The sequence below is a fragment of the Bullifex porci genome (genome assembly GCF_009695635.1).
Taxonomy (GTDB): Bacteria; Spirochaetota; Spirochaetia; order Sphaerochaetales; family Sphaerochaetaceae; genus Bullifex; species Bullifex porci.
Genome location: NZ_VUNN01000012.1, coordinates 1 through 57671, shown reverse-complemented (window position 1 = coordinate 57671; position 57671 = coordinate 1). Strand labels below are relative to the sequence as shown.

The 57671-nt window shown below is 34.5% G+C and carries 60 protein-coding genes, 1 tRNA gene and 1 pseudogene (1 of these 62 running past the window's edge); 40 read left to right on the top strand and 22 right to left on the bottom strand.

Annotation, left to right across the window (positions count from 1 at the left end; genetic code table 11):
- On the bottom strand, positions 1 to 359 hold the beginning of the coding sequence (locus FYJ80_RS07070) for a bifunctional folylpolyglutamate synthase/dihydrofolate synthase (RefSeq protein ID WP_154425503.1). 967 nt of this gene lie to the left of the window's left edge; only the first 359 of its 1326 coding nucleotides appear in the window; the start codon lies at positions 357 to 359; its stop codon lies beyond the left edge, outside the window.
- Between the two features lie 122 nt (positions 360 to 481).
- On the opposite strand from FYJ80_RS07070, the gene FYJ80_RS07065 reads away from it, so the two are divergent.
- Positions 482 to 2218: an AMP-dependent synthetase/ligase gene (locus FYJ80_RS07065; protein WP_154425502.1), complete on the top strand. Its 1737-nt coding sequence runs from the start codon at positions 482 to 484 to the stop codon at positions 2216 to 2218.
- An 83-nt stretch (positions 2219 to 2301) separates the two neighbouring features.
- Positions 2302 to 2595: a YhbY family RNA-binding protein gene (locus FYJ80_RS07060; RefSeq protein ID WP_154425501.1), complete on the top strand. Its 294-nt coding sequence runs from the start codon at positions 2302 to 2304 to the stop codon at positions 2593 to 2595.
- Positions 2596 to 2653: 58 nt separating this feature from the next.
- On the opposite strand, the gene FYJ80_RS07055 is transcribed toward FYJ80_RS07060, so the two are convergent.
- Positions 2654 to 4300, bottom strand: coding sequence for a diphosphate--fructose-6-phosphate 1-phosphotransferase (locus FYJ80_RS07055; RefSeq protein ID WP_154425500.1), 1647 nt, complete (start codon positions 4298 to 4300; stop codon positions 2654 to 2656).
- Positions 4301 to 4416: 116 nt separating this feature from the next.
- Here FYJ80_RS07055 and FYJ80_RS07050 point away from each other — a divergent pair, with 116 nt between their 5' ends.
- Both FYJ80_RS07050 and FYJ80_RS07045 read left to right on the top strand, forming a co-directional pair.
- Positions 4417 to 4953 (top strand): DUF188 domain-containing protein, encoded by a 537-nt coding sequence (locus FYJ80_RS07050; RefSeq protein WP_154425499.1) that lies wholly within the window; start codon positions 4417 to 4419, stop codon positions 4951 to 4953.
- Positions 4954 to 5104: 151 nt separating this feature from the next.
- A complete protein-coding gene (locus FYJ80_RS07045) occupies positions 5105 to 5560 on the top strand; it encodes a helix-turn-helix transcriptional regulator (protein ID WP_154425498.1) in 456 nt (151 codons plus the stop codon).
- Positions 5561 to 5595: 35 nt separating this feature from the next.
- Here FYJ80_RS07045 and asnS read toward each other — a convergent pair whose 3' ends face one another.
- A complete protein-coding gene (gene asnS / locus FYJ80_RS07040; protein ID WP_154425497.1) occupies positions 5596 to 6981 on the bottom strand; it encodes an asparagine--tRNA ligase in 1386 nt (461 codons plus the stop codon).
- Between the two features lie 168 nt (positions 6982 to 7149).
- Between asnS and FYJ80_RS07035 the strand changes: the two genes are divergently transcribed.
- The 5 genes from FYJ80_RS07035 to FYJ80_RS07015 all read left to right on the top strand — a co-directional run bounded on the left by FYJ80_RS07035 (position 7150) and on the right by FYJ80_RS07015 (position 11750).
- Positions 7150 to 7482, top strand: a complete 333-nt coding sequence (locus FYJ80_RS07035; protein WP_154425496.1) for an arsenate reductase family protein — start codon at positions 7150 to 7152, stop codon at positions 7480 to 7482.
- Positions 7479 to 8237, top strand: coding sequence for an MBL fold metallo-hydrolase (locus FYJ80_RS07030; protein ID WP_154425495.1), 759 nt, complete (start codon positions 7479 to 7481; stop codon positions 8235 to 8237). The genes FYJ80_RS07035 and FYJ80_RS07030 overlap by 4 nt, the downstream gene beginning before the upstream one ends.
- Positions 8238 to 8240: 3 nt before the next feature.
- The gene (locus FYJ80_RS07025) at positions 8241 to 10034 is read left to right on the top strand and encodes an AMP-binding protein (protein WP_154425494.1); all 1794 of its coding nucleotides are present in this window, start codon (positions 8241 to 8243) and stop codon (positions 10032 to 10034) included.
- A 91-nt stretch (positions 10035 to 10125) separates the two neighbouring features.
- The gene (locus FYJ80_RS07020; RefSeq protein ID WP_154425493.1) at positions 10126 to 11202 is read left to right on the top strand and encodes a 3-deoxy-7-phosphoheptulonate synthase; all 1077 of its coding nucleotides are present in this window, start codon (positions 10126 to 10128) and stop codon (positions 11200 to 11202) included.
- Complete coding sequence (locus FYJ80_RS07015; RefSeq protein WP_154425492.1) at positions 11199 to 11750, top strand: DJ-1 family glyoxalase III; 552 nt, start codon at positions 11199 to 11201, stop codon at positions 11748 to 11750. Before FYJ80_RS07020 ends, FYJ80_RS07015 begins: the two co-directional genes overlap by 4 nt.
- Here FYJ80_RS07015 and FYJ80_RS07010 read toward each other — a convergent pair.
- Positions 11747 to 12106, bottom strand: a complete 360-nt coding sequence (locus tag FYJ80_RS07010; protein ID WP_154425491.1) for a hypothetical protein — start codon at positions 12104 to 12106, stop codon at positions 11747 to 11749. The genes FYJ80_RS07015 and FYJ80_RS07010 overlap by 4 nt on opposite strands.
- Before the next feature lie 208 nt (positions 12107 to 12314).
- Between FYJ80_RS07010 and asnA the strand changes: the two genes are divergently transcribed.
- Positions 12315 to 13346: an aspartate--ammonia ligase gene (gene asnA / locus FYJ80_RS07005; RefSeq protein WP_154425490.1), complete on the top strand. Its 1032-nt coding sequence runs from the start codon at positions 12315 to 12317 to the stop codon at positions 13344 to 13346.
- A 36-nt stretch (positions 13347 to 13382) separates the two neighbouring features.
- On the opposite strand, the gene FYJ80_RS07000 is transcribed toward asnA, so the two are convergent.
- From FYJ80_RS07000 to FYJ80_RS06990, 3 genes are read right to left on the bottom strand one after another with little or no spacing between them, the layout of a single operon-like run.
- Positions 13383 to 14687 (bottom strand): M20/M25/M40 family metallo-hydrolase, encoded by a 1305-nt coding sequence (locus FYJ80_RS07000; RefSeq protein WP_154425489.1) that lies wholly within the window; start codon positions 14685 to 14687, stop codon positions 13383 to 13385.
- On the bottom strand, positions 14684 to 15358 hold the full coding sequence (locus FYJ80_RS06995) for a hypothetical protein (RefSeq protein ID WP_154425488.1): 675 nt from the start codon (positions 15356 to 15358) through the stop codon (positions 14684 to 14686). Before FYJ80_RS06995 ends, FYJ80_RS07000 begins: the two co-directional genes overlap by 4 nt.
- Positions 15359 to 15369: 11 nt before the next feature.
- A complete protein-coding gene (locus FYJ80_RS06990; RefSeq protein WP_154425487.1) occupies positions 15370 to 16104 on the bottom strand; it encodes a DUF5058 family protein in 735 nt (244 codons plus the stop codon).
- Positions 16105 to 16232: 128 nt separating this feature from the next.
- Here FYJ80_RS06990 and FYJ80_RS06985 point away from each other — a divergent pair, with 128 nt between their 5' ends.
- From FYJ80_RS06985 to FYJ80_RS06975, 3 genes are all read left to right on the top strand, one after another.
- Entirely contained in the window at positions 16233 to 17777 is a 1545-nt protein-coding gene (locus FYJ80_RS06985) for a sodium/proline symporter (RefSeq protein WP_154425486.1), read from the top strand.
- Positions 17778 to 17853: 76 nt separating this feature from the next.
- Positions 17854 to 17937 (top strand) — tRNA-Leu (locus FYJ80_RS06980).
- Between the two features lie 71 nt (positions 17938 to 18008).
- Complete coding sequence (locus tag FYJ80_RS06975) at positions 18009 to 18359, top strand: ASCH domain-containing protein (protein WP_154425485.1); 351 nt, start codon at positions 18009 to 18011, stop codon at positions 18357 to 18359.
- Here the strand turns inward: FYJ80_RS06975 and FYJ80_RS06970 are convergent.
- From FYJ80_RS06970 to FYJ80_RS06960, 3 genes are read right to left on the bottom strand one after another with little or no spacing between them, the layout of a single operon-like run.
- On the bottom strand, positions 18356 to 19120 hold the full coding sequence (locus FYJ80_RS06970; RefSeq protein ID WP_154425484.1) for an amino acid ABC transporter ATP-binding protein: 765 nt from the start codon (positions 19118 to 19120) through the stop codon (positions 18356 to 18358). The two genes, FYJ80_RS06975 and FYJ80_RS06970, sit on opposite strands and share 4 nt — an antisense overlap.
- A 9-nt stretch (positions 19121 to 19129) precedes the next feature.
- Positions 19130 to 19765 (bottom strand): amino acid ABC transporter permease, encoded by a 636-nt coding sequence (locus FYJ80_RS06965; protein ID WP_154425483.1) that lies wholly within the window; start codon positions 19763 to 19765, stop codon positions 19130 to 19132.
- 60 nt (positions 19766 to 19825) lie between these two features.
- On the bottom strand, positions 19826 to 20635 hold the full coding sequence (locus FYJ80_RS06960; protein WP_154425482.1) for an amino acid ABC transporter substrate-binding protein: 810 nt from the start codon (positions 20633 to 20635) through the stop codon (positions 19826 to 19828).
- A gap of 156 nt (positions 20636 to 20791) precedes the next feature.
- Here FYJ80_RS06960 and FYJ80_RS06955 point away from each other — a divergent pair, with 156 nt between their 5' ends.
- Together FYJ80_RS06955 and FYJ80_RS06950 are read left to right on the top strand one after the other, a co-directional pair.
- Entirely contained in the window at positions 20792 to 21358 is a 567-nt protein-coding gene (locus tag FYJ80_RS06955) for an NADH peroxidase (protein WP_154425481.1), read from the top strand.
- A gap of 139 nt (positions 21359 to 21497) precedes the next feature.
- On the top strand, positions 21498 to 22397 hold the full coding sequence (locus FYJ80_RS06950) for a DMT family transporter (protein WP_154425480.1): 900 nt from the start codon (positions 21498 to 21500) through the stop codon (positions 22395 to 22397).
- Here FYJ80_RS06950 and FYJ80_RS06945 read toward each other — a convergent pair.
- On the bottom strand, positions 22390 to 22815 hold the full coding sequence (locus FYJ80_RS06945) for a GNAT family N-acetyltransferase (protein WP_154425479.1): 426 nt from the start codon (positions 22813 to 22815) through the stop codon (positions 22390 to 22392). The genes FYJ80_RS06950 and FYJ80_RS06945 overlap by 8 nt on opposite strands.
- 220 nt (positions 22816 to 23035) lie before the next feature.
- On the opposite strand from FYJ80_RS06945, the gene FYJ80_RS06940 reads away from it, so the two are divergent.
- The 3 genes from FYJ80_RS06940 to FYJ80_RS06935 all read left to right on the top strand — a co-directional run bounded on the left by FYJ80_RS06940 (position 23036) and on the right by FYJ80_RS06935 (position 24927).
- Positions 23036 to 23395 (top strand): hypothetical protein, encoded by a 360-nt coding sequence (locus FYJ80_RS06940; RefSeq protein WP_154425478.1) that lies wholly within the window; start codon positions 23036 to 23038, stop codon positions 23393 to 23395.
- Between the two features lie 156 nt (positions 23396 to 23551).
- Positions 23552 to 23740: a hypothetical protein gene (locus tag FYJ80_RS11750; RefSeq protein ID WP_206361014.1), complete on the top strand. Its 189-nt coding sequence runs from the start codon at positions 23552 to 23554 to the stop codon at positions 23738 to 23740.
- Positions 23741 to 23790: 50 nt separating this feature from the next.
- Positions 23791 to 24927, top strand: coding sequence for a uracil-xanthine permease family protein (locus FYJ80_RS06935; protein WP_206361013.1), 1137 nt, complete (start codon positions 23791 to 23793; stop codon positions 24925 to 24927).
- A gap of 27 nt (positions 24928 to 24954) precedes the next feature.
- Here the strand turns inward: FYJ80_RS06935 and FYJ80_RS11745 are convergent, their stop codons facing one another.
- Entirely contained in the window at positions 24955 to 25245 is a 291-nt protein-coding gene (locus FYJ80_RS11745) for a GNAT family N-acetyltransferase (RefSeq protein WP_206361012.1), read from the bottom strand.
- A complete protein-coding gene (locus FYJ80_RS11740) occupies positions 25205 to 25408 on the bottom strand; it encodes a hypothetical protein (RefSeq protein WP_206361011.1) in 204 nt (67 codons plus the stop codon). The genes FYJ80_RS11745 and FYJ80_RS11740 overlap by 41 nt, the downstream gene beginning before the upstream one ends.
- A gap of 372 nt (positions 25409 to 25780) precedes the next feature.
- Here FYJ80_RS11740 and FYJ80_RS06925 point away from each other — a divergent pair, with 372 nt between their 5' ends.
- Positions 25781 to 28564, top strand: a complete 2784-nt coding sequence (locus FYJ80_RS06925; RefSeq protein ID WP_154425477.1) for a right-handed parallel beta-helix repeat-containing protein — start codon at positions 25781 to 25783, stop codon at positions 28562 to 28564.
- Between the two features lie 609 nt (positions 28565 to 29173).
- Here FYJ80_RS06925 and FYJ80_RS12260 read toward each other — a convergent pair.
- From FYJ80_RS12260 to tnpB, 4 genes and pseudogenes are all read right to left on the bottom strand, one after another.
- Entirely contained in the window at positions 29174 to 29425 is a 252-nt protein-coding gene (locus FYJ80_RS12260) for a leucine-rich repeat protein (protein ID WP_154425476.1), read from the bottom strand.
- Positions 29308 to 30045 (bottom strand): annotated as a pseudogene (locus FYJ80_RS11940) (IS66 family transposase). Before FYJ80_RS11940 ends, FYJ80_RS12260 begins: the two are co-directional and overlap by 118 nt.
- 12 nt (positions 30046 to 30057) lie before the next feature.
- On the bottom strand, positions 30058 to 30675 hold the full coding sequence (locus FYJ80_RS06905; protein ID WP_154425475.1) for a hypothetical protein: 618 nt from the start codon (positions 30673 to 30675) through the stop codon (positions 30058 to 30060).
- A gap of 71 nt (positions 30676 to 30746) precedes the next feature.
- A complete protein-coding gene (tnpB, locus tag FYJ80_RS06900; protein ID WP_154425474.1) occupies positions 30747 to 31094 on the bottom strand; it encodes an IS66 family insertion sequence element accessory protein TnpB in 348 nt (115 codons plus the stop codon).
- Between the two features lie 581 nt (positions 31095 to 31675).
- Here tnpB and ltrA (FYJ80_RS06895) point away from each other — a divergent pair.
- Both ltrA (FYJ80_RS06895) and FYJ80_RS06890 read left to right on the top strand, forming a co-directional pair.
- A complete protein-coding gene (ltrA, locus tag FYJ80_RS06895) occupies positions 31676 to 32938 on the top strand; it encodes a group II intron reverse transcriptase/maturase (protein ID WP_206361007.1) in 1263 nt (420 codons plus the stop codon).
- A gap of 580 nt (positions 32939 to 33518) precedes the next feature.
- Positions 33519 to 35246: a DUF262 domain-containing protein gene (locus tag FYJ80_RS06890; protein WP_206361010.1), complete on the top strand. Its 1728-nt coding sequence runs from the start codon at positions 33519 to 33521 to the stop codon at positions 35244 to 35246.
- A 1075-nt stretch (positions 35247 to 36321) separates the two neighbouring features.
- Here FYJ80_RS06890 and FYJ80_RS06885 read toward each other — a convergent pair.
- Positions 36322 to 37257 carry a WYL domain-containing protein gene (locus FYJ80_RS06885; protein WP_206361009.1) on the bottom strand — a complete coding sequence of 312 codons (936 nt, stop codon included), beginning with the start codon at positions 37255 to 37257 and terminating at the stop codon, positions 36322 to 36324.
- 175 nt (positions 37258 to 37432) lie between these two features.
- On the opposite strand from FYJ80_RS06885, the gene FYJ80_RS06880 reads away from it, so the two are divergent.
- The 7 genes from FYJ80_RS06880 to FYJ80_RS06850 all read left to right on the top strand — a co-directional run bounded on the left by FYJ80_RS06880 (position 37433) and on the right by FYJ80_RS06850 (position 44123).
- Positions 37433 to 38656, top strand: a complete 1224-nt coding sequence (locus tag FYJ80_RS06880; protein WP_154425471.1) for a DUF262 domain-containing protein — start codon at positions 37433 to 37435, stop codon at positions 38654 to 38656.
- On the top strand, positions 38649 to 39650 hold the full coding sequence (locus tag FYJ80_RS06875; protein WP_206361008.1) for a DUF262 domain-containing protein: 1002 nt from the start codon (positions 38649 to 38651) through the stop codon (positions 39648 to 39650). Before FYJ80_RS06880 ends, FYJ80_RS06875 begins: the two co-directional genes overlap by 8 nt.
- Before the next feature lie 453 nt (positions 39651 to 40103).
- Positions 40104 to 41366, top strand: a complete 1263-nt coding sequence (gene ltrA, locus FYJ80_RS06870) for a group II intron reverse transcriptase/maturase (RefSeq protein ID WP_206361007.1) — start codon at positions 40104 to 40106, stop codon at positions 41364 to 41366.
- A 95-nt stretch (positions 41367 to 41461) separates the two neighbouring features.
- Entirely contained in the window at positions 41462 to 41893 is a 432-nt protein-coding gene (locus FYJ80_RS06865; RefSeq protein ID WP_154425469.1) for a hypothetical protein, read from the top strand.
- Complete coding sequence (locus FYJ80_RS06860) at positions 41871 to 42287, top strand: HNH endonuclease family protein (protein ID WP_206361006.1); 417 nt, start codon at positions 41871 to 41873, stop codon at positions 42285 to 42287. The genes FYJ80_RS06865 and FYJ80_RS06860 overlap by 23 nt, the downstream gene beginning before the upstream one ends.
- A gap of 50 nt (positions 42288 to 42337) precedes the next feature.
- A complete protein-coding gene (locus FYJ80_RS06855; protein WP_154425467.1) occupies positions 42338 to 43618 on the top strand; it encodes an ankyrin repeat domain-containing protein in 1281 nt (426 codons plus the stop codon).
- On the top strand, positions 43608 to 44123 hold the full coding sequence (locus tag FYJ80_RS06850; protein WP_154425466.1) for a hypothetical protein: 516 nt from the start codon (positions 43608 to 43610) through the stop codon (positions 44121 to 44123). Before FYJ80_RS06855 ends, FYJ80_RS06850 begins: the two co-directional genes overlap by 11 nt.
- Before the next feature lie 824 nt (positions 44124 to 44947).
- On the opposite strand, the gene FYJ80_RS06845 is transcribed toward FYJ80_RS06850, so the two are convergent.
- The gene (locus FYJ80_RS06845) at positions 44948 to 46204 is read right to left on the bottom strand and encodes a hypothetical protein (RefSeq protein WP_154425465.1); all 1257 of its coding nucleotides are present in this window, start codon (positions 46202 to 46204) and stop codon (positions 44948 to 44950) included.
- A gap of 468 nt (positions 46205 to 46672) precedes the next feature.
- Here FYJ80_RS06845 and FYJ80_RS06840 point away from each other — a divergent pair, with 468 nt between their 5' ends.
- From FYJ80_RS06840 to FYJ80_RS06815, 6 genes are all read left to right on the top strand, one after another.
- Positions 46673 to 47899: an ATP-binding protein gene (locus FYJ80_RS06840; protein WP_154425464.1), complete on the top strand. Its 1227-nt coding sequence runs from the start codon at positions 46673 to 46675 to the stop codon at positions 47897 to 47899.
- Positions 47900 to 48182: 283 nt separating this feature from the next.
- Positions 48183 to 48386, top strand: coding sequence for a hypothetical protein (locus FYJ80_RS06835; RefSeq protein WP_154425463.1), 204 nt, complete (start codon positions 48183 to 48185; stop codon positions 48384 to 48386).
- 80 nt (positions 48387 to 48466) lie between these two features.
- Positions 48467 to 48955 (top strand): ATP-binding protein, encoded by a 489-nt coding sequence (locus tag FYJ80_RS06830; RefSeq protein WP_154425462.1) that lies wholly within the window; start codon positions 48467 to 48469, stop codon positions 48953 to 48955.
- A gap of 205 nt (positions 48956 to 49160) precedes the next feature.
- Complete coding sequence (locus FYJ80_RS06825) at positions 49161 to 49436, top strand: hypothetical protein (protein ID WP_154425461.1); 276 nt, start codon at positions 49161 to 49163, stop codon at positions 49434 to 49436.
- Positions 49417 to 49704, top strand: coding sequence for a hypothetical protein (locus FYJ80_RS06820; RefSeq protein WP_154425460.1), 288 nt, complete (start codon positions 49417 to 49419; stop codon positions 49702 to 49704). The genes FYJ80_RS06825 and FYJ80_RS06820 overlap by 20 nt, the downstream gene beginning before the upstream one ends.
- Positions 49685 to 49957, top strand: coding sequence for a hypothetical protein (locus FYJ80_RS06815; protein WP_154425459.1), 273 nt, complete (start codon positions 49685 to 49687; stop codon positions 49955 to 49957). Before FYJ80_RS06820 ends, FYJ80_RS06815 begins: the two co-directional genes overlap by 20 nt.
- Positions 49958 to 50032: 75 nt before the next feature.
- On the opposite strand, the gene FYJ80_RS06810 is transcribed toward FYJ80_RS06815, so the two are convergent.
- Both FYJ80_RS06810 and FYJ80_RS06805 read right to left on the bottom strand, forming a co-directional pair.
- Entirely contained in the window at positions 50033 to 50902 is an 870-nt protein-coding gene (locus tag FYJ80_RS06810) for a DNA/RNA non-specific endonuclease (RefSeq protein ID WP_154425458.1), read from the bottom strand.
- Positions 50899 to 51285 (bottom strand): hypothetical protein, encoded by a 387-nt coding sequence (locus FYJ80_RS06805; protein ID WP_154425457.1) that lies wholly within the window; start codon positions 51283 to 51285, stop codon positions 50899 to 50901. Before FYJ80_RS06805 ends, FYJ80_RS06810 begins: the two co-directional genes overlap by 4 nt.
- Before the next feature lie 394 nt (positions 51286 to 51679).
- Between FYJ80_RS06805 and FYJ80_RS06800 the strand changes: the two genes are divergently transcribed.
- Positions 51680 to 51937, top strand: coding sequence for a hypothetical protein (locus FYJ80_RS06800; protein WP_154425456.1), 258 nt, complete (start codon positions 51680 to 51682; stop codon positions 51935 to 51937).
- Here FYJ80_RS06800 and FYJ80_RS06795 read toward each other — a convergent pair.
- A complete protein-coding gene (locus FYJ80_RS06795) occupies positions 51904 to 52101 on the bottom strand; it encodes a hypothetical protein (RefSeq protein WP_154425455.1) in 198 nt (65 codons plus the stop codon). The genes FYJ80_RS06800 and FYJ80_RS06795 overlap by 34 nt on opposite strands.
- A 393-nt stretch (positions 52102 to 52494) precedes the next feature.
- On the opposite strand from FYJ80_RS06795, the gene FYJ80_RS06790 reads away from it, so the two are divergent.
- The 5 genes from FYJ80_RS06790 (at position 52495) to FYJ80_RS06770 (ending at position 57481) form a co-directional block, all read left to right on the top strand.
- On the top strand, positions 52495 to 52632 hold the full coding sequence (locus FYJ80_RS06790) for a hypothetical protein (protein ID WP_154425454.1): 138 nt from the start codon (positions 52495 to 52497) through the stop codon (positions 52630 to 52632).
- A 410-nt stretch (positions 52633 to 53042) separates the two neighbouring features.
- Positions 53043 to 55055 (top strand): GLUG motif-containing protein, encoded by a 2013-nt coding sequence (locus FYJ80_RS06785; protein WP_154425453.1) that lies wholly within the window; start codon positions 53043 to 53045, stop codon positions 55053 to 55055.
- Between the two features lie 584 nt (positions 55056 to 55639).
- The gene (locus FYJ80_RS06780; protein ID WP_206361005.1) at positions 55640 to 56026 is read left to right on the top strand and encodes a hypothetical protein; all 387 of its coding nucleotides are present in this window, start codon (positions 55640 to 55642) and stop codon (positions 56024 to 56026) included.
- Entirely contained in the window at positions 56016 to 56195 is a 180-nt protein-coding gene (locus FYJ80_RS06775; RefSeq protein ID WP_154425452.1) for an SHOCT domain-containing protein, read from the top strand. Before FYJ80_RS06780 ends, FYJ80_RS06775 begins: the two co-directional genes overlap by 11 nt.
- A gap of 17 nt (positions 56196 to 56212) precedes the next feature.
- A complete protein-coding gene (locus FYJ80_RS06770; RefSeq protein ID WP_154425451.1) occupies positions 56213 to 57481 on the top strand; it encodes a recombinase family protein in 1269 nt (422 codons plus the stop codon).
- Positions 57482 to 57671: the final 190 nt, after the last annotated feature.

Sequence of the window (57671 nt, the reverse complement as noted above, 5' to 3'; positions counted from 1 at the left end):
TAGCCCTCTACTAGAGTCTGAAGCTTATTTGCAACTAAAATATAAAAGTCATCACTAAAGTATGAGCCAGCTAGAGTGAATCTCTCTCTGAAATCAGAAACATGTGGTGATAAATATAATCCAGCTTTATAGCCCTTAGCTTCTAATAGTGTAGAAATAAAGGTTGCTGTTGAGCCCTTTCCTTTACTTCCTGCAAGGTGTATTGATTTAAAGCTTTCTTGGGGATTTCCTATCCAATTTAAGAGGCCCACCATCCTCTCTAAACGACTTTTTCTAATCAAGCCAGGAGGATTACTTTTATCTATATATGAAAAACTATCGAGAAATTCCTCAACATCTATAAAGGTTTTTAATGCCATAAAATCGATGATACTTCTTTTTATTAATAGAATAAAGTAAAGGGTATTAAATAGTTTTATTGACACATATATGAAATGTGTAATAATATCAAAAATAAGAACAAATTACAGGGAGATTGATTATGTCTTTTAAAATTCCTAATCCTGATGCATATAAGTTTTTAGATGAATATAGAGGGAAAGATTTTTCAGGAAAATGGCCTACCGTTGTTGAGATGTTTGAAATTTCTTGTAAGAGATATCCTAATAATGATTGCTTTATTGCTTTCAATCCTAAGGAATTAAGGTTTACTTATTCTCAAGCAAGAAAAAAGATATTAGAGGTTAAAAACTTTTTATTAAGTGATGGCGTTAAGCCAGGTGATAAAATCGCAGTATCTGGTAAAAATAGTCCAGAGTGGGCAATTGCTTATCTTGCAGTTTTATATGCAGGTGCTATTGTAGTTCCTCTTGATGCAACCTATAACGACCATGATATGGAGACCTTGATGGCCTTTGGTGGTGTTTCAAGAATTTTCTGTGATGGCGATAGAGTTGGTACAATCGATACATCAAAGAGAGTAGGGCTTGTTGCAAAGTATTCTCTTGAGGAGAAGCATCCTGAGGGTTATAGCTATATTCTTGATCTCAATGGAGATGAGAATGAAGCTGTATTACCAAAGAGTGAGGACTTAGCAGCAATTCTATTTACATCTGGTACAACAGGTACTCCTAAGGGTGTTATGCTTACACACAATAACTTAGTAAGTGACTGTTATATTGCTCAGCTTTATATGAAGCTCTATCCAACAGATGTATTCTATGCAATTCTTCCTATCCACCATGCATATACAATGCTTGCAGTATTTATTGAATCAATTTCAGTTGGTGCTGCTTGTGTATTTGGTAAGAAGCTAGTTGTAACCCAGCTATTAAAGGAGCTTAAAAAGGGTAAGGTAACAATGTTCCTTGGAGTTCCTCTACTATTTAATAAGCTCATGACAGCTTTAATGAATGGTGTTAAGAAGAAGGGTATTGTTCTATATGGTCTTATTAGAGGCTTAATGGGTATTTCTGGCATCCTTAAGAAGGTTTTCCACATCCAGGTTGGAAAGAAGTGGTTTAACTTCCTTTTAAAGAAGGTTTCACTTGAGAATATCAGAATTTGTATTTGTGGAGGTGGTCCGCTTCCTGCTTCTACCTTCAAGATGTACAATGAGCTTGGTATTAACTTTGTACAGGGCTATGGTTTAACAGAGACAAGCCCAATTACTCACCTTAACCCAGTTGAAGCTTACAAAGAGATTTCAGTTGGACGTCATTTAGAGGGTGTAGAGGTTAAGATTGAAAATAAGGACCAGGATGGAAATGGTGTTATTTACCTTCGCGGACCAATGGTAATGAAGGGTTATTATAACGCTCCTGAGGAAACTCGTGAGGTACTATCTGAGGATGGATGGCTCAATACAGGTGATGTTGGATATGAGGATAGCGATGGATATCTCGTATTAACAGGTAGAGCTAAGAATATTATTGTTACTGAGGGTGGTAAGAATGTATTCCCAGAGGAAATTGAAGACCACTTCCAGCTATATTTTGATGTTGAACAAATTTGTATCGCTGGATATATTAAGAACAAGGCTGAAAAGAGTGAAGGTATTGCAGCAATTGTTTATCCATCAGCAGATTGCAAGAAGGAGCATCCTGAAGATTTACAGCAGCATATTGAATCAATTGTAAGTGAAGTAAATAAGACTTTACAAAGCCACAAGAAGATTACTAAGGTAATTATTGCTGATGAGCCTCTTGAGATGACATCAACAAAGAAGATTAAGCGCTTTGTTGTTGCAAAGCAATATAAAGATAAGTTAGATAATTAATATATAAAAACTGTTGCTTTAGGCCTAACTCTTTGTGAGCTAGGCCTTTTCTTTTTATTATTAAATCGAGTAATATTATATATATGGAATATACAAGTAAGCAAAGAGCATATTTAAGAAGTGAAGCTCAAGAGCTTCCTGCAATAGTAATGGTTGGAAAGGAAGGTCTAACAGATAGTGTTGTCACAGCATTAAAGGAAGCTATAGACCATCATGAGCTAGTAAAGGTAAAGTTTCAAGCCTTTAAAGAAGATGTAAGGGAAATATCATTTAGCTTAGCAGAAAAGGCTGATTGTGATTTAATTTCCACAACTGGATTTACAGCTGTTTTCTTTAAGCAAAAAGAGAAGAAAGAGGAAAGGAAGTATAATATTTAATTTTCTCTAAGACTAAAAAAGAGCTCCCAGGAATTAAATCTTGGGAGCTTTACTTTTATTAGTTACCCTGCTCTATAGCAAGTGTTCTTGTTGTGATATCGCAAACCTCTGCTGGACCGTAGTACTGAATTGCACCAGGGAATGTGAAGCAGGTATTCTCTGCCCATTCTTTTCTGTGAGCTTCGAAATACTTAAATGGCTTACCATCTAATTCAACAAGTGCCTTTCTAATAACTGGCTTGAATTCACCATGTCTTCTTTCAAGGTTCATCATCTTTGTTATTGGAATACCACCTGCTTCCCAATTGCTTGGACCTGCTGAAAGGTTAGTAACTGTAGACATATATCCAGTTAAACCATTACTGATTAATAAGAATGCATTGTAACCAAGTGAATAGCAGTAGTCTGCATCAAAGTTAGATGGGAATGCACATCTTCCTTCATAACCAAAGAAGTGATTTAAAGCACTGAACTTAGCCTTAGAGCCTCTATCCTTAAGCTCCTTAGCAACCATTGTGATTAAGAGCTTCTCTGTTTCAATTCTAGAAACCTGAACATTTCCATGTGGGTCTCTATCCATTAATAGCTGGTGCTGGATATCAACAGGAAGATTCTTAAATACTGCAGCTGAATTTGAAGTAAGATTACTAATTACAAAGTTGAATTGGTCTTCCCAAGTACCAAGTACTGCATAATCCTTTTCATGTACAGCTAAGAGCTCGTTGATCTCTGCAATTAATACTTTAACCTCTGGAATGAATTCAATTAATCCCTCTGGAACAATTGCTACACCATAGTTAAGTCCCTTAGCGCTTCTAGCCTCAACTACATCTGCGATGTATTTAACGATATCCATCATTGACTGGTTCTTAGCTTCAACCTCTTCACCAACTAAACAGATGTTTGGCTGACACTCTAAAGCACATTCAAGAGCAATGTGTGATGCACTTCTACCCATAACCTTGATAAAGTGCCAATACTTCTTAGCTGAGTTTGCATCTCTTTCAATGTTACCAATTAATTCTGAATATGTCTTACAAGCTGTATCAAAACCGAAAGAAACCTCAATAACATCATTCTTAAGGTCACCATCGATTGTCTTAGGACATCCAATAACCTGAACACCAGAATTAGTTGCTGCCATATACTCAGCAAGTACAGCTGCATTAGTATTTGAATCATCACCACCAATGATTACGATTGCATTTAAGCTATGCTTCTTAGCAACTTCTGCAACAACCTTAAACTGCTCTACAGTTTCGAGCTTTGTTCTACCTGAACCGATGATATCAAATCCTCCAGTATTTCTGTATTCATTGATAAATTCATCTGTAAATTCAATATAATCATCATCTAATAATCCTGATGGACCACCCTTAAAGCCTAAAAGAACGTTATTAGGATTAGATTTCTTTAATGCGTCATATAATCCTGTAATAACATTATGTCCACCTGGAGCCTGTCCACCAGAAAGGATAACTCCAACAACCTGTCCATCCTTCTTAGCCTTTGATGAACCCTTCTTGAAAGAAATAGTCTTCATACCATAAGTATTAGGAAACATTTCTTTGATCTTATCTTGATCAGCAACAGACTGTGTTGCATTTCCATAACATACTTCAATGTTATTAATATCATTTTGAAGAATCAACGGAAGCTTTGGCTGATATTCATATCTAGCCTTCTGTAATGGTGAGTAATTCATTATTCCTCCAAAGTAATCTATTTATAATGTTAATATATAAAATAATTAAAAATTTATCTATTGTATAAGGTTGGACAATGCATACATTTTTCACATATTAATGCTATTATCTAACTATGGAATTAATTATTTACCTCGATGCTGATTCTCTTCCTTTAAAACATAGAGAAATTATTCTTAAACGTTGTATTAAAGAAAATATAATTACTTTCTTTGTCGCAGATAGAGAGCTTAAAGATGTTAAGGAGGCTATTAAGCAGCATACTATTATGCTAAGATCTCCTTATAGAGCTACATTAGATAATCAAGAGATAAGAAAAATTAAAAGCTCAATTGAAATGATAGTAGTTGAGGGCGGTGTAAATGCTGCTGATGATAGGATTGTTAGTTTAGCTAATAAAAACAATTTATGTATTACACATGATATTCCTCTAGCAGCTAGGCTCATAGAGAAGGGTGTTGTTGTAATTGATGACAGAGGTAATAGATTAGATAAAAGTAATATAAATGAGCGATTATCAATTAGAGATACTCAGATGACTCTTAGAGAAATGGGTATTTTTAATGATAAGCAAAAGCAATTTGATCTAAAAACCTATAATGCATTTGCAAATGCCTTTGATAAAGCAATAAGTGAGATAAAAAGATTATAAAATAACCATATATATATAAAATTGTATATTTAATTAAAAATAATAAAAATATATAAAATTATACAGATGTATATAAATTTAAAATAAATACCAAAATCGGTATGATAAATTAATTTTAACAAAACCTATAAACTTTTGTTCTATTCTTTATATGAGAAAAGTTTTTGTAGTAAATGATTTTCTATTAAAGAGTAAGGTTGAAGCACTAGGGTATAGATGTGAGGTTATTAGCAGTAATATTGAAGAGCTAGATAAAGCAATTATTGTTAAAATAAGAGACCATAGTGATTTCAGCTACTATGAAAATTTAAAAGTTAATTTTGCCCATAAAGTTAAGCTGCTATTTATAGTATTCTCACCTCAGGTTGACTGTGTCGCTGAAAGACCTAAAGGCTACTATGTGAGAGTTGCTAAAAAACCAGATTTGACTTTAAAGGAAAATAGATTTCTTAGTGCTTTAATGAAAAATGATATGACAAAGGGTGTATGTATTGATTTAAATATTACTAGAGCAACCTACTCATCATATTGCAAAAAGCTTTGCTTAAAGGTTGGTGTAAAGAATGCAACTGAGCTAAGAAGATGGGCATTTATATCTATAAAATAATAGCTACCTGCTATTAACAGGCAGCTTAAAGAATTTTAGAAATCTGCACTCTTCACATATCTTGGATATGGGATTACGTCTCTGATGTTTTGTACACCAGTTACATATTGAACTGCTCTTTCAAAGCCTAAGCCAAAGCCAGAGTGTGGAACAGATCCATACTTTCTTAAATCAAGATACCACCAATAATCCTCTGGGTTTAAACCAAGCTCGTTAATTCTTGAAAGAAGAATATTGAGATCACTCTCTCTTTCTGAACCACCAATAATCTCACCAATTCTTGGAACAAGAACATCCATACCTCTTACAGTCTTTCCATCCTCATTTAGCTTCATGTAGAAAGCTTTGATTTCCTTAGGATAGTCAGTAACAATTACAGGTGACTTACATACCTTTTCAGTTAAGAACTTTTCATGCTCAGTCTGGATATCAGAACCCCAATGTACAGGGAAATCAAAATGATCATTTTCCTTCTCTAATACCTTAATAGCATCTGTGTATGTCATGTGAGCAAATGGTGTTTCGATAACATGTCTAAGAGTTTCGATGTTACCCTTTAATACAAAGTTATCAAAGAACTCCATATCCTCTGGGTTCTTTTCAAGACACTTTGAGAAGATATATTTAAGGAATGACTCAGCAATTTCCATATCACCATCGAGTGAGCAGAAAGCCATCTCAGGCTCAACCATCCAGAACTCAGCTAGGTGCTTTGTTGTGTTACTATTTTCAGCTCTAAAGGTTGGTCCAAAGGTGTAGATGTTCTTCATTGCCATAGCATAAGTCTCACCCTCAAGCTGACCTGAAACTGTTAAGGAAGCCTTCTTACCAAAGAAGTCCTTAGAGTAATCAACACTGCCTTCCTTTGTTAGAGGAACCTTATCAAGATCAAGTGTTGTTACTTGGAAAGTCTCTCCAGCACCTTCTGCATCAGAGCATGTAATTAAAGGTGTGTTTACATAGATAAAACCATTTTCCTGGAAGAAGGAATGTACTGCATAAGCAAGAGTATTTCTAACTCTAGTAACTGCTCCAAGTAGATTTGTTCTTGGTCTTAGATGTGCGATCTCTCTTAAGAATTCAATGGTGTGTCTTTTCTTTTGAAGAGGGTAGTCAACTGGGCATTCACCTACAAGAGTAAGGCTTGACAGCTGCATTTCTACCTTTTGGTTTCCACCTAAGGAAGCTACAATTTTACCTTCACAAATAACAGAACTACCTGTAGTGATTTTATCTAGCACCTCATTATTATTGAAAGAATCCTTATCAACTACAACCTGTAAACCCTTAAGTGAAGATCCATCATTAATCTCCAAAAAACATACATTTTTACTGTCTCGTTTTGTTCGTACCCATCCTTCCGCCTTGATAATCTCATCACTTGGCTCTCTAAGAAGGATAGCTTTGATTCTTTCCTGCATTTTGATGCGCTCCTATTAAAAAATATTGACAAAATTCTATTCTTTTCACTATTTATGGTCAATAATAAGCCACTAGTTATTAATAACCATACTTCTTTTTTACTAATAGTGGTTTTTAGTTTGTTGACTTGAGCCTCTAAAACAGTAAAATATAACAAAAAGGTATTTATGTTACAGATAATAGGAACTCCAAAATGTCGCGAAACTCAAAAAGCGATTAGATGGTGTAAAGAAAGAAGAATTGATTTTCAGTTTATAAATTTAAGTGAAAAAAAGCTCTCAGAAAAAGAATATGAGAGTATTTTTCGCTCTTCAGAACCTGAAGAATATATAGATAGTGAAGGTGCATATTATAAGAAAAATGGATATGCTTGGAGAGATTTTAATCCTCAAGAGGAGGTCGTTGACCATCCTGAGCTTTTAAAAACTCCTATCTTAAGATATAAGATGAAAACTCATAGCGGCTTTGATGATTCATTTATCTTGGAGGGACAGAGTTGAGATATAGTGTCCTTACAAGTGGAAGCTGTGGAAATAGCTATGCCTTTTATGATGGAAAGACAACAATACTAATTGATGTAGGGTTAACTCTTACAGGTCTTAAGCGTAGACTTGTAGATGCTGATATTCCATATACCTCAATTAAGGCATTATTTTTAACACATCTTCACCCTGATCATGTTAAGGGAGCTGGAGTATTTAATAGAGACAGTGGCATCAATGTACATCTAACTAAAAGTATGAGAGATGGTGGAACATCTATATTATGTAAGCTAGGGTTAAAGGATAATAATCTAAGCACCTTTGATTACGGTGAAAAAATAGTAATTGATAATTTTGTAATAACGAGCTTTAGTACCTCTCATGATTCTCAAGGAAGCTGTGGCTATAAGATAGAAAATGGAAAGGATTCCTTTTTCTTAATGACAGATACAGGTATTATTCCTGAAGCTGCAGAGGCTTTAGCCAAGGATAGTAATATACTATTTATAGAAAGTAATTATGATGATGAAATGTTGGAGCATGGAAAGTATCCCTATGTATTAAAAAGAAGAGTTAGGGGTAATAGAGGTCATTTATCTAATGAACAGGCTCATGATTTTATTATTAATTCAAAGCTAAGTAATAAAACAATATATCTAATACATGTTAGTGAAAACAATAATTCTATAGAAAAACTAAATGAAATGGTTTCGACCCTTCCAGTTGATAATCGTTATATCATTTGTGAACGTGGTAAGAGCTATTGGGAGTAATTTATGGCAAATTCTAAGAAAAAAGCAGCTAAATTAAAGGCTAAAGAATATTCAAAAAAGAATTGTATGAGTGTTAAGCGTAACGATGGGCTTACAATGTACAATTTGAAAAAATATACCTTTAGAGATTTTATTGATGCATGTACAGCAAGATATGCATCAAGACTATGCTATACCATTGTTGGTGGAGAGGATGAGGTAAGCTTTACATATCGCTATTTAGCATTTAAGGTACACTCAATAAGTCAGTATTTATTAAATATTGGTATTAAAAAGGGTGATAAAATAGCTATCTATGGTGAAGGTAGCCCAATGTGGATGATGATGTATTTTGGTATTACATCTATTGGTGCTATCGCAGTTCCTATATTACCAGCATTTACTCCAAAGGAGACAGTATTTGCTCTAAATAATTGTGGAGCAAAGCTTATTTGCGGTGGAAAAAAGCAGATCCTAGGAATAAAGGATTTTATAATTAGTAATAAGATAGAAGTAATTAGACTTGAGGATATTTTCTATTTACCACCACAGAGTGTAGAGCTAATGGAGGATAAAAACTATTTTGATCTTCCAGGTGTTGATGTAACTAGAGTTAAATTTAATATTAAGGAGCTTAGTAGCTTACCATTAGAGGAAGATGATATTGCTTCAATTATCTACACCTCTGGAACTACTGGAACCTCTAAGGGTGTTGTTTTAACTCATAAGAACTTACTTAGAAATGCAGATTTATCAACTACTCAGTACATTAAATTAAAGCCAGGTATGAGAGCATTATCTATCCTACCAGTTAGCCATGTATATGAGTTTACAGCAGGACAGTTATTAACAATGATGAGAGGCTTAGAGATCCACTTCCTAGGAAAGCCACCTGTAGTTTCGATACTTCTTCCTGCATTAAAGAATGTTAAACCACATGTAATTCTTTCTGTTCCATTACTAATGGAAAAGGTTTATAAATCTGCTGTTGCACCAATGATTAAAAATGGTGGAAAGTTTGAGAAGATTTATAATAATCCTTTAACAAAGAACTTTGTTTGTAGAGTAGTAAAGAAGAAGCTTGTTCAAACCTTTGGTGGTAAGCTAAAGTTCTTTGGAATTGGTGGTGCTCCTCTTGATAAAGAGGTTGAGGAGTTCTTATATAGAGGAAGCTTCCCATATGCACTAGGCTATGGCTTAACAGAAACTAGCCCACTACTTGCTGCATGTGGTCCAAAGAAGAAGGATCATAGACTTGGCTATGTTGGATATATAGTTCCAGATATTGATATGAAGCTTATTAACACTAATTCTGAAGGGGTAGGTGAGATAGCTGTTAAGGGCCCAAATGTAATGCCTGGTTACTATAATAACCCTGAGTTAAATAAGGAAGCCTTTACAGAGGATGGATATTTTAAAACTGGAGACCTTGGATATATTAACAATAAAAAACAGCTAGCTATTAAGGGTAGATGTAAGACTATGATTCTAGGACCTGCCGGTGAAAATATTTATCCTGAGTCAATTGAGAGTGTAATTAATAACCAACAGTTTGTTGAGGAATCCTTAGTAGTAAGTGATAATGGCTCTCTTCTCGCTTTAATAAAAATAGATATTGAGCTAATGGCAAAGAGCCTTGCTATAACTATTGATGAAGCTAAGGTTGAGGCTAAGAAATATATTAATTCTTTAAAGATTAATGTAAATAAGGAGCTTTCAAGTCAAAATAGAATTGATAGCGTAGAGCTTCAAGAGGAGAATTTTGAGAGGACTGCTACTCAGAAAATAAAGCGATTCTTATATCCAAAGAAAAAGTAATAATAGTAAATGTCGGGGCTAGTCTAAAAGATTAGCTCCATTTTTTTTAACATTTATTTAATATTTGTAACACATTTGTTATAATTTTTTCATGAGTAACAAAGATACTAGAATCGTTGATATTAAACCGTTAGCAACACCTAACGAGATAGCAAAAATCTATCCTATCTCTGATGAGTTATCACAGCAAATAACTGAATCAAGAAGGATTGTCGAAAACATTTTAAATGGTACTGACCATAGACTCCTTGCGGTTGTTGGTCCTTGCTCTATTCATGATCCAGATGCAGCTTTAGATTATTCAGATAGATTAAAAGCACTTTCAGATATGATTAGTGACCAATTCTATGTTGTCATGAGAGTATATTTTGAAAAGCCTAGAACAACAGTTGGTTGGAAGGGTCTTATCTTAGATCCAGATATGGATGGAAGCTATGATATAGAGAAGGGCTTAAAGACTGCACGATCCCTCTTAATTGAAATTGCAAAAAAGGGATTAGCACTTGGATGTGAGGTCCTTGATCCAATTATCCCACAATATATTGATGAGCTAATGAGCTGGTCTAGTATTGGTGCAAGAACAACTGAAAGCCAAACCCACAGAACCTTAGCAAGTGGCTTATCTGTTCCTGTTGGCTTTAAGAACTCTACAAGTGGTGAGCTTACTAATGCAATTAATGCAATTAAGAGTGCAGCAGCTCCTGCTTCCTTTATTGGTATTAATAAGGATGGTCAAACAGTTGTATTAAGTACTAAGGGTAATAACGCTGGTCACTTAATTCTTCGTGGTGGTGATAAAGCTCCAAACTACTATGAGGATGATGTGGAGGTTGCAAAAAAGAAGCTATATGACGCTGGAATTAATCCTGCAATCATCATTGACTGTTCACACGGTAATAGCAGAAAGAATTTCTCAAGACAAAAGAGAGTATTAAGAAATGTACTTGACCAGGTTCTTTGGGGAGAAAAGGCTATAAGAGGCTTCATGCTTGAAAGTAATATCTTTGAAGGCAACCAGCCTATTTGTGGTGATAAATCAACCTTAAAGTATGGTGTTTCTGTAACAGATGCATGTATTGGTTGGGATGAAACAGAGAGAATACTTGTTCATGGTGCACAGCTATTAAAGAAGGCTGAACGCTATGGTGGAGTAATGGAGGTTCTATGAAGAGGGCTTTAATTTTTCTTGCTGATGGCTTTGAGGAAGTAGAGGCACTATCTGTAATTGATGCTTTAATTAGGGGTGGAGTTGAGTGTGTAACAGCTGCAGTTAAGGATGAAAATAGGGTAGTCTCTACACATAATATCCCAATCATTGCTGATAAGCTAATTAGTGAAGTTAAGAATGATACGTTTGACTTAGTTTTCCTTCCTGGTGGAATGCCAGGAAGCATAAACCTTGCTCAAAGCTTTGATGTTAATGAAATTGTAATAAAGCATGCACAAAATAAAATAGTTGCAGCAATTTGTGCCGCTCCAGCTGTAGTATTAGGTCCTGCAGGGTTATTAGTTGGGAAGAAAGCAACCTGCTATCCAGGTTGTGAGTCATATTATCCTGATTTAGAGTTTTCAAAAGAGGGGGTAGTAGTTGATTCAAATATCGTAACTGCGAAGAGTGCAGCCTATGCTTGGCCTCTAGGCTTTAAGCTCGTTGAGCTCCTAGAAGGAAGCGAGACCGCAAATAAGGTAAAGAGTAGTATTTACTACCAAGCTTAAGCTGCAATTCTTTTCTTAAGATCTTCTGTTCTGAAGCTCACTCTTTGTATCATTTCAAAAGGAGTGAGCTTTTTGCTACTTATTAAGCACTCAGTAACAATTAAATATGCATATGCAAATCCATATTTTTTGATGATCTTTTTTAGTGTTTTATCATTTCTCATGTTATTTGATACAGGTAAGAAAATGTCTTCAATGTAGTGATTAAGTGCCTCAGCAAAAGTAACTTTGCTTTTGAATTCATTTGTTAATGCTCTTCGATATGCTTGAATATGAACATAGATTTCATTTGCTTCAAGCACATTAAAACCATTCATGGTCTTTTCAAGGATCATGTCAATCTCTTTGTTCGTCATAAAGCCTCCAAAAAGAATTAATTAACCCCAGCTTTTGTTAATTCATATATAATATTATTTCATTCTTTGGTCAAGATGTCTAATATTCGGTTTATAACTTATTTAGTTACAAAGAATAAATAATAAAAAAATTGGAATAATTGATTTTTAAATTATATTGCACATCATTTATTTTTTGGTTTATCATCAAACCTTAGAGAGGTAAAATATGAAATTTTTCCCAGATGGTTATAAACCAATTCTTTCTGAAAGAGAAACAGAAAGAGCTATTAAGCTTGTTAAGGATATCTTTGAGAGAGAGCTAAGTGGAGCACTTAGACTTTCAAGAGTTACATCACCTTTATTTGTTAAATCTGGTAGTGGTATTAATGATGATTTAAATGGTATTGAGCGTCCTGTCAGATTTGAAATTGGTAATATGAATAATAGCAAGATGGAGATTGTCCAGTCACTTGCTAAATGGAAGAGAATGGCTTTAGCTGATTACAACATTAAACCAGGCTTTGGCTTATATACAGATATGAATGCACTACGTCCTGATGATGATATCGACGCAATTCACTCAATTTACGTTGACCAATGGGATTGGGAGAGAGTATTAGGTGATAGTGAAAGAAACCTTGAAATGCTTAAAAGCATAGTAAGGGACATTTATAGTGCTTTAAAGAGAACTGAGTTCCTAGTTCATGAAACCTATTCAGCATTAACTCCTATTTTACCTGAAAATATTACCTTTATTCATAGTGAGGATGCTTATGAAAGATATCCTGAGCTTACTCCTAGTCAGAGAGAGTATGAGCTTGCTAAGGAGTATGGTGCAATATTCTTAATTGGTATTGGTGCTAAGCTTAAGAATGGTGAGGTTCATTCAGGTAGAGCTCCTGACTATGATGACTGGTCTACTCCTACAGACGAAAAGCATAAGGGATTAAATGGTGATATCATCGTATGGGATAGTGTAAGACAATCCTCTCTTGAATTAAGCAGTATGGGTATAAGAGTAAATAAGGAAGCTCTTTTAAGACAGCTTGAAGAAAAGAATGCGCTTGAAAGAAAAGAGTTATATTGGCACAAACGATTAATTAATGGTGAATTCCCAGAAACCATTGGTGGTGGTATTGGTCAAAGTAGACTTTGTATGTTCCTTTTAAAGAAAGCACATATAGGTGAGGTTCAAGCTTCTGTATGGCAGGATGAAGCTCATGAGGAAGCAAAGAAGCTAGGCTTTAAGCTATTTTAATTATAGGCCCTCGAAAAGATCGAGGGCTTTAACTTTTCACATCTTCTTAACAATAGCTTTATAGAACTCTACGCCCTTTGGTAAAACATCGATATTAATGTTTTCATTTAGCGCGTGAATAGATTTATATTGCTGCTCATCTATTTCAAGAGGTGCAAAGCGTATTGCATTCTCTGTTACTGGTGAGAAGAAGCGAGCATCTGTTCCACCTGTCATAGCATAAGGAGAAGGAATTACACCAGGGAAGATTTCTTTAATAGTATTCTCGATAAGCTTGAATTCTTTTCCCTTGTAATCAACAACAGGACATGCAGTTGATGAGTAGATGATCTCTGTGTCGATATCAAATTGCTTAGCTCTTTCACTAATTATTCTATAGGTCTCATCTGCATCCTGGTGGTGAATAACTCTAGAGTTACCAGTTACATAAGCTGTCTCTGGTAATACGTTTAATCCATTTGAGCCAGAGCATGTAGTAAAAGCCATAGTAGTTTTAATCATTGCTGTTGCAAGTGGATTAACCTTTGGAAGCACCTTATTTAGTAGTGGAGATAGTCCCTTAGCATGTCTAAGTACAAATCCAAGAGGACCCTTTATTGATGGGCCTAAGCGTCTAAACATCTCGATAGTAGTATCATTTAGTTTTGCTTTAAATGGATCATCCTTCTCAACAGAAGCCATGAACTGACCTAATCTTACTAGAGGAGTGTTCTTACCAGGTACTGAGGCATGTCCACCCTTTCCTTTAGCAATAAACTTGAAGTTACAGGTTCCCTTCTCAAGAGTTCCAATCATAGCAAATCTACCCTTAGCACCCTTAAGAGGTTCAGATTTAATCATTCCACCCTCATCGATTAAGAATTGAAGATGAACATTATTATCACTAAGATATTTAACTATTTTAGGAGCACCATCTCCTGCAACCTCCTCAGTGTTAGAGGATGCAATATATACATCTACATTTGGTTCGTAGCCTTCCTCTATAAGCTCCTCTAGAGATTGGAAAATACAAAATAGGGAACCCTTAGTATCAACAGTACCTCTTCCCCAAATCTTACCTTCAGCTATTTGGCCAGAAAATGGTGGGTATTTCCATTCCCCAGTTGCTTCAACAACATCCTGGTGGCTCATAAATAGAATTGGATCAGCTTTAGGATTCTTAGCCTTCCATCTTAAGAGCATCGCTCCATCAAAGGTCTTAAATTCCATTGTTTTAAATACATTTGGAAATAATTCCTTTAATAGCTCCTGAAACTTAATAAATTTTGGAAGATTTAATTCTCCTCTAACACTTACTGTTTCGACTTGAATCATCTTCGATAGCTTTTCTTCGTATTTCATTTAATCCATCCTTTTTTAAAAAATACATAGCTTAAAGCTAATGCAATACCACCACATGCGATAAGTAGGAAGCTTGTTTGATTTACCATTGAAGGAATTAACAAGCAAAGCAATACCATGAAGGAGAGTGGGAATACTGTGATTTTAATACTCTTCTTAAAGTATTGATATCCAAGTGCTCCAAAGAGTGCTGGTAATACATTATCAAAAGCTGGCTTAATAATAGGGTTTTGTAATATAGGTGTAAGTGGAATTAATAGAAGAACACCTAAGAATATTACAAGCATTGTAACAAGAGATGAGGTTGCGACTGAAAGTGTTGAAATAATTTCGTTTTCAACTGTTCCAACCTTTGCTCCTGCCATATCGCGAGAGTTAAATGCACATGGAAGCTTTAAGTTTGTAATATTTCCTGTGATAAATGTAAGGTATGAGGCGCCACTTCCTAAAAGTGGTACATAAATTAAATATTCAACAATACAAGATGGTACATATACAATTAATACAGAGATGATAGCTTTAAAGAAGGCATTCCATTCAATTGTACTTCCTGTAATATATGCCATAGCAAAAGGACAGGCTAAAAGCATAATTACTCCAATTGAAAGCATTGCTCTTCCTGTTCTATGTATATCATTTTGGTAGGCTTCAAAATCAAATTCTTCGTTCATAATACTTTCCTTTATTTAATTAGGTTAGAAACGACTGCTGCAAACATTCCAAAGAGCATTGCAAGAGAAAGTGAGAAGTTTTCAAGCCATGTGACATTATATTTCTTTGCTAGAGTATCAAAGAGGGCCATGAAAAGACCTGAAACAAGTAATGTGATTAAAGGTGTTGAGTTAGCTTTTACAAAGGTTGTAGCAATGTATGAGCCTACAAAGGTTGCACATAGACCAATCATCATGCCTGTCATTGCAAAGTTTGCAAAGCCACCATTAGAGTTACTCTTCTTCCCAGAGGAGAGCTTTAGCTTCTTTGAATATCCCTTTAAAGTAAAGATTGTAAGTAGACATCCCCAGATAATACCAACAGTCATTACTAATAGGATTGTTACCAAATTATTCATTGTTAAGACAGAGGAATCAAGGGCTGTTCCCATGTTTTCTGCTGCGATGTTAGCTACTGTTGCCTCATATTGAATATTTCCAACAACAGATAATCTTAGCCATGCCGCTGGTACACCTAACGAACCAGAGAGCGCGATTACGCCAAGTAAAATAGAAATTGATGGTAGTACTGTAAAAGCTGCTGAAGAGGTAATAGCTCCAGTTAAAACTTTTTTGTCCATACCAATTTTTAAACCAGCTCTATAGCTCTTAATCATAAAAACTACACACCCTGCTGCAATGAAAAGTAGTATCGCACCAACGAGTAAATAAAGTGATAGTGAATTAGCAATTTGTAAATAATTCATACCAGCCTCCTAACAAAAGAATATGATATTTGAAAAATTATTTACATATATACCTTATGAATTATTCTTGATATTGCATATTGTTTCTTAACAAAGTATTTTTAAACCTATTGTTAGGGGGAGATAAAATGAATAGTTCAGCTTTTTTTATTTTATTAACTATTTTATGTTATCTAGTTGGAATGCTCTATATAGGCTTTAGATGTGCAAAGAAAAATACTTCTTCATCTGATTTCTATTTAGGAGGAAGAAAGCTTGGTCCTTTTGTTACTGCTATGAGTGCAGAAGCATCAGATATGTCTAGCTACCTACTAATGGGACTTCCTGGACTTGCTTATTTAACAGGTCTTGCAGATGTAGGCTGGACAATTATTGGACTTAGTGTTGGTACATATTTAAATTGGCTTTTTACAGCAAAGCGTTTAAGAAGATATACAGAGCTTACAGGATCTATTACTCTTCCACAGTTCTTCTCAAAGAGATTTCATGATGAAAGTAAGATATTAACAGCAGTAGCAGCTCTAATTATTATCGTATTCTTTATTCCATATACAGCATCTGGGTTTGCTGCCTGTGGAAAGCTATTCTCATCATTATTTGGCTTACCATATATGGCATGTATGATTGTATCAGCAATTGTAATTATTTCTTATACAGTTGCAGGAGGCTTTTTAGCAGCTTCTCTAACAGACTTTATACAATCTATTATCATGACCTTTGCAATCTTTGTTGTATTATTCTATGCAACTACTCTTGCAGGTGGCTTTTCTACTGTAATAGAAAATGCAAGTAATTTAGCAGGCTATTTCTCATTTAACTTAACACACGATCCTATAACTAATGCAGCTAAGCCATATGGATTTATCACGGTACTATCTACCTTAGCTTGGGGACTTGGCTACTTTGGTATGCCACATATACTACTTCGCTTTATGGCAATTGAGGATGAGAATAAGCTATCTCTTTCAAGAAGAATAGCTACTGTATGGGTAATTATTGCAATGGCTATTGCTGTATTAATTGGTGTAATTGGTAGAGCTCTATCCGCAATGAATATTGTTGAAACCTTAAGTGGCTCAAGCTCTGAAACAATTATAGTAATGATAGCTAAGCTTCTATCTTCTCATGGTGTATTTGCATCAATTATTGCAGGCTTAATTCTTGCTGGTATTTTAGCAAGTACAATGTCTACAGCTGATTCACAGCTACTAGCTGCATCATCTAGTGCATCACATGATATTCTTCAGGATGCAATGCATTTAAATCTCTCAGAGAAGGGTAGTATGGTAGCTGCTAGAACAACAGTATTAATTATAGCTGTTCTAGGTGTTGTTATTGCTCGTAATCCAGCAAGCTCAATATTCTCAATTGTATCATTTGCTTGGGCTGGCTTTGGTGCAAGCTTTGGACCAATTATTATACTTTCTCTTTATTGGAAGAGACTAACAGCTAAGGGGGCCCTTTGCGGTATGATCTCTGGTGGTTTAAGTGTACTAGTTTACAAATTCATGGTTAGACCATTAGGTGGAGTATTTGATATTTATGAATTACTTCCAGCATTTTTAATCGCTTTATTTGTAGCTGTAATTATTAGTTTTTGTTCAACTGCTCCTTCAAAAGAAGTAGTCGAAGAATTTGAAAAAGTAGCTGGTAAAGAAAAACTAAAAAAATAAAGAAAACTGGTTGACCAAAATTATGCAATAGTGTAGATTAATCAACGTTGCGAGACAACGCACACTAAAGCATAATGCGGACGTGGTGGAAGTGGTAGACACGCTAGCTTGAGGTGCTAGTGGTTGAAAGGCCTTGCTGGTTCAAGTCCAGTCGTCCGCAAAACGAAGAGTATAAAAGCTCTTCGTTTTTTTTACTTTTACTAAACAATAAAAAATATTATTCTATTATCCATGACTCCAGAAGAAATGTTTAAGCAATATAGATTATTAAATCCAATGGCAAGCGATTATTCTCATGCAATTTTTTCTACTTATATAAGCTGGGATGATATTTTATCTGAAAAGGTTAGTAGTATATTAATACCTGCTGCTCTATTTGAGGAGAGTGGAGAGGAGCTACCCTTAAAGGATGATATTGAAGCTTTAACAGATAATAAAGGAAATAGCATCGCATTATTAAGGATTACTAATGTAGAGGTTGCTCCCTTCTTTTTATTTAAAGAAGAAAAATCACCCATGATTGGAAATCCAATGGGTGATGATATCGTAATAAAGCTGAAATTTAAAATTATTTTCTATTAATTACTCATTGAGTGGATAAATTGTCTTGTTCTTTCTTTCTCAGCGGCAGTAAAGATTGAATCCTTATCGCCTTCTTCGATAATATATCCACCCTCCATGAATATTGCATGGTCACTAATAGCCTTTGCAAATTCCATTTCGTGAGTTACAACAGCCATAGTCATCTTTTCTTCTGAGAGCTGTTTAATAACATTTAAAACCTCTCTAGTTAATTCAGGATCAAGCGCAGAGGTAGGCTCATCAAAGAATAGAACCTCTGGATCCATTGCTAAGGCTCTAGCAATCGATACTCTTTGTTTCTGACCTCCTGATAGCTGAGAAGGGTAGGCCTTCGCCTTATCGAGTAAGCTTAGCTTCTTTAAGAGCGCTATAGCTCTATCCTCTGCTTCATGCTTATCACGTTTTAAAACTGCTATTTGAGCTTCAGTAATATTTCTTAATACTGTGAAGTGAGGAAATAAATTAAAGTTCTGAAATACTAATCCAGTTTTTAAGCCAATCTCTCTTGCTATTTTATTATTTGAATAATTAGCCTTAGAACCATCATCCTCAAAGAGAGGCTTATCATTAAAATATAGAGATCCTCTATCGGCTCTTTCAAGCTGTGTGATAATTCTAAGTAGTGTTGATTTACCACTTCCTGAAGGACCTAATATTGATAATACATTACCTTTTTTAAGTTCAAATGAAATATCATTTAATACCTTAACTTCTCCAAAGGCTTTAGAAATGTTATTTGCTCTAATAAGTATCTCGTTCATATTAAATCCTTATTCATAGTAATTCATTTTAGCTTCAACGATATTGAAGAATTTTGATACTAAGTAGTTCATCACAAAGAAGAATACACCAGCTATAAAAATAGGCATTGTAGAGAATTCTCTTGATGCTGCATTTTGAGCTGCTCTAAATAGCTCTGCAACACCAATTGTTTGTGCAAGTGCTGTATCCTTTACTAGTGTTATTACTTCACCAGCAAGTGCTGGAAGAATAATCTTAAATACTTGAGGTAAAATAATGTGGAAGAATGTATAAAGCTTTGAAAAGCCTAATACCTTACTTGCTTCATATTGTCCCTTATCGATAGCCTGCAGTCCTGAACGATAAATCTCTGCAAAATATGCTGCATAGTTAATTACAAAGGAAATAATAACAGCTGTAAATCTATCATAGGAAACACCAAAGATATAATAAGGAGCGAAGTAAACGAAAATAAGTTGTAAAATAAGAGGTGTTCCTCTCATAATTTGAATGTATATATTTACTAAAGCTTTAACTATTTTGATTTTACTCATTCTGCCCTTAGCAACTATAAATCCAAGAGGTAGCGCAAATAGAAGCGTTAAGCCGAATATCTTAATATTCATTATGCTTCCCTTTAGCATTAATGATAGAAGTTTTGTCATATTATTTCCTTTTATTAAAAGAGGGACGTATTCGTCCCTCTAGCTATCATAAGAAATTAATTATTTTCCTACAACTGTAATATCTGCACCAAACCATTTAGTTGCAATTTCTGCAAGAGTTCCGTCCTTAGCCATATCATTTAATGCATTCTGAACTGCATCACGAAGAGCTACATCACCCTTTCTGAAGCCAATACCATACTCCTCAGCAACTAGAGACTCAGAGATAATTCTAAAGTCCTTACCTGAACGATTGATATTATCGTTAGCAACTAAGAGGTCCATAACTACTGCATCAACACCACCAATTTCAAGATCCATAAGAGCTGTTAGGTTATCCTTAAATTCAACAACACTCTTAAGGGATGCTTCAAAGCCCTCTGTATCTGAGATTGCATCCTGAGCTGAAGAGCCTGCCTGTACACCAACGTTTTTACCCTTTAAATCTGCAAGTGTATTAACAGGAGAATTTGATTTAACGACACAAACCTGAGCATTCTTTACATATGGATCACTAAATGTAAGGTTTTCTAAGCGTTCTGGAGTAATAGTGAAGCCATTCCAAATACAGTCAATATTATATGTAGCTAATTCCTGTTCCTTAGCTGCCCAGTCAATTGGCTGACAGATAAGCTTAACACAGAGTCTTGAACAAACTTCCTTTGCACAATCGATATCAAAGCCCACAATTTCACCATTTTCATCTCTATATCCCATTGGTGGGAAGGAGTCGTCTAAGCCAAGAATAAACTCACCCTTATCTTGTATTTTCTTTAATGAAAGATCTTCTGTTGTTGCCTCTTTACTACCTTGAGCAAAAAGAGATAATGAAACTAATAGAACTAGTAACAAAGCAAATAATTTTTTCATGTTTCCTCCTGATAATTTTGATAAATTATCCTGTATATTAATAGCATATTTATGCAATATAGTGAATATACAAAATTATTCTATTTATATAATTCACTTTTTTATTATTAAGTATTATATTAACAGTAACTATTACTAGTAGTAAGGAGTATAATTATGAAGAAATGGGTATGTCCTGTATGTGGTTATGTGTATGAGGGTGATGTTCCACCAGAGTTCTGTCCTCAGTGTAAGGTTCCAGGTAGCAAGTTCACAGAACAGAAGACTGAAAAGGTATGGGCTGCTGAACATGTAGTAGGTGTTGGCAAGCAGTTTGGTGCTGATGTTCCTGAAGAAGTTAAGGCTGAAATCATCGCAGGATTAAAGGCTAACTTTGAAGGTGAATGCACAGAAGTTGGTATGTATTTAGCAATGGCTAGAGTAGCTCATAGAGAAGGTTATCCTGAAATTGGTATGTATTGGGAAAAGGCTGGTCTCGAAGAAGCTGAGCACGCTGCTAAGTTTGCTGAACTCCTTGGTGAAGTTGTTACAGACAGCACAAAGAAGAACCTCGAGATGAGAGTTGATGCTGAAAATGGTGCTACAATGGGTAAGTTCGAGCTTGCTAAGCTTGCTAAGAAATATAACCTTGATGCTATCCACGATACAGTACACGAAATGGCTCGTGATGAAGCAAGACATGGTAAGGCTTTTGAAGGTCTCTTAAATAGATATTTCAAATAAGAATTATAATATCTTGTTGGGGCATGATTAACTTCATGCCCTTTTTTATTTTGTCGCAGAAAGTAAAAAGAAAACCACTAAAAGAAGTAATAAAAAATATCTATTCAAGATTTTTCATTTGTTCTATTATCACGTCTTGATGGATAATCAGATTTTAGGACAAATACTTGCTTTATTTACAGCTCTATGTTGGGCATTAAATTCAACTACCTATAATATTCTTGGTAAGAGTATTAAGAGCTCATCTCTTGCTTATGCTAGAAGTCTCTTAGCAGTTCCAATAGTTTTTATTTTGATGCTTTGTACTGAAGGCCTTGATATTCTATCAATTAGCAAGCAGTCCTTTTTCGCATTAGTATTTTCTGGTGTAACTGGATACTTTATTACAGATATTTTAATGTTTTATTCCTATGTTGCACTAGGAGCTAGAGAGGCTTTAGTAATATTAACCTTCTCACCTGTAGTATCTGCAATACTTTCAAATAGATTTTTTGGTGAGCAGCTATCTGCTAAACAATGGCTCTCAGTATTTCTAATAATATTAGGTATCGTAATTATGGTTCTTGATGAGCTAATCAAGAATAAGGGAAGTAGGGATAAGGATAAGCTTATAAAGGGCTTAATAGCAGCTATTCTTGGAGCAATATTCCAAGCTATTTCTTATATTGCAGCTAAATATGCTTTGAATGATATTGGACCTATATCAACAAACTTTTTAAGAAATCTTTCAGGCTTAATTTGCTTTGTTATTCTATCTTTTATTCCAGGAAAGACATTAAGAAAGGATCTTGTCTTTTTAAAGGATAGAAAAAAGCTGATTGAGCTTTTATTTGCTGTCGTTACTGGTCCTGTATTAGGTATGAGCTTCCAGATGCTAGCATTGAGACTTGCACCAGTTGGAATTGTATCTGCACTTTCTCAGATTAGTCCTTTATTTATGCTTCCTATCGATAAGGTTGTATTTAAGAAGAAGATATCTATCAACTCTTATATCGGTACTATTATATCGATAGTTGGTACGATATTAATGTTTATTTAAGGTACTTTATAAATCTCTTTTGAGTTTTATCACATGTGTATCCTAAATGAGCATAAAAGCCATGAGCATTTTCTCTTTCAATTCTTGAGTTTAATCGAATAAAGGATCCACCATTATTTAAACAATGGTTTTCTAGAGCATTTATTAATGCTTTTCCATATCCTTTATTTTGCTTATCCTCTGATACAGCTAGAGAAATAATATTCCAACCCTTTTCTCCATACAAAATAGTATATTCCTCTGCCTGGATAAAGGCTGAGGCTTTGCCATCATCATATACAGCTATAAAGTAATTACTATTATTTACAAGCTCTTCTATTCTTTCCTCAATTATCTTGATAGATGTTTTATGATTTAATGTGCTTTCACAAATTGCTGCAATATACTTTGCATCATCAATTCTTATATTTCTAACCATAATTAAATAATAAAAGAAAATATTTGATTTAAAAAGTGGGGTTAATAGAGCTATTAAATAAAATAAGAACACTATAATTTTTATTGCTCTTAAGAGGATAATTATCTACTTTTATGATTCTGTTGCAATTATTTTCATAAATTAGCATTAAAAAAATTGTAATCAGACTATATATGGCGCAAAATATTCTATACACATAATATTCATTGGGGGAGGGATAATGACTTACTTAGATTTTGAGAAAGTTAGTGAAATGAGTGGAAAAAAAGTAGGGAATTATAAGCTTGGAAGGTTTACTTACAATGGTAAATCTAAAACACTCACCGATGAAAATGGATGTGTTATTTGTGATCATGTTGGTTATTTTGATGATATAGAGAGAATAATAATTGATGAGTTTGAGCCAATTATCTTTTATATCTCTGAATCAATTGATGGTGGGTTTAGGAGCTCTGTTATAACACCACATCGTGATAAAATTAGAGGTACTATTGTTAAGCTTTATTCTGTAGTAGCAAGATGCCCAAGTGAAGTATTAGAAAAGAAAACTGAGTGGAAAGAAATTGAACTTGATGATTGAAGCTTTGATTTTTTTTATTACTCATATTTATACAAGATGAGCCAAAAAAAATTTATTTTCCCAAAGTAGTGTAGCGAGATAAGACCAAGAAAATGTAATTTTAATCTTTCTTAAGTTTTTTGTTGTGAAATGTTTCATATTTGTGGTTTAATAAATATGTTGCATTTTGTTGCAAAAAAAGAAGGTAAAAAATTAATAAAGGAAGATTATGATGTTTCAAACATCTACAAATTAGATGGAAGAGTATCAGTTTCTAAGGCTATTCCATTTGGTCTACAGCATGTATTAGCTATGTTCGTCTCAAATGTAACCCCAATTATTTTAATATCTGGTGTTGCACTTTAAATGGAAATATCTTTTCATCTCTTGATACAGCTCTATTAGTTCAAGCTGCTATGTTAATTGAAGGAATAGGTACATTAATCCAGCTATATCCAATTTGGAAGGTAGGTGCAAAGCTACCTGTAGTAATGGGTTTAAGCTTTACATTCTTGTCCCCAATGATGATTCTTGCATCAAGAGATTATGGCTTATTAGTTGGAGCAGTTATGGTTGGTGGTATTATCGAAGGCTTATTAGGACTGACTACTAAATATTGGAGACGCTTTGTTACTCCTATTGTTTCAGCATGTGTTGTAACAACAATAGGATTTTCTCTTCTATCAACTGGAATTTCTACTTTAGCAACCTCTAATGCTTATCCTTTAGGCTCTTGGCAGAATTTAACAGTTGGTGCTCTTACTTTATTAGCATGTCTACTTTTCCACTCATTTACTAAAGGCTTTTGGAAAAACCTATATGTACTTTTAGGTCTTGCAGTGGGATATATAATATCAATCTTCTTTAATATGGTTGATTTTAGTCAGATGATGGCAACAATAAATGAGCTTGGAGTTGTTTCATTTTCTAGATTATTTAGATTTGCACCAAAATTTGATATTGGATCAATTATTTCAGTAACACTAGTATTTTTAGTTTCAGCTGCAGAAACAATTGGTGATACAACTGCAATTTGTACTGGTGGCTTGAATAGAGATATTACAGAGAAAGAGGTATCTGGTTCTCTTTGTTGTGATGGCTTTATGTCTACTATTTCAGCAGGAGTATTTGGATGCTCTCCAATTACTTCCTTTAGCCAGAACGTAGGACTTGTAGCAATGACTAAGGTTGTTAACAGATGGACAATTATGTTTGGTGCTTTAACACTAATTATTGCAGGCTTATTCCCACCTGTAGGTGCATTCTTCTCAACACTTCCATCATGTGTATTAGGTGGATGTACAGTAATTATGTTTGGAGCAATTATTGTAAGCGGAATAAATATGATGAATTCTTGTGAATGGAATGAAAAGACAACATTAATTGTTGCAACATCTCTTTGTGTTGGAATAGGTGTTACTCAAGTAGATGGATTTTTCCAATATCTTCCTTCTGTATTTGGAGATATTTTTGCAGGAAACCCTGTTGCAGGAGTATTCGTTGTTAGTATGATCATGAGTTTAATTATCCCTGATAAAGAAAAGAAAAATTAAACTCCTATAACTTAAAAGTAATCTAATTTATCTATGAATGTACATTCTAGATAAATTAGGTTCATTTTCACACTGAACCATACATAAAAACTTCCATCCATATTTTTCATAAAATCCAGTGTAATCTGTAACTAGGTAAATAGGAGTAATTCCTTTTGATTTTAAGTCATCAACTACAATATTAAGCAGATGGCCAGCTATACCTTTGTTACGGTACTCTCTTTCTGTATATACTGCACAAATGTTAGGCGTAAGGTCCTTTCTGTTATGAAAGTCATTATCGATAACTCCCATGCCACAAATAATTTTTTTCTCCATCTAAACAAAGATACCAACCATACTCTGTTTCTTTATTTAGGTAAGCATCCATACATTTTAGATAAGCTTCTGTAGGAATGCCCCATTTTAAATGAAACCATTCTGCTGCTTTATTCTTTAAATCTACTCTATCTCTTAATGTGATGTATTTATACTTATCCATATTGTTTTAAATACTATCATAAATTTTATTAGTATTAATTTTAAAACATGAGAGAAGGAGTTTTATTTCTTAGGTAAGAATGGCTTTAAGAAAGAAATTATTACTATTGAAGTAATTTTTATATCTATTATGTTTTAATATAAATAATTATTTAAAATAAATCATAATTTTAAAATAATTCATACTTCAAAATAATATTAACATATGAGCCCAAATGCGTTATACTATGAATGTAGAAATCTTATTTATAGGTGGTGAGATTTTATAGTTCTTTTTCTTCCTGTAAATATTATTTCTTAGTGGTGTTTTATAATATTACATAAAGAAGCTTTTTAGCTTTTTTATGAAATAAAATAAAATAGGGGGATAAAAATGAAGAAATTATCCATTTCGTTATTAGTAATGCTTTTAATAGCATCACTATTTACATCATGTAGCATGGGTTCAGATGATGCTAGTGATGTTCGCGTTAAAGTCAAAATTACCCCATCTGGAGGGGGCAGAAGCCTAACTACTGATTTTGAAACAATTAATTTAGATGATGATAATATCACTTGGTATTATTCTGCAACAAAAGTAAGTGAAACACAATTTAATTATGGTGCAACAAGTGACTCCTTACTTCCAAAAGATGGAATAGTAACTTTATCTCAAGGTGACTGGTCTATAGGTCTTTGGGGTATTAAAGATGGTAAAAAGGTTTATGCCGGTACTACCAGTAAGGTAACAATCAAATGGAATTTCTATGAACCAAATGTAACAGTTCCTGTACCAGTTAAGCAAAGTACAGGTGATAATGGTTATATTGTTTTAACTGATGTAAAAATTCCTGTTAATGAAGAATTAAAAACTCCTAACTTTGCTTCTATTGATAGTACTATAATAATGAATTTCAATGGTGTTAATATGAGACTTGAATGTATCCCTGGTCCTCATACAGTAACATTTGAATATAGAAGTGATAATGGTGATGTCAAATCATCAATGTCTTTAGTTGTAGAAGTAATAAGTGGTAGAGAAACTACAATTAGTGGAAATATAGACCCAAGTAAAATCACTAGTGGAAGTAGTTCTCTAACTAAAGTAGAACAAGCAATTGAAGTAAAGAAAGAAGGAGATACAGTTGTAAATGTTTTAGTTGCTCCTGCTAATACATCAAGTAATTTGAACCAAACAACAGTAACATTCCCACAAGGAGCACTTCCTGAAGAGGCTACAACTGCAGTTCTTAATTTAAGCGTAAAATCTGCAGGTGATTTCTCTGTAGCAAATACACCTGCTGTTGCTGGTATAGATATTTCTCTTAAAGTAAATGAGCAAGAAGTAACAAGTTTTAATAATGAATATGTTGTAATTACAACTTATATTCTTGCTGGTCTTGAAGATGTTCAAGTTAAGTATACTGGTGAGGGAGATCAGCCAATCTTAGTAAGCTATAATAGAGAAACAGGAGAACTTGTATTTAAGACAAATCACTTCTCAGAGTATATTGTAGTTGCAAATGTAGAAGCTCTTAACGTAAGTACGGGTATCCCTTACACAAAACTTGTAACTGCTATTGCAGAAGTAGATGATGAACAGATCGTTAAATTGCTTAGTAATGTATCAGTTAATAGTATTTCTATTCCAAATAAGAATTTTACTATTGATCTAAATTCTAAAACAATTGAAACTCAATATGGTTTATACTTAAATAAATCTGATTCTGAATATGTACTATCCGTAAAGAATGGAACAATAAAATCATCAATTGGACATACCTTTTCAATGTATCAATCATCTGGTTTGATAATTGATAATATGAATGTTGAGGCTGCATATGGTGGCGTTTACCTTTCAGAAACTAATAATAACATGAGTGTTCGTGTAATTAATGGCTCTAAGATTAAGGCTGCTGTATATGGTATTGCAACAAATGCTTCTAAAGAAGAATCCGAAGCCTTATACATTGAAGTCAAGGATTCAATTGTAGAGACTTCATCTGAAGACCAAGATAATACAGGTATTCTATTTAATGTACAAGGAAAAGTTTATATAGAGAATTCTACCATTAAAGGAAATCGTCAAGGAATGATTTTAAGAGGTGGTACTAATTCTGTCATTAAGAATTCTACTATTGAAGCAACTGGTACAAAAACAAGTGGATATGATTGGACCGATAATATGACAAATGACTGGGGACAAGGTAATCAGGTACCATTAGCATCTCTAGTTGTAGGAAATCATGTTTCAAACAATTCTTATCCATATCCTGTTTCAGTTAAACTTGAGAATGCAACAATTAAGTTCTCAGAAAATAGATCGGGTATTTATATTTATAAGACGACTAATTACGATGTAAGTGTTAATGGAACAATTGCAGAAGATACAACTATAAACAGTATAATGAATGGTGCTACATGTAGCATAGTAGGAAATATTGCTTTTGCTGTATCTTCTGATGATGAATTTTCTGCTGCTTTAAATAATGCATCAGATAAAATTATCATACATCTACCAGAAGGTGAATTTACTCTTCCTGATGCTAAGTGCGAGAACAAAAATGTGAAAATGGTTGGTAGTGGAGATGGAACAAAATTAAATATTCTTAATAATAAGGATGAAATTGCATATCCGAAAAATGCTACTCTAGAATTCGAAAAAATGACTATTCAGGGTCAAAAAAAAGGTAACTATGGTGGCTTAGCCCATACAAATAAGGTTACTTACAAAGATTGTAAAATGCTGGGAAAGATTACTCTCTATGCAGGAGTAGAAGAGTTCAATAACTGTATCTTTGAAAATAAGAACGACTATGCAATTTGGACATGGGGAGGTAGAGAAGTAACTCTTACTGGTTGTACATTCAATTCCGGTGGAAAGGCAGTACTCTTGTATGGTGGAGCAGGATCTTCTGAGACACCTACAACAGTTTTGACAGTAACTGATTGTGTTTTCAATGATGATAATACTCTTAATACGGAGAAGGCTGCTATTGAAACAGGAAATGACTATAATGCAACTTACATTCTGAATGTTACAAATACAACAGTTGATGGTTTTGCAATTAATCCAGAAGGTATATCAACCGGAACTACACTTTGGGCAAATAAGAATTCCATGGTTGCTGATCACCTGTTTGTAACAGTTGATGGTGTAAAGGTTTATGGAAAATAAGAAGCGATAGAGCTTCATAAAAACTAGGTTGTTGCCTATTTACAATAGACTGATAGGTTTTATTGAGGGTATGGATATTTAGTATAGCCATTACTTTTGTGATTTAAGTTTATCTCCTGTAATTCTATTTTTTAAGTAGTGTTACAGGAGTTTTTTTTAAGTTTAAATTTATTCTTTTTTTTCCTTATATATATTTTAAGGTCAGCTTTTAAAACTGTCCGCATAAATAAAAGATCTAATTGTTTTAATATCAACATAATTGTTATGGCCATGAAAATAAGACTCAAATCATTCTCAATTATTCTGCTGAAATTTAAAAAAGCCCTTTTATCTTCAACCTAGTCACCTGTAGTACCCTCTGTGCAGTGCAGTCAAAGGAGGTTTTATTTATTTATATTTATATAATAATTTTATATTAATATAACATAAAGAAAACACCTATATACCGCTAACACCATAATCATAAGATTATATATAGGAGTATTAACATAACCCTCTCTCTTATTTTATTATATATATATAATTACACCCTTGGTGTAAAAAGGCTGGAGCATCGGTACAAATGGCAAAAGTCCGAAGGCGATTACCTTCGGACTTATGGAGTGGTTATCAGTCTGTGTAATCCCAATTGATTGTGGTAGATTTCGAAGCTCCCCATGGCTCTCCTGTAAGAGAGGTTTTTTGCTGATTCTGTTTGATATTGATTATGTAGAACCATAAACAGTTACTGAAAGTTTTTTCTCCTATGGAAGTGACAGGTTCAGGGATGGTGATGCTGGTAAGGTTGGAACAGCCGGAGAAAGCATATACCCTGATGGTCTTGACAGAGTCAGGATGTATATTCTTTTGAGATTTCGACAAAAACCGAAAGCACCGCCTCCGATGGAAGTGACAGATATTAAAGGCTCAGACATTTCTCTTCTTTGTTTTAAGAATTTTTCTTTAGTAATCTCTTTGTTTTTTAATTTCTCAACTAAATCATAATGAGCATTACTAAGCTTTGTATAAATAGAAACTAGAATACTAGCATTAACATCTTTTTTCTTAGCTGTTACTTTCAAAACATCTTTGAACTTTCTAATAAGATGTACCCAGCAAGTACCATGGTTCTCTATATGAAAGTATGGCTTCAAGCCATCTGTAATGACAGGTTCTTTGTAGTTAAACCTCTCAATATCCTCTAGTAACACCTTCTTACTACGACCTTGAATATACTCACAAAGCACTAGGGTATGAAAAATCGACTACTTTTCATTAAAAGTAGTTCCAATTGTTATATACATGAAGCTATTTTGCGAAACTTTACCACTCTTAGTTCTTACATTAAGTACTGTGGTTTTAGTTTCATTTTTATTAAGTAGTGCCAAAGAGTAAACTTGCTTCTTTAAAACTTTTTCCAGAGGAAGCAACTCTTCATAATACTTAATAATCCAGCTAGCTAACTTTTGCCGCTGCACTGTTAAGCCTGCTCTTTGATGAATCTCGCTCTGACGCTAAAAGGGCGTATAGTCATCAAATTTACTTATAACTGAGTGAGCTATAAATTTTGGAGTTGCGGCAAGACCATCAAGCTTCTTGTTTTTAAACTCAACTACGCTTTTATCTTCACTATCTGTAGTATTAGCTGGTTCATACTTTAAGTAATGGTCTCTGACAACAACATACTTCTGAGGAACGATATAAACCTTATCAATAGTTTTATCTTCTACTCTTTTATAAAGAACTCCATTAATTACTTTCTCACTTGGAGCTTCTTCATAGTTATAAACATCTATAACAGGAGTAGAAGCAGGCAAAGTAGAGTTTTCTCTTATCTTATGCTTTTTTCTAGTATGAGCTTCAACAACTATCTGTTCGCTTTCAGGAAGACCATTTTTTATGGCTTCAAATTGAGCTAACAATTCTAGCTCATCAAATAGGCTACGTGTTTGTTTAGTAGAAGGAGTGAATGTCTCAGCAGTTTTAAGGCGAAGTATTTCTTCTAGATTTGCAATTTTATCTAGATTCTTTTCTCTTTCAGCAGCTAGATTAACATTACAAAACTGCATATCTAATACGAGTTTTATTAATTCTTCTTGTGTTTTTCCTACTAATTCGCTCTTACTGTACATGCTTGTATTATAAAGAATTATTAAACTTTTTACAATAGGTTTAGTGAAATAATTTATTATATTACAACATTTTAACCTACAAATAAAGGACTATAATTAGGGAAGATTTTAAACACATCTGCCCCCTTTAGAAGATACCTTATATCTTCCAAATTAATGCTTCTTGAAGCTTCTTCTGTTTTTGGCCATGAGAAGGTGGATTTATAATCTAAACGTTTTGTTATTTCAAACCAGCCATTACCATCCCAGAGGATTGCTTTTATAGTTCTTCTATTTTTGCTGCAAAACATAAAGATAGATTTTGAAAATGGATTAAGTTCCATTTCATCTTGTATTATTAGTGATAGCTTTAATGCACCCTTTCTAAGGTCTGTGCATCCTGGCTTAATGTAATAATCGTATTCTTCAAACTTAATCATTTATTTAGATCCTCACCTATGGTTTAAAGAATACTTTTTTGGCTAAGTTAATTTGTATAGTGATTTATTTTTCGCTTAGTGCGCCAGTTCGGTGTCATACACATAGTTGGGTGAAACTCCCAATCTGACAAAGCCTAGCCAGCAGTCAGTATCCAGCCTTGGAGCCGAAGTCGTGAGATTAGGTTTAAGCGTAGGTAGGAAAGCACAAGAGCCGCAAGGGAAACCTGAATGCGATTGGGCCTCGTAATAATACAGTATGAGTGTCGATGCTTTTAAGCGGGCAGCAGACAGTATGAAACAATCGATAAAGGTGATGATTGTTGAGAACTCATCGGGGTCGTAGAGCGTGGCGAGTGTGCAAGGTGTGTATGTCATACCTGGGAGGACTTACATTTTATCTGGCTCAAAATGAGCAGAACGTTTGAATACAAGTGTAAAAAGCAAGATTCAAGTCGTAAATGTAAGTAGTCGGATGTCTTCATAGTAGTGATGAAACTGTGGAAACACAGTGGAGCGAAGGGAGACACATTTTAGTCGGTTCCTTAGAGTGGACACATGGAGTACTGGAGGCTCTGTAAATTGTGGAAAATTACGAAAAGGAAATAATGTTGTTATCAAGGAAGCATAACAAGCTTCAGACGTTAATTCACTACGTCAATAAAGTGAATCTTGAGAAAGAGCATAAGCTACAACTTAGTAACAAGGCTGTTGGAGTTGATTATATTACCAAAGATGAATATAACAAGAACCTTGATGCAAATCTTGATAATTTGCTTAAACGAATGAAAACATTCTCTTATAGACCGCAAGCGGTAAAAAGAGTATACATTCCCAAGGCTAATGGAAAACTTCGTCCTCTAGGTATACCATCATATGAAGATAAGCTTGTTCAAGGTGTACTTGCTAAAGTATTAAATGGTGTATATGAACCAAGATTTCTAGATTGTTCATATGGTTTTAGACCTGATAGAAGTGCGCATGATGCAATCAAAGCTATTAGAGATATTATATATAAACGTCCTATAGGTTGGGTTGTTGAAGCAGATATAAAAGGGTTCTTTGACAATATGAGTCATGAATGGATAATAAAGTTTCTTAGAAACGATATTGCCGATGAAAACTTTATCAGATATATCATAAGATTTCTCAAAGCTGGAATAATTGATAAAGGTATAATGCAAGAAAGCACCTTAGGCGCTCCCCAGGGGGGATTAATAAGTCCTTATATTGCTAATGTATATCTTCATTACGTTTTAGACCTATGGTTTGAGAAAGTAGTAAAGAAACATGTAAAAGGTGAAGCATATATCATTAGGTATGCAGATGACTTTCTAGCATGCTTCCAGTACGAAGAGGATGCTAAAGCATTTTACTCGGTACTTCCAAAGAGACTTGCAAAATTTGGTCTTGAGATTGCTGAAGATAAAACTAGAATACTACCTTTTGGTAAAGGAAGTGGTTCAAAAGAATCATTTGAATTCCTTGGTTTTTCTTTTCACAATGGAATGGTCCATAAAAGCTTTTACGTTGTAGTAGTTCTTTCTAGTAAAAAGAAGATGAAAGCTAAAAGGCAAGCCATTAAAGAATGGTTGTATAGCATGATGCATTGTCCCATCTCTGACATTGTAGCTAAGCTAAATGTTAAGTTGATTGGACACTATCGTTACTATGGTGTAAGTGGAAATATAAAAAGTCTCTGTTCATTTAGACACTACTGTATCAAAACACTATACAGAGTATTAAGACGCCGAGGGCAGAAGAAGAGGATTAATTGGGAAAAGTACAAAATTTTCATGAAACAGTCACCAATTGTAAATCCTAAGATTTATGTAAAGCTTTGGTAACAACAAAAGACTAAAATGAAGAGCCGTATGCGTTAATAGCGCACGTCCGGTTCTGTGAGGGTTGGATGCATTTGTTTAGCACTGGAGGTTAGACGATGCATCTGTCTACTCGACCGTTACAGTATTCTATACTATCCAAATTAATTATTGAAATGAAAATATTTTGAATTAAAGCTACAAGTTTATATCTAAAAATAAAACACCAAAGATTATATTACTTGACGCTAAATGATTTTAAAATATAGATTTCTTTTTCTAATATTAATAAAGGAGAGATATCTTATCTATTCTAATAATTGTTAACTACTTGTCTTGATGTGTCTCTTTTCTTATTAAAAAAATATATGTCTAAGTATTTGTACATATAAAAAGTATAATGAGAATAAATTGAAGATTTTGCAATTGCAAACAATTATTGCAAGTATTGTTGTCAGAAGTTTACGAGTATTACATACTTAACTGCAAGCTATGACCTAGACACTCAAAAGGCTTTTCAAAGTGTAAGTATCTTCTTATTTGTGAATTGTTTGCAATAAAAGTGCAAGTGTAAATTAAGAATATGTATATAGGGAGGCTTTTTATGGAAAGCAAAATGACAATTCAGGCCATGCTTCAGGGAACAGAGATTTATGTTCCTGATTATCAGAGAGCATATTCATGGGATTCTGATATGACAGCATCTGATTCAGCCACTATTTCATCAAAACAAGTTGCTGTATTTCTAAATGATATTATGGACTACATCAGTTTTGAGCGTCAGACTCATTACTATCTTGGGCATTTCTTATTCGAGCGACGTGATAATAACAGCTATAACATCATTGATGGGCAGCAGAGACTTACTACTGTAGAAATCTGCATTTCAGCACTATTGAGTCGTATTGAAGAACTCAATGGACAGTTAAATGATGATGAACTCACCCTTAAGGAAGATATTCTTGCAAGAAGGACTAAGAGACATTTCCATACTGTAGACTATGATGATTCAGTATTTTCAGATTATGTTATTGAGGCAAAGCTGTATGACAAGGAATTCATCAATACTCTCGAAACAGAATCACAGCGAAGGATTCTATCTGCAATGTTCTACCTCAGAAATAAATTCTCCAAAATGGATTACAAACAATTAAAAACAGTTATGTATGCAATAGCTAATGCTGAGTGCACAACCCATGTAGTTTCTGATAAGTCTGAAGCTGTACAGATGTTCATATTCCAAAATGCTAGAGGAAAAGAACCTACAAAGCTTGAGATCCTGAAGGCAAAGCTTATGTATTTTGTACATATTTATGCTGAAAAAGATGATGAGAGGAAAAACTGCCTCAAACTGATTTCTGACAAGTTTGCAGAAATATACAAATCGATATCTATATTGGAAAGATACCACATAGACGAGGACAATATCCTGTTATGTGCCTATAGAGTTCATAAGGATAACCTTACTGCATATTTCTCTCAGGATGAGATTGATAAAGAAATAGCAGTGTCTTCAGACAAGATTTGCTTTGTTATGAAGCTTACAGATACGATTGCTTATAGCTTTAATGCTATAACAGCCTTTGTAAAGCTAACCGAAACTAGGAAATATGAAGGCATGGAAGATCTCGTTGCTCTTGGATATTTCTCTCTGGCTCTTCCTTTTATTGTCAAGTCTTTTGCATTGTCATCAGAAGATAAGAACAATCTCTCAAAAGCTCTTGCAGATATAATAGCGAGAAACAGCATAATAGGTACTCGGGCAGTTCTTGAATATAGACTAGGGGATGTATTTAGCGGAGTGCTTTCTGTTGATAAAGTAATAGATCGTATTGAATGGATGAAGACTACTGATGACTGGTGGTGGGCGTATTGGAATAATAACGCATTTAAAATGGTTATTGATGGTGAAATGTGGCCTTCTCAGTCTGTAAAATACATACTCTGGAGATATGAAAACTATCTTCATAGAAATGGAAAGGGAGGATATAAGTCTCTTTCTCCAGAAGACTTGAGGGCAATGACTGTTGAACATATAATGCCTCAGACTCTCCCAGAAGGGCCTAATACAGGATATGATTCATTTGATGGAGATGACGCAGAATCAAGAAGAATGTCATACACAAATCAACTTGGTAACTATATCCTGATTTCAAGTAGCCACAATTCCTCGATAGGTAATAGCAGTTTCTCCGATAAACGCAATACTTATTGTTATGGATATCAGCAACGAGAAATCCAGGATATGACATTAGGAAGAAACAATTGGACTTGTGCTGATATTGATAAACGAAGAAAGAAACTTGTAGCTTTTGTTCTTGAAAACCTCTAATTGTATTATTAATAATAATGGCCCCTGCAGTAATGATTTGCAAGGGGCTTTACACGCTTAATTAGAATTATAATCAACTAAACAATGTTTATGATTATGGTAAAGGGTCTTTCATAAGATGTAAGAAAATACTAATTAAAAAAAACTCAAGGTAGCATTTTGGCACATTGATATCTTAATAGAAACACCAATTATATATCCAAAAGAATTAAGAATACAAAAGGCTAGAGAATGCTATGAGCTAATTTTAGCTTCAGTATAATATTGTTGAGTATTACGCATCTATAGCACTAGTAATTCACAGTTGAGCACCACTAATTTGTCCCTAATCAGAGCGGAGGGTTTTCTGGATTTTGGTGGCATTTTAGAACAATAATTAATTTAGATGTAAATATATACATGCAGTTCGAATCTTAAAATCTTGTAATTAAACTTGGTGAAGTCTATGAAAGACAATCTGAAATAAGGAACTGTGTTGTCACTGAACTACTGTCTATAATAGAAAAAACGGCATTATGGGAGGTAAACCATCACGTTATGGCGTTGGAGTAACCATGACATTATTTGTAGTTGATAAAATGTAATAGTATGTGAAAAATGATGACAATACCTTTGATTTGAATGGAACTATAAAAGCTATGAAAAGGTTGGCATCCATTCTAGTTGATGGATTAGTTGATAATTTTGAGTGTAATACTTGAGAGAGCAACAAGTAATAATACCCTGTTCTTGAAAGTTACGAATAACTTCAGAGTCGGGGATCCAATCATTAAAGGAGGTTTGAGTTGGAGCATCTTGAGAGGGGAGATGCATTACCTCTTATGAGATAAGGACTGGAGAGGGGAGGTGTGAACAAATTCTTGGTTACAACTTTTTTTGTAAAATCTGGAATACAACTTATACCCCCTGCAACTCCGCAGCCTTCACAGTTTTTACTACTACTACTGCAATAATGGCTTTCACCTAAAACAAAGTTTTTTTGCCAAAGATTCCACCGCTTTCATAATTTTCTCCAATCCATTGTTCAAAATAGGGGCTATCCATTTGTCTAGTCCTGTTTATAGTATTATTGTTCTCATTGATAAATGACAGCCAAGCTATTAATTTCTTCTTTTATTTTATCTCTTAACCACTGAGGCTCTAAGAGTTCAGCTTCAGTTCCTAAAGACAAAACCCATCTAATGAGCCAGTATTCACCACATGTATGAACCTTAAAGAGCCAGTGATCATCTTCTTTTTCTATATTCACGCTATCTGGCCAAAGCTTCTCTTTCTCATAATATCCTTGCCCGTCACTGAGCTTTACAACAGCATCAAATTCTTCATTTTCTCTAACAATACCAAAAGGATCAGATAGAGCTTTATCTATATCTACATCCGGTGTTGGATAAGGAATATTATTCTTTAACAGCTTTCGTTCCACGTACTCTATTCTCTGAACAGAAAGCATATAAGACTTGCCTTTTATGTCCATCACATAACAATAGGTACCACCAGAGAAAACAAAACATTTAATTACAAATAGATCCCTTCTATCTCCACCATAAGTGATATATAACAATTCTTTTGTTTCTTGCGCCTCAAGTAGTATGTCGAGAAACTTTGTTGTCTCTAGATTAAAGTATCCACCAAACTTTGCAGTATCGATTGAAATATCACCAATGATACTGTTAAGTTTGGGGATGATATCATCTGTGGATACATTTACAAGTGGAGATAAGCTTCCAATGCTTTCAAGCATGAAAGCGAGCCTTCTTCTTTCTTTTCCAGAAAAAGTCTTTGTCAGGAACCCGCTTTTAAACTTATTCCATTCATCTTTGTCTATCCTATATACTGCTTCTCTTCCGCTCTTACCTCGATTTTCTTCGGTGTTATAAGGCGTAAGGCCAAAGCTAATTTCTAGGTTTCTGAAATCTTGGTAGATACTGGATCTACTATTATATCCAAGAGATTCATCTCTCAATAACTCTTGAATAGTAACACCATTATCTGATGCAAGCTTGGTAGCCAAAAAAACAAGTTTATTAAAATTAGGCATGTGTTTTTCCTTTGCTATATGATAATAAATTATATGTACATAAACTTAAACACTTAATCATTTATTATATAAATAATTCACTATCTGATATCGTCAGATATATAATAGGAATTACTACACTTATCTATTTAATAATGGGAGAGATTCAATGAATTTTGAGAAAATTGAAATTGGTGAGTTATTTAATAAAAATCTCTTGATACCTGACTATCAAAGACCATATCGCTGGAAAGTAGAAAATGCACAAATTCTTTTTGATGATTTATATGCCTCCTTTAAGAAAAACAAAGAAGGAGAATATAGGATTGGTTCGATTGTCTTATTTCATGATAAAGAAGACAAGTATTATATTATTGACGGACAACAGAGAGTCACTACGTTATTAATTCTACTATATTGCCTTGGGTATAATGAAGATGAAGTTTTGGATAAATTGAAATATAATAGTCTATCGGGAAAAGCAATCAAGGATAATCAGAGGGCTTTGAAAGAGAAATGCAAAAACATAGAAAGTGAAAAAGAGGCTTTTACCACCTTTATTTTAAATAACTGTACCTTTATAGAAATAGTTACAGAGAATGAAGCTGATTCTTTCATATACTTTGATTCCCTTAACAGTAAAGGGAAGCCACTCTCTCCTCATGATTTATTAAAGGCATATCATCTAAGACTTGTATCTGATATAGATGAAAAAACAAAAAAAGATTTAGTTGAAAAATGGGAAAAAGCTGATGAGGGAGATAATCTTTTTTATTTCTTTTACTATAATCTATATCCCATTGTCCGGTGGTCGAATGGCTTGGATGGGAACTACTACGATACAGATAAAATCAACACTTTTAAAGGTATACCTAATAATGACTATCCATATAGTAAATTCTTTCAACAATTGAAAAACCAATGTTTTCTTCTTTCAGAGCCATTTATAGCAGGAAAAGGATTCTTTGATTTTGTGTCAAAGTACTTGGAACTAAAAAACAAGATCGAAGTTAAAATCAATGAATTTGAAGATTTGGATACAAACGAATACACTTGGGGAAATTACTATGTCAAACAATTATATATTAATGTGTGTATTTTCTTTGCAGATAGATTTGGGATAGAAAAACTTGATGACAGTGTTCTTCGTTTCTTTTATAAGTGGGCATACACACTTCGAATAAATAAATCCAGATTGATGTATGAGTCAATTAACAGGTATGCACTGTATGGCGACTATGGAATCAACGCAATGAATATTTTTATGGAGATTAAGAAGATGATTACTCCTGACCAGATATATTCAATTCATTTAGCTGATTGTGAAAAACCAGATCCAAACAGCAAAAGCTTTCCTTTCTGGAAAAGTATTTATGGAGGAGAAAATGAATAAAGGAATAATTAAAAAAGTAATGGCTTATAATGCTTTTTGTAAAGACGAGTACGAGTATGAGTATACTATTCCTATCTTTCAGAGAGGATACGCTTGGGGGAAAGATGAAATTGAGTGTCTATTGGAAGACATATTAAATTCAAAAGGAGAATACTTTATCGGAACAGTAATAGTTGAAGAGAAAGGAAATAATCTTTACATAATAGATGGACAGCAGAGACTTACTACTTTATACCTTCTTCTTTGCTTGATTCGTGATGATAAATCTTCCTTAGAAAACAAGTTGAGATTTGAAGCAAGAGATAATGCCCAAGGAATACTCGAAAGCCTTAGCACTTCTTCAGCTAACAATACAGAGGATGAAAAAGATTCTTCTTCAGCTAACATAACATTGAAAGAAAAAGATTCTTCTTTGATATATGGAATTGAAATAATCAAGGCTTGGATAGATTATAACAAAATCGATAAAAACAAATTTATCGATAAACTAACAAAAACATTCTTCCTTCTTGTATCTATCCCAGCAGGAACAAACCCCAACCAGTTCTTTGAGACAATGAATAACAGAGGAGAGCAACTTGAACTACATGAGTTGGTTAAGGCAAAGATTCTAGAAACAATGAAAGATAGCATTGAAGAAAAAGAAAGGACCGTAGCCTCAGAAATATGGGATGCCATTGCTAATATGAATGGCTTTGTTGTCAACCATTTTTCTGATGGTATAAAGCAAAAACTATTTGGTGATAAAAATGAAAGAAAAGTTCCTTCATCTTTTACAGATATTATGAGTATTTATGCTAGTAACGAAAAAGCTTTAAATCAATCATCTTTAAAGGTTTTTCTTGATAACAATGTCATTACTGCGGTGAGTACTAAGGAAGAAGAAAAAGATATTTCTGAAGAACTAAAATCTATTATTACCTTCCCAACTTTTTTAATGCTTAGTGCGCCAGTTCGGTGTCATACACATAGTTGGGTGAAACTCCCAATCTGACAAAGCCTAGCCAGCAGTCAGTATCCAGCCTTGGAGCCGAAGTCGTGAGATTAGGTTTAAGCGTAGGTAGGAAAGCACAAGAGCCGCAAGGGAAACCTGAATGCGATTGGGCCTCGTAATAATACAGTATGAGTGTCGATGCTTTTAAGCGGGCAGCAGACAGTATGAAACAATCGATAAAGGTGATGATTGTTGAGAACTCATCGGGGTCGTAGAGCGTGGCGAGTGTGCAAGGTGTGTATGTCATACCTGGGAGGACTTACATTTTATCTGGCTCAAAATGAGCAGAACGTTTGAATACAAGTGTAAAAAGCAAGATTCAAGTCGTAAATGTAAGTAGTCGGATGTCTTCATAGTAGTGATGAAACTGTGGAAACACAGTGGAGCGAAGGGAGACACATTTTAGTCGGTTCCTTAGAGTGGACACATGGAGTACTGGAGGCTCTGTAAATTGTGGAAAATTACGAAAAGGAAATAATGTTGTTATCAAGGAAGCATAACAAGCTTCAGACGTTAATTCACTACGTCAATAAAGTGAATCTTGAGAAAGAGCATAAGCTACAACTTAGTAACAAGGCTGTTGGAGTTGATTATATTACCAAAGATGAATATAACAAGAACCTTGATGCAAATCTTGATAATTTGCTTAAACGAATGAAAACATTCTCTTATAGACCGCAAGCGGTAAAAAGAGTATACATTCCCAAGGCTAATGGAAAACTTCGTCCTCTAGGTATACCATCATATGAAGATAAGCTTGTTCAAGGTGTACTTGCTAAAGTATTAAATGGTGTATATGAACCAAGATTTCTAGATTGTTCATATGGTTTTAGACCTGATAGAAGTGCGCATGATGCAATCAAAGCTATTAGAGATATTATATATAAACGTCCTATAGGTTGGGTTGTTGAAGCAGATATAAAAGGGTTCTTTGACAATATGAGTCATGAATGGATAATAAAGTTTCTTAGAAACGATATTGCCGATGAAAACTTTATCAGATATATCATAAGATTTCTCAAAGCTGGAATAATTGATAAAGGTATAATGCAAGAAAGCACCTTAGGCGCTCCCCAGGGGGGATTAATAAGTCCTTATATTGCTAATGTATATCTTCATTACGTTTTAGACCTATGGTTTGAGAAAGTAGTAAAGAAACATGTAAAAGGTGAAGCATATATCATTAGGTATGCAGATGACTTTCTAGCATGCTTCCAGTACGAAGAGGATGCTAAAGCATTTTACTCGGTACTTCCAAAGAGACTTGCAAAATTTGGTCTTGAGATTGCTGAAGATAAAACTAGAATACTACCTTTTGGTAAAGGAAGTGGTTCAAAAGAATCATTTGAATTCCTTGGTTTTTCTTTTCACAATGGAATGGTCCATAAAAGCTTTTACGTTGTAGTAGTTCTTTCTAGTAAAAAGAAGATGAAAGCTAAAAGGCAAGCCATTAAAGAATGGTTGTATAGCATGATGCATTGTCCCATCTCTGACATTGTAGCTAAGCTAAATGTTAAGTTGATTGGACACTATCGTTACTATGGTGTAAGTGGAAATATAAAAAGTCTCTGTTCATTTAGACACTACTGTATCAAAACACTATACAGAGTATTAAGACGCCGAGGGCAGAAGAAGAGGATTAATTGGGAAAAGTACAAAATTTTCATGAAACAGTCACCAATTGTAAATCCTAAGATTTATGTAAAGCTTTGGTAACAACAAAAGACTAAAATGAAGAGCCGTATGCGTTAATAGCGCACGTCCGGTTCTGTGAGGGTTGGATGCATTTGTTTAGCACTGGAGGTTAGACGATGCATCTGTCTACTCGACCAGCATCTGACGGAAAAGAAGGCTTTTCTCTTGATGAGAAGAAACTTCTTGATAGTCCCATGAGTAAGAATTGGGAAACTAAAGAGGCTGCACAAAGTTTTATCTACAAGCTTCTGAAATATAGACTCCTGTTTGACAAGTACATCATTAAGAGGAAAAACGTATTTGATGAAGGTAACTGGGTCTTGGCAATACAAAAAGATGAAGCAGGAAACATAGATGAACAATACCAAATAGATAACCGCAATCTTATTCTCATTGAGTCATGCTTACGTGTAACTTACACTTCCCCTAATAATATGCATTGGATTGGACAGGTTCTTTCAGAATTGGATAAGAACGAAGAAGTAGATATTGTTCTACTACTAGAACAGTATGCTTCGAAAAAAAGTGAAGGAAGCAGAATACACTAAAACATCAGGTTTTGGTATCCAGAGAATAGTATTTAATTTTCTAGATTATATTCTGGCTACGACTAAAGAAGAGTATGCAAACTATAGCTTCAGATTTCGTAATTCAATAGAGCACTTTTATCCACAACATCCATCTGAGGGTGAGTATTGGGAAGATGAGGACTTGAACTCTTTTGGTAACCTGGCTTTACTCTCTGTTTCAGAAAACTCAAGATTCTCAAACTTACCACCCATGGCAAAATATGAATACTTGAAGTCAGTAGTAAATCAAAATCCAAAGCTTAACGAAATGGCTAAGATCATGAATGAAGTTCCTATTGGATGGACACAAGAAAAAGCAAAAAAGCATAAGGAAAAAATGTTTGAGCTTTTAGAAGATAAAATAACTAAATAATTATTCCATGTGTCCAACGTTATGTACTCATACCTCCTTATTATGGAGGTATGAACAGAAATATATCAAACTACTACTCAAAACTAATTGATGATGGTGCAGCAACAGGGAGAGACATTTATGATGCTCTCTTTGCAGGAATAAGGAGTGAAGACACAATTCTTGTAGAGAAGAGCCTCAGCATGCTACCTCCTCAAGCCAACTGGGATAATATCGATTATCCATATCCTACAGATTTTGTAATAAACGAGATGTCATCTAATGGTATTATCGAGCTTTTAACATCTAAAGGATTTAGCTTCGATTACTATCCTCCTCGATTATCACTATTTAACTTTACACCCAAGGAGATGATTTCTTTCTATAAAAACAATTATCAAGAGAAAGGGAACCCTTATGAAGAAATCTATATCCATATAACTTATTATCTTAATGTTTATAAAAGTGGGTACTCTTGTTTTAGAATACCTTTCCATATTGATAGTGATGATGAATATAATCCATATTTCTCTTCCTACATCGATTCTTGGTGTTGTGATTTCATTGATATAGTAGCTATAGAAACGAGTGATGAAATAAAAGACAGAATCATAAGTGGTTTTTTACAATCAAGTATCATGAATGTTGAATTGAAGAATCTATTTATTAAGACAATGGAATATTTAAAGGGGAAGGTGACGCAAGAATATATCAACCAAATACTAAACAATGCTATTATAGGAGATAATGAGTTTGCATTCTTCTCTCTCTTGTCTCTTGCTGACATCTGCAATCTGAGTTTGTCTTATTATCCAAGGCAAAGCATCAAGATACTGGAAAAAACTCTAAGCTTAGGTCAACTTACTCCTGGAACAGAAACGGGATATAAAGCCTTTTCTGATTATGTAAGATTTGAAAAAGTACACATAAAAATACTGTCCAGAATAAATCACCCTTCATATTCTAAAAAACAGGATGATAATGGACAGACCCCTCTTATGCTCGCTATAGGAAACGAAAATTTCTATTCTTCTGATTATAGTTTATTAATAAGTGAAAAATCAGACTTAGAGATAAAAGATAAATATGGAGACACAGCTCTTCTTATTGCAGCCTCTGTTAATCCAGATGTGATTGAAGACTTGATTACACTCGGAGCAGATCCAACAGCTAAGAACAATAGTGGTAATAATGTTCTTCATATTATGGCAAGAAAAAAAGAGTTTGTTGATATCCAATGCGTCTTGAGTGTTTTACCTTTATCTTTATTGGAAGATAAGAATCTAATAGGACTTACCCCATTGGATGTAATGAGAGAAAGGATTACAGAGGAGATAAATTATGCCTTATAAAATGATACTAATTGCAGGAAGGAGTGAAGAGGTAAGGCATTCTATCTTCAGTAAAGCCATAGCTAGTATGCAGAGAGAAGATACTATTATTATTTCTATTGGATACTGGGAAAGAATTGATTCTCTCTCCTATGAAGATGGGATAAAGAGGTTGATAGCTGATTTCCGATATCTTGATACTCCAAAAAGAACTCTTTTTGTAATAGATGATATTGTCTCTCTTATTGACACTCCAGAGGGATATCTTGTCCCTCTATTATTTGAGTTATACAAAGAAAAAGGAGTACGATTCATTATAGGAACAAGTAGAGTGTCGTCAGAATACATCACTCCTCATATTCGATCTCTTTGCTCAACAATAATCTCTGCAAAGTTAAATTCGGAAATGCAAAGCAAAATTCTCTTTGGAATAAAGGGTGCTGAAACTTTATATAACAATGAATACTTAATGAAAAACAATGGAACGATTATAAAAGGCACCCTATCCGAGTGCCTTAAGATTTAGAGTGCTGGAGAATGCTTACCTTTATAATTTCCATTGGGATGTTTTATACAACTCTCTACAGTCATTGCTTTGATTGATTTAAAAGATTAGCCACAGTATTTACAGAAATACTGATCCTTCTCGCTTCCTTCATCTGACTACTCCCACGGGCAAGCCCGTGGGGTTCTGATTACCAAGAGTAGCTTGTAATCGTACATCATTTTCAGACTTTGGAGTTACAAGTGTAAGCCTATTTGAATCAGGTCTTTTATTATCAAGCAGTCATACGACCACATTGGCGATAAATTTCTGCTTCTCAGCAAGGAAGTATAGTCATTCTCCCTATTATTAAGTTTTTAACTTATTTATATTATATACACAAAATATTTAATTATTCTAGTTATTTGTCAAGATAAAAAAGCTGCTATCATCCCACACGCAAGCGTGAGGGTTTTTCGCAGCATATATATATAACTCATGATATCCCTTATAAGTTCCAAGAGGATTTCTAATACACTTTTCACGAGTCAAGTACTTTATAGAAGTAAAGCTTTTTCCACAGTTCTTACAATAATAGTTTGCCATAAATTCCTCTTATCTTTATACTACATCCATTTATGTCTATTTCTTTGTACACATAAGCTGAGAGGTATTCTTAATTCTCCGAGAACCTTTTGATAGGGCTGATGGATATGATAGTAGTGAAGGATAAGAAGAAATTCGGGGTTAAGTTCATGAGTGGGATGAAATTATCGGTTGAGCTTTGATAAATTGATTAATGAGAATAAACTAGGTCCAAAGACAATGTAGTCTCAGGACCTTTTCAATGGATCTAAAGTAATATATTAAATAGAAGGGGTTACAAGATTCCCTTCTGAATTAACATAAGTACCTAGAATTTTTAAGATAGTATTCCTATCAAGATTATGATCAGTTATAACATTGTTTGTATTCTGTGGAAGAATTATCTGTAGAAGCCACCATAATAAACTTCCGTTTCCATTCCATGTTACGTTTTTGGTTTTCTCAATGTATTCTCGTAATGATTGTGGAAAGAAAAATTTTATATATTCACCTTCTTGAATGAAATAAATCCTGTTATCATCAGGAATAGCGCTTCCATCAGAGAGTGAAAGTCTACCTGGTTTATAGTAAAATATATCTGCAAAAATCATACTGTCAATATTTTCTGGAAGCACCATAGATACTATTGTATTTGCATAGACATTTACATCAGATTCTTTTGGTTCAACATATTCCTGTGCATCTAAGAAACTTTCAAATTCTCCATTTTTTACCATTAGGTCTACTTCATCGGGCGTCTTATGATAATAAGTTTCTATATACCAATATATGGATTCGTGCCAATTATCAGATATGTTACCACCACCTGCTACATATACGAAAGGAAGCATAGCTGGACAGTAAAGAACCCATTCATCGCCTTCCTTATGGAATTCAATTTTTGTTACAGCAACCGATCTTTTAGTGTTATCTTCATTCCATTTGAATCCATATACATTATAATTAGATAGGTTGGTGTTATGCTTATTGCTCCAATTATTCGTTACATCTTCAGCTTTTGGCATTGGAAGTTCCTCTGATCTGAGAGAAAGAAGGTAGTTTATTGTTTCAATCCAGTCATTGCGTATCTCGTTAATGTTTTTGTTAAGGTAAGTGGACATATACCACCAGAAGGGATTACCTGAAGTAGGGTTAACACCATTTCCATCTAGATATGCCTGAGGAATGCAATCAGGAACATATAGTACAGAGTTAAACTCCATATTATCACCATTAAAATAAGAAGCATCTTCACCTAGATATTCAAAGTAAAAAGCATTTTTGTTTTCTAGTTTAATATCTGAATTATTGCTGAAAAGTCCTTCATGCTGGTATTTGAGAAGAACACCTTTAAGCTTAACTTCTCTAGATATTTCTCTTGAATTAATTGTTGTATTGTCATCAAGATTAGTAAGTACAACAAGATAGTCCGTATTTTCCTGCTTCTGATTATTATTTTCAGGCGTTTTAATATTTGATGAACAGGAGATTAGTAAAAAAGTTAGTAATGCAATCAATAACCATGGAGTTTTTTTCATTGTTCCACCTCAACACCTATATATTATCATGAATCATGATTAAGTATAGCCATATTATATAAAACTATCACTTTGGAAGATATCTTCTATTTCATAGGCGTTGATAAAGAATTGAACTTATTAAACAAAGCTACTAGCACAACTGTTTTTATGTTGAGCCTAATTACAAAGTTCCATTTTATCCAATTAAAATGAACACTTTGTAACGCTATTATTAAATCTATTCTATGACTCATATGTTCAATTGCGTTACAGAGTGGTAGTATTTAAATCCTTATGGTGTAGAAATAAAAAATCAGAACTTGATTATATCAAATTCGACTTAAAGGATATGAAGAAAATAATATATTATCACAATTACCAATAGTACCACTTATGACGTAATTTGTGTTTTAGAAAAGAAATAAATTGACTTTGTAAAGGTTATCGAGTAAAATAAAGTAGACTTTAGATTTCTCGGAGTATTATATGAAGTATATTCCTCGTGCTATGGAGGCTTCCATTCTTAAGGCTTCCTCACAATATCCTGTAGTAATGGTCTGTGGCCAAAGACAGACAGGAAAGTCTACTATGCTTAGACATATTAGTGAGTCTGATCGTCGTTATGTTTCCTTTGATAGGATTGAGGCAAGAAGGCTTGCGCAAAATGATCCTGCTCTGTTCTTTGAGACTTATGGTCATAAACTTTTGATAGATGAGTTTCAGCGAGTTCCTTCCTTTCTTCTGGCAATAAAGGATCTGGTAGACAATGCTGAGTGTTCTGGAGAAAATCCATATGGGATGATTTGGCTTACAGGATCTCAAAGATTTGAAATGATGAAAAATGTATCAGAGAGCCTTGCTGGAAGAGTTGCTGTTTTTTCTCTTTTGCCTTTATCCCAGAGAGAAATTGAAGGAAGTACATCAGAGCCTTTTTCCCCTGATGTTGATGTCTTGAAGGGAAAAAAGCATGAGGTTAAGACTCTTAAGGAGGTTTTCCAAAGGATTTTTCAGGGTGGTATGCCTAAACTTGTCTCTGATAATTCAATAGACAGAGACCTCTATTTCTCCAGCTATATCAATACATATTTGGAACGTGATGTCTGTGCTTTGGAACAAGTAGGAAAACTAGATGAATTCAGAACCTTGGTAACCTGTCTTGCTGCCAATACTGCACAAGAATTGAAGTATGAAACATTGGCAAATGAGGTTGGAGTATCAGCTGTGACTATAAAATCCTGGGTAACTGTATTGGAGCGTTCAGGAATAATCTTCATCCTTAGACCATACTACATTAACATCAGCAAACGTCTAGTGAAGACTCCGAAATGCTATTTCCTTGATACAGGATTAGCTGCATACCTAACTAGTTGGCCTAGCTATGAAACATTAATGAATGGCAATGCCTCCGGTGCTTTCTTTGAGACCTTCGTCGTAGGAGAAATCCTTAAAGGCTATTATAACTCTGGAAAAGAGCCGAATCTCTACTACTATAGAGATATTGATAAGAAGGAAATTGATCTATTGATGGTTGGAGCTGGATGCATCTATCCAATGGAAATTAAGAAGGCAAAAACACCTTCTGACCCAGATAAAAACTTTTCTGTTTTAGGAAAACTTGGATTAGAGGTAAAACCAGGTTTGATTATTTGCATGGCAGATGAGTTCTTTCCATTAAAACGAGATGTTTGGATGTGTCCAGTAACAATGATTTGATTATGTCCTAAGCATAGTATCTTTGGTTTTGGAAATTCCATCAAATGCTAATTGTTTTTCTATTTCATTTGGTATGAGCTAAACTGTCTTCATCTATTTAAATTCTTCTTTATGGTAGTGTTACTACTTAAGTGTGCAAAATATCCTGTGTTGGGGATTGTTTATTCATAGCTAAAACAAATAAAACAGAATTTCAAAGAACGCAATTACCGAGAAATATCTCGTCGATGGTAGATTTTCATAGCTGGAGAAGGAGTACAGGGAGGCTCAGGCTGAAAAGGATATGCTCAAGGATGAGCTTACCGAGAGAATGCAGAGGTCCCTGATGATCGGATGGTTTATTGGTGAAGTAGACGGATTTGAAGATGCTTTCACTGAATTCTCCGAAAACCTCTGGCTTGGGCTGGTGGATGTGATAGTTGTGGTGGAGAAGAAGAATTTCAGGGTGAAGTTCAAGAGCGGGATGGAAGTACCGGTTGAGTTTTGATAGTGAGAATGGTTATAAAGGTCTATGGCATTATTGCTGTAGGCCTTAAATTAAGCAAAAACATACAAGTGTAGATTTCCATGTTCTATAATCGCATTGAAATCTTGTCACATGGTGGGCTTCCAAGGGGAATGACTAAAAAACAGTTCTTTGAGGGAATCAGCAAGCCAAGAAATGCAACTTTGATGAGAATATTTCTGAGTATGAACCTTGTGGAGCATACTGGTCATGGCGTACCGACTATTGTAAATAAATATGGTGAAGAAGCATTTGAAATCGAAGACAACTATATCAAGTGTACCATACCGTTTGACAGAGAAGTTATTGAATACAGGATCAAAAGTGGCGGTATACCACAGGATGGCGGTATTAATGGCGGTATTAAACCATCAGATAAGAAGGTCCTGAGTCACATCCTCACATCGCCTGATGATACTGCAGCTCAAATTGCAGAAAAATGCGATATCGGTAAAAGAACTGTTGAGAGATCTGTAGCTTTTTTACAGGAACAAGGTACGATAGAAAGAATTGGAAACAAGCGTAATGTACGTTGGATAGTCATCAAATAAATAATTTCAACAGCATTATCTCAAAAATGGGGGTACTCCGCATCTTAGAGATGATTTGATAAAGGTAGATTAAAACAAATTGAGCTTTTATTGGAAAAAAGAGAGAAAGGTCTATGGCATAGTTGCTGTAGGCCTGTTTTTTTTGCACAGTTGAGAGCAAAGTTTTATACTCCCCAACGATATTGAACACTGTGTTACGTTATTCATGAACTGTATAACGAAGGTAGGAGATGTTAAGACACTTTTCTTTGATAAAGCTAAAGCTGAATTAATTCATGAAAATTCAATGAGAGATAAAATCACAAAAGATGAAAAGTGTAAGCTATGTGCCTTTGAAGAGCAATGTGCTTTCTGCCCTGCAGGGTGCTATGGTGAGTTTAATGAGCTTATAAGGACCACTCATATTTGCCCTATAACTAGAGTACAGTCTGAGGTTGCACTTGACTACTGGAGGCGCATTGATGAAAGAGTTAATTCTTAACGATAAAGCATACGAAGCCTTCTTAAAGCCTTATTATGAAAACAAGACACGTGTAAATGCTGTCTTTGGTAGTTTGTTTTCAGTTAGTAAAGAAGGTCTTAGTGATGATGAGTTAAAAAAGTATGTTTCTACGGTAGTAAAAGATTATTTGGAAGTGTCGTTGATAGGGAGGTGTCTATATTACAGGATGAAAAACACTTTTTCACTTCCGCCTAATTTTTATCTTGATAATCATACAATTAGTTTTAATGAGGAGGAAAATAGTTAGCAAACTTGATGATGTGATGGTGAATAGAGAGCTTAGCAATGTTTCTAAGATGCTTTACTCGTACATGTTTAAAGCAACTGGAGATGATGAGGTGATTATAACCTTAGATGGATTTGAGAGGATGTTTTCATCTATCGTCACAGGTGATGAAATAGATAAAAAGGCTTGTTTTGATGAAATGCTATCAGCAGGACTTTTTAAACTCCACTCGAAAGAAGAGGATGAGACAGTTGTTTATAGTTTAGTTAAGTAAAAATTAACCACCAGAGATGCAGGTTTTGCTTGTGGCTTTGGGGATTTTTCTTTTATTTGGAGTTTAGGAAACGCTTTATGGCTTACAAATGCCACATGGGCTATATCCTTCATCAATAACCTGACTTCTAGTTTTATCTGTTAACTGATAGTTCTTGCTACTTGGGCTTGGCGCACCACTACAAGTTAGTAGATGAAACTTTTTAGTACCTGTGTTTAAAATATATGTCCATTCACTTGTAATCTCTTCATTTTCACCTGTTAACCAGTTATCACCAGTGCGGTAATCAATAGAGATCCCATATTGTTGATTAAGAATATATACACAGTAATCTGCAGTGTCATCACACTCTAAGCAATCAGATTCAATAAGAACTCCATATGCTAATAAGTTACTACCTTCAAAATCTGGAGTAACACGATAGAGAACATGGTGTGTTCTATTTTCTCTCATGTGGTCTGCAGTCATATTTTCAAAAGTTACCATTGAGTTTTCACCAGCATTAAATGCTCTAGTTCCGGTCATAAGATTTCTTTTTTCATCATTAAGCCCACAAATCTGGAACCCTATAATATGGCTTCTGTTGTAAATCCATCTAGTTGGAATTATATCATTATCATATTCCTTCTGAACCCAGCCTGTAGGTTTTGTTGAGAGTGAAGTACGTTCATCTGTTGGCATATGATCAAAGTCAAAGCATCCCCAGTTGCTGCCAACTCTTCCAAGCTCATCTAATGGAGAAAGCTCCATAAAATAACCACTCCTTGCTTTTTCATAATCTGCAGCAGTAAAGTATGGAACGTTGTCATTTCTAATTTCTAGTAAATCACTTTGCCCTGCTATAATATACGAGACACCAGTATTAGCAGGTTGCTTTGTGGAACCTGAACAGGATATCACTAGCGCCAAAATTAATGTTGTAAAAAAGATTGTAAAATATCTCATTTAGTAAAAATCTCCATTGTTATTTTATCGTGGCTGTAGCCTTTAAAGTTTTCTTTTGAAACCGATTTAAAGCCTTGAGGGATGATAAATTTTTTAGTTGTTGGGTATGATCTGTTCCACCAGAATACAACTAACTTGTCATAGCTTATATTTGATATATCACCTTTTTCTATAAAGCATGTACCATTTATGGTATTAAGATAGTCATCACCAACATAAAGCATACTTTTTTCATCCTCTTCAAATTGGGATGCGGTGTATTCATCACACCTTATTTCATCAGCAAGTTCTAATACTTTCTTTCTAAGTTCTCTATCAGTTGACTGCCTTTTTCCACCAAACTGATAACCGTTGTTTTTGTCTAAGCATATAATAATTGTCATAGGAAAATTATACCAATTAAGAGAAATGATGAAATCTAGTTATGATAAAAGAGTTGGGGTAAATGAAGGATTTTTATGTATCAACTTTCTTAGGTAAGAATTTGTTGGGAAAATTGTTTTTTTTCAGTTCAAATGGTAAGTTTTCTTGTAATACACTTTTATTCTAATTAGTTATTTACTATTAATTTCGAAATAAAAAATTATAGTGAGATAAAAAATATTCACAAATAATATCTTTTAGCTATATTATAAGAGTAGAAATCTTATTTATAGGTGGTGAGATTTTATAGTTCCTTTTCTCCCTGTAAATATTATTTCTTAGTGGTGTTTTATAATATTACATAAAGAAGCTTTTTAGCTTTTTTATGAAATAAAATAAAATAGGGGGATAAAAATGAAGAAATTATCCATTTCGTTATTAGTAATGCTTTTAATAGCATCACTATTTACATCATGTAGCATGGGTTCAGATGATGCTAGTAATGTTCGCGTTAAAGTCAAAATTACCCCATCTGGAGGGGGCAGAAGCCTAACTACTGATTTTGAAACAATTAATTTAGATGATGATAATATCACTTGGTATTATTCTGCAACAAAAGTAAGTGAAACACAATTTAATTATGGTGCAACAAGTAAGTCCTTACTTCCATAAAGCTTACCTTTTTCATCATCTTCAAATTGTGACGAAGTGTATTCATCACATCTAATTTCATCATCAAGTTCTAATATTTTCTTTCTGAGTTCTCTATCAGTTGACTGCCTTTTTCCACCAAACTGATAACCGTTGTTTTTGTCTAAGCATATAATAATTGTCATAGAAAAATTATACCAATTATGAGGAATGATGAAATCTAGTTAGGATAAAAGAGTTGGGGTAAATGAAGGATTTTTAAGTATCAACTTTCTTAGGTAAGAATTTTTTGGGAAAATTGTTTTTTTCAGTTCTAAGGGTAAGTTTTCTTGTAATACACTTTTATTCTAATTAGTTATTTACTATTAATTTCGAAATAAAAAATTAAAGTAAGGTAAAAAATATTCACAACTAACTTCTTTTAGATATATTATTAGTGTAGAAATTTTATTTATAGGTGGTAAGATTTTTGAGTCGTTTTCTCCCTGTAAATATTATTTCTTTATGTTGTTTTTATAATATTACATAGAGAAGCTTTTTAGCTTTTTTATGAAATAAAATAAAATAGGGAGATAAAAATGAAGAAATTATCCATTTCGTTATTAGTAATGCTTTTAATAGCATCACTATTTACATCATGTAGCATGGGTTCAGATGATGCTAGTGATGTACGCGTTAAAGTCAGACTAACCCCGTCCGGGGGGGCAGAAGCCTAACAACTGATATTGAAACAATTAATTTAGATGATGACAGTATCACTTGGCACTATTCTGCAACAAAAGAAAGTGAAACACAATTTAATTATGGTGCAACAAGTGATTCAATACTTCCAAAGGATGGAATTGTAACTTTATCTCAAGGAGATTGGACTATAAGCCTTAGGGGTATTAAAGATGGTAAAAAGGTATATGCCGGAACTACCAGTAAGGTAACAATCAAATGGAATTTCTATGAACCTAATGTAACTGTTCCTGTACCAGTCAATGAAAATACAGGGGATAAAGGGTATATTGTTTTTGACAATGTAACAGTTAATCTAAAAACTAATGATGACAAGGTATTAAAAGTTTTTCCAAACTATGTTTCTGTTGATGGTGTAAAAATAACAAATCTGAATGGGGCATATATGAAAATAGAATGTGCTCCAGGTAATCATTATGTTACTTTTGCGTATAAAGATACAGAAGGTATTCTAAATGCTAGTAAACCTATCAATGTAACTGTAAATTGTGGCAGATCTACAACTATATCAGGATCTTTTGATTGTGTAGTTTCTAACCTATTACTAATAAGCAATGCCCAAGAATTAATGGATTTTGCCTCATCAGTCAACTCTGGTAAGGATTATAAAGAAAATATTATTATGCTTATTGCTGATATTGACCTAACAGGAAAGACATGGGTTCCTATCGGATATAGTAGCAGAAGTAATACAGACGGACCAATTTTTAGAGGAACTTTTGATGGACAAAATCATACAATAACTAATATTAAATACACGGAACCTAGAGCTGAAATGCCATCAGGTTTCTTTGGAACTGTTGAAGGTGCAAAAATATCTAATTTAGTTATTGGTGGTACAAAACAGGGCGATGGTTATGTTTATGATGGAGAAAGTAAATTTACTCATACTTTAGATAGCGCTGCAGGTATTGTTGATTTTGTTATTGGAACAGGCGAAACAAAAATAGAAAATTGTATAAATGTTGCGTCAATTGATGCTTTTGAACCAGCTGGTGTCGTAGGAAGATCTTATAATACAAGTGGTAAAACTGAAATTACGGGCTGTAAAAACTACGGCATAATAAATGGAAAAGAAAATGAAAAAGCAGGAGGTACTAAAACTGGTGGTATTCTAGGCATTAATTATAAAAATAATAATACAGAAGTTTCATATTGTGAAAACCACGGAATAATCACAGGAAACAACTCTAATGTTGGTGGAATCGTTGGTTTAAGTAATGTTGGCTGTAGTATTGTAGATTGTAAAAATTATAGTTCTGTATCCTGTACTTCTTCATATGCCTATGTTGGTGGTATTGTTGGTTATATACAAAGCAACGATACTGGAACTGCAATAATAAAAAATTGTACTAATAGTGGCGAAATAAATTCTAGCTCACATGCAGGTGGTATTGGTGGTAGAATAGATATGGTAGCTACTGTTATAAACTGCAATAATACTGGTGAAGTAACAGCTTCAACATCAGGTGGTATTGCCGGAGTATTACAGGGGGGAAAATTAGAAAATTGTTCTAATTCAGCTAGTATAAATGGTACTAATATTTCTGGTGGAGTTGTTGGTAATTGGTCATACAATATTGGTTCTGCTGGATATATAAAAAATTGTAATGGCGGTAGTGAAAATGTCATAAGCACTGGCTATTCAAAAGGAAGACTGATTGGAACTCTTGCAACTAATTACAATTCTAATCCTTATGCATATTTAGTGATAAATGATAATAATAATGATGATTTTACAAATATAAACACAATTGGAAGCATGACTGATGGTACACAGAAAGTTTCGTTAGAAATAACTTCTGGCACTCTACATGGATTGCCAATATTGCCAAGTGGAAATCATTCTAGCCATACTTTAATATTCAAAAGTGGCTCACAATTAAATTTAGATAATAAAACTTACAGTTTCAATACATCTGAAGCAACTTTTAGTACTAAAAAGGTTAATGGACAATGGACTTGGGATACATCTTCCTTGGAATCTAACAAATCAGGTAGTGCTTCTATATCAAAGACAAACTATCTTGGGACGTATGGAGAGTTTACTGTTAATGAAGTAGAATTCTTATTTCAAGTTATAGACGGTTACTCTTTTGCTGATAATGCAACGGAAATGACCATTACAGTAACTGAAACCGAATCTGCAAATGCGGAATGGGAGGTAACTTTCTCAGACAATAGCACGAAATACTACAAAATAGAAATTGCTGGACTAGCTACTTCTGGTGCCCCGGGATGGCCAAATCTCTATATTAAGAATGCAACAGGCGTTACTAGAAAAAACAATGCGTCTTTGAATTGGTTTGGATTTGGCTCTAGTGACACAATAAGTGGATATGATGGAAGATATTATTTGTTACGCGCATTGCAACCCAATTATATTGTGATTGAATAAGTAATACATAATGGACTGCAAACGCAAAAAACTAAGTTTCTTAATGCTGCCCCTCAGCATTTAAGATAGATCGATCTTTCTCCCTTGGTAAAGCTCACAAGCCAAGGGAGATTTCTTACTTAAGAGACAAAGATAGAATATTTTCCTTAGTTTCAAGTGCCAAAAAAGATTAGCTATTTAGTCACACAACAGAAAGATATAAGGCTCTGTTCTTACTTCATCAATTATCGATCCTTAGCTCCCAAATGCTTACACCTTTGCTATTTTCCAGTTTTTGAATATCCTAAAATAAAAGTAGCTGCTGCAGAAGAGCTGAGAAATAGTATATCTTCGGTTGTTCTCTAGTCTTTTATTATCCCTGATTCAAATACACATTTTTTAATATGTAAACTTGTCTACTTGCATTCATGTTTATTAATAAAGGCTATACAGAGCATTACTGTTTTATATTCATACATTTAATAAATATTTAAATCATCACTTAAATAGGAATTTTTCTCATCATTCCCCGGAATTCCCCATCCAGAAACTCCTTAAAGAGATGAAGGGCAGGACCTTCATATGATTCAAGGGAGCACATTACAGTGACAAACGATGAAAGAAAGAGGATAGAGCGACTGAGGAAAAACGGCAACAGCTTCTCCCGTATTGCCGAGATAACGGGACTCAGCAGGGACTCGGTGAGGATGTACTGCAGCAGGAACAATATCGTCCCAGGAAAAAGCGGTGGCTCCTGCTGCCAGCAGTGCGGGAAGGAACTTGCGGCAAACACCGGAAAGGGCAGGAAGGCACTCTTCTGTTCTTCCAGCTGCCGCATCACCCACTGGCGGAAGATGAAGGAGAAGGACAGGAACTATACAAAGGTCTGCGCATGCTGCGGCAGCGAGTTCTTATCCTACAGACGGGACAGGAAATACTGCTCCCACGAGTGCTACATCAAGGCTAGGTTCGGAGGGGACCATGAAGCTTGACGGGGATCAGTTTGAAAGACAGAAGGCATATGAGACAGCACTTTACTACCTCGACCTGCTTTATTCAAAAGGTATGATATCAAAATCCGAACATCTCAGGGAGACGGCTTACATCGAGAAGAAATATAAGCCGATGATCGTTCATATCCCTTTACTAAATAAAGAATAAGAGTGATGTATTGAACCATGAAGATAACAGCAATTGATACAAAGAAGAAAGGTGAATTGGCCCTCATGCGGGTGGCGGGGTATGCCAGGGTGTCGGTCGACACATTCAACTCCGCACACTCCCTTGAAGCCCAGTCGGCATTCCTGAAGAAACGGATAACCTCCACACCCGGATGGGTGGACGGAGGCGTCTTCATTGACCTGGGGATCACAGGCACAAAGACCGACAGGCCGGGATTCAGGGCCCTGATGGAGAAATGTGAGGAAGGGGAGGTCGACATCATCGTCACAAAGTCCATATCAAGGTTCTGCAGGAACACAGTAGATCTTCTTGCAACAGTAAGGCATCTGAAGGATCTGGGTGTGGAGGTGATATTCGACGAAAACAACATCAGCACCTTCTCCTACACAGGAGAGATGGTTCTTACATTCCTTGCCTCACAAGCACAGGAAGAGTCTAGGTCAATAAGTGAAAACGTACTCTGGTCTATCAAGAAGAAGTTTGAACGAGGAGAGGGTATACCTCATGATCTACTAGGATATAGATGGAATGGTAGTGATTACGAGATAGTTGAAGATGAGGCTGAAATCGTTAGGGAGATATTCTCAATGTACATGACGGGACTTGGTCCAAAGGAAATATCAAGGGTTCTCAGAGAGCGTGGAATAAAGGGCCTTAGAGGAAGCCCTATGAGCGCGAACACCGTCACTCACATACTCAGACAGGAGAAATACATGGGTGACTCGATTCTACAGAAAACTTTCACTGTTGACCATATATCACACCTGAAGGTTGTAAACAGAGGTGAAAGAGACCGCTACTACGCAGAAGAAACACATCCTCCCATCATCACTAAAGAAGAATTTGATGAAGTACAAGAGGAGATTGAAAGAAGGAAGAATGAAGGAAGCCTTGAGTGTAATTGGAAGATAGTAAAGTCACCTTTTACTTCAAAGATTATCTGCAGAGAGTGTGGCAGGACCTTCAGACGAAGAAGCAACAAACAGAAGAATGGAAAGATGTACTACAAGTGGACCTGTGGAGAGAGGATAGATAAAAGATGTGGTAGTGGTTGCACCGCTAAGTCCATACCTGAGTGGGCACTTTATAGCCTTACTGCTGAGATACTTGGTAAAGAGAATTTTACATCAGAGGACTTTGATGAATCCATAGACCATATCCTAGGCGGCTCATACCATCAAGTCACATTCGTTATGAAGGATGGAAGAAAAATCATCAAAAAGTGGAAAAACCAAAAGGGGGCTGAGAAATGTCTGGAAAAGTAAGGGTAATACCTGCAACGCTCACAAGATTTAGTTCAATGCTGTTAGAGTCAACAGAAAAGGGCCAGAAATAGTCAAATGAAAAGGGACAATTTAAAAGTAGTCAACTAAAAAGGGACAAAAAAAGTCAGTTAAAAAAGGAAAAAGCATCTTAAGTAATTTTGATATAATCCAGCACATAACAAACATACTA

Coding starts and splice junctions, on each gene's coding strand:
- FYJ80_RS07065 (WP_154425502.1), top strand. CDS start 482: ATGTCTTTTAAAATTCCTAATCCTGATGCATATAAGTTTTTAGATGAA.
- FYJ80_RS07060 (WP_154425501.1), top strand. CDS start 2,302: ATGGAATATACAAGTAAGCAAAGAGCATATTTAAGAAGTGAAGCTCAA.
- FYJ80_RS07055 (WP_154425500.1), bottom strand. CDS start 4,300: ATGAATTACTCACCATTACAGAAGGCTAGATATGAATATCAGCCAAAG.
- FYJ80_RS07050 (WP_154425499.1), top strand. CDS start 4,417: ATGGAATTAATTATTTACCTCGATGCTGATTCTCTTCCTTTAAAACAT.
- FYJ80_RS07045 (WP_154425498.1), top strand. CDS start 5,105: ATGAGAAAAGTTTTTGTAGTAAATGATTTTCTATTAAAGAGTAAGGTT.
- asnS (WP_154425497.1), bottom strand. CDS start 6,981: ATGCAGGAAAGAATCAAAGCTATCCTTCTTAGAGAGCCAAGTGATGAG.
- FYJ80_RS07035 (WP_154425496.1), top strand. CDS start 7,150: ATGTTACAGATAATAGGAACTCCAAAATGTCGCGAAACTCAAAAAGCG.
- FYJ80_RS07025 (WP_154425494.1), top strand. CDS start 8,241: ATGGCAAATTCTAAGAAAAAAGCAGCTAAATTAAAGGCTAAAGAATAT.
- FYJ80_RS07020 (WP_154425493.1), top strand. CDS start 10,126: ATGAGTAACAAAGATACTAGAATCGTTGATATTAAACCGTTAGCAACA.
- FYJ80_RS07015 (WP_154425492.1), top strand. CDS start 11,199: ATGAAGAGGGCTTTAATTTTTCTTGCTGATGGCTTTGAGGAAGTAGAG.
- FYJ80_RS07010 (WP_154425491.1), bottom strand. CDS start 12,106: ATGACGAACAAAGAGATTGACATGATCCTTGAAAAGACCATGAATGGT.
- asnA (WP_154425490.1), top strand. CDS start 12,315: ATGAAATTTTTCCCAGATGGTTATAAACCAATTCTTTCTGAAAGAGAA.
- FYJ80_RS07000 (WP_154425489.1), bottom strand. CDS start 14,687: ATGAAATACGAAGAAAAGCTATCGAAGATGATTCAAGTCGAAACAGTA.
- FYJ80_RS06995 (WP_154425488.1), bottom strand. CDS start 15,358: ATGAACGAAGAATTTGATTTTGAAGCCTACCAAAATGATATACATAGA.
- FYJ80_RS06990 (WP_154425487.1), bottom strand. CDS start 16,104: ATGAATTATTTACAAATTGCTAATTCACTATCACTTTATTTACTCGTT.
- FYJ80_RS06985 (WP_154425486.1), top strand. CDS start 16,233: ATGAATAGTTCAGCTTTTTTTATTTTATTAACTATTTTATGTTATCTA.
- FYJ80_RS06975 (WP_154425485.1), top strand. CDS start 18,009: ATGACTCCAGAAGAAATGTTTAAGCAATATAGATTATTAAATCCAATG.
- FYJ80_RS06970 (WP_154425484.1), bottom strand. CDS start 19,120: ATGAACGAGATACTTATTAGAGCAAATAACATTTCTAAAGCCTTTGGA.
- FYJ80_RS06965 (WP_154425483.1), bottom strand. CDS start 19,765: ATGACAAAACTTCTATCATTAATGCTAAAGGGAAGCATAATGAATATT.
- FYJ80_RS06960 (WP_154425482.1), bottom strand. CDS start 20,635: ATGAAAAAATTATTTGCTTTGTTACTAGTTCTATTAGTTTCATTATCT.
- FYJ80_RS06955 (WP_154425481.1), top strand. CDS start 20,792: ATGAAGAAATGGGTATGTCCTGTATGTGGTTATGTGTATGAGGGTGAT.
- FYJ80_RS06950 (WP_154425480.1), top strand. CDS start 21,498: ATGGATAATCAGATTTTAGGACAAATACTTGCTTTATTTACAGCTCTA.
- FYJ80_RS06945 (WP_154425479.1), bottom strand. CDS start 22,815: ATGGTTAGAAATATAAGAATTGATGATGCAAAGTATATTGCAGCAATT.
- FYJ80_RS06940 (WP_154425478.1), top strand. CDS start 23,036: ATGACTTACTTAGATTTTGAGAAAGTTAGTGAAATGAGTGGAAAAAAA.
- FYJ80_RS11750 (WP_206361014.1), top strand. CDS start 23,552: ATGTTGCATTTTGTTGCAAAAAAAGAAGGTAAAAAATTAATAAAGGAA.
- FYJ80_RS06935 (WP_206361013.1), top strand. CDS start 23,791: ATGTTAATTGAAGGAATAGGTACATTAATCCAGCTATATCCAATTTGG.
- FYJ80_RS11745 (WP_206361012.1), bottom strand. CDS start 25,245: ATGGAGAAAAAAATTATTTGTGGCATGGGAGTTATCGATAATGACTTT.
- FYJ80_RS11740 (WP_206361011.1), bottom strand. CDS start 25,408: ATGGATAAGTATAAATACATCACATTAAGAGATAGAGTAGATTTAAAG.
- FYJ80_RS06925 (WP_154425477.1), top strand. CDS start 25,781: ATGAAGAAATTATCCATTTCGTTATTAGTAATGCTTTTAATAGCATCA.
- FYJ80_RS06905 (WP_154425475.1), bottom strand. CDS start 30,675: ATGTACAGTAAGAGCGAATTAGTAGGAAAAACACAAGAAGAATTAATA.
- tnpB (WP_154425474.1), bottom strand. CDS start 31,094: ATGATTAAGTTTGAAGAATACGATTATTACATTAAGCCAGGATGCACA.
- FYJ80_RS06890 (WP_206361010.1), top strand. CDS start 33,519: ATGGAAAGCAAAATGACAATTCAGGCCATGCTTCAGGGAACAGAGATT.
- FYJ80_RS06880 (WP_154425471.1), top strand. CDS start 37,433: ATGAATTTTGAGAAAATTGAAATTGGTGAGTTATTTAATAAAAATCTC.
- FYJ80_RS06875 (WP_206361008.1), top strand. CDS start 38,649: ATGAATAAAGGAATAATTAAAAAAGTAATGGCTTATAATGCTTTTTGT.
- FYJ80_RS06865 (WP_154425469.1), top strand. CDS start 41,462: ATGCATCTGTCTACTCGACCAGCATCTGACGGAAAAGAAGGCTTTTCT.
- FYJ80_RS06855 (WP_154425467.1), top strand. CDS start 42,338: ATGAACAGAAATATATCAAACTACTACTCAAAACTAATTGATGATGGT.
- FYJ80_RS06850 (WP_154425466.1), top strand. CDS start 43,608: ATGCCTTATAAAATGATACTAATTGCAGGAAGGAGTGAAGAGGTAAGG.
- FYJ80_RS06845 (WP_154425465.1), bottom strand. CDS start 46,204: ATGAAAAAAACTCCATGGTTATTGATTGCATTACTAACTTTTTTACTA.
- FYJ80_RS06840 (WP_154425464.1), top strand. CDS start 46,673: ATGAAGTATATTCCTCGTGCTATGGAGGCTTCCATTCTTAAGGCTTCC.
- FYJ80_RS06835 (WP_154425463.1), top strand. CDS start 48,183: ATGCTCAAGGATGAGCTTACCGAGAGAATGCAGAGGTCCCTGATGATC.
- FYJ80_RS06830 (WP_154425462.1), top strand. CDS start 48,467: ATGTTCTATAATCGCATTGAAATCTTGTCACATGGTGGGCTTCCAAGG.
- FYJ80_RS06825 (WP_154425461.1), top strand. CDS start 49,161: ATGAACTGTATAACGAAGGTAGGAGATGTTAAGACACTTTTCTTTGAT.
- FYJ80_RS06820 (WP_154425460.1), top strand. CDS start 49,417: ATGAAAGAGTTAATTCTTAACGATAAAGCATACGAAGCCTTCTTAAAG.
- FYJ80_RS06815 (WP_154425459.1), top strand. CDS start 49,685: ATGAGGAGGAAAATAGTTAGCAAACTTGATGATGTGATGGTGAATAGA.
- FYJ80_RS06810 (WP_154425458.1), bottom strand. CDS start 50,902: ATGAGATATTTTACAATCTTTTTTACAACATTAATTTTGGCGCTAGTG.
- FYJ80_RS06805 (WP_154425457.1), bottom strand. CDS start 51,285: ATGACAATTATTATATGCTTAGACAAAAACAACGGTTATCAGTTTGGT.
- FYJ80_RS06800 (WP_154425456.1), top strand. CDS start 51,680: ATGAAGAAATTATCCATTTCGTTATTAGTAATGCTTTTAATAGCATCA.
- FYJ80_RS06795 (WP_154425455.1), bottom strand. CDS start 52,101: ATGACAATTATTATATGCTTAGACAAAAACAACGGTTATCAGTTTGGT.
- FYJ80_RS06790 (WP_154425454.1), top strand. CDS start 52,495: ATGAAGAAATTATCCATTTCGTTATTAGTAATGCTTTTAATAGCATCA.
- FYJ80_RS06785 (WP_154425453.1), top strand. CDS start 53,043: ATGAAAATAGAATGTGCTCCAGGTAATCATTATGTTACTTTTGCGTAT.
- FYJ80_RS06775 (WP_154425452.1), top strand. CDS start 56,016: ATGAAGCTTGACGGGGATCAGTTTGAAAGACAGAAGGCATATGAGACA.
- FYJ80_RS06770 (WP_154425451.1), top strand. CDS start 56,213: ATGAAGATAACAGCAATTGATACAAAGAAGAAAGGTGAATTGGCCCTC.